The organism is Paenibacillus azoreducens, assembly GCF_021654775.1.
In the GTDB taxonomy this organism is placed as follows: domain Bacteria; phylum Bacillota; class Bacilli; order Paenibacillales; family Paenibacillaceae; genus Paenibacillus_AQ; species Paenibacillus_AQ azoreducens.
On the sequence record NZ_AP025343.1, the window covers coordinates 7,046,029 to 7,097,500 of the forward strand.

Sequence of the window (51,472 nt, forward strand, 5' to 3'; positions counted from 1 at the left end):
CGGTATTCGTTACGAACAAGTCATCGCCAACGAGTTGAATCTTGTCGCCGAGCTTCTCAGTAAGGAGCTTCCAGCCTTCCCAGTCATCTTCGGAGCATCCGTCTTCGATCGTGATGATCGGATATTTGTCAACCCAGGAAGCGAGCAGATCAACGAATTCTGCGGAAGTGAAGGATTTGCCTTCGCCTTCAAGATGGTATTTGCCGTCTTTGAAAAATTCGGTGGAAGCAACGTCCATACCGAGGAATACGTCAACGCCTGGTTTGTAGCCGGCTTTTTCAATAGCTTCCATGATGGAGGACAATGCGTCTTCGTTGGAAGTGAAGTTAGGAGCAAAGCCGCCTTCGTCGCCTACTGCCGTGTTGAGGCCTTTAGCCTTCAATACGGATTTCAGGTTGTGGAAGATTTCAGCGCCTGTGCGGAGTGCTTCCTTGAAGGAAGGAGCGCCAACAGGCAGGATCATGAATTCTTGCACGTCTACGTTGTTGTCCGCATGAGCCCCGCCGTTAACGATGTTCATCATTGGTACAGGCAGTTGTTTTGCGTTGAATCCGCCAAGGTATACGTACAGAGGCAGGTCCAAAGCTTCAGCCGCTGCGCGTGCGGTAGCCATGGAAACAGCCAGAATAGCGTTTGCGCCCAGTTTGCCTTTGTTAGGAGTTCCGTCCAGTTTGATCATCAATTTATCGATGCCGAGCTGGTCCAGAGCGTCCATGCCGATTACTTCTGGAGCGATGATTTCGTTGACGTTTTTAACAGCGTTCAGAACGCCTTTGCCGAGGTAACGGGATTTGTCGTCATCGCGAAGCTCAACAGCCTCGTGAGCGCCAGTGGATGCGCCGGAAGGAACGATTGCGCGGCCCATTGCGCCGGATTCGAGGTAAACTTCAACTTCAACAGTCGGATTGCCGCGGGAGTCGAGGACTTCGCGAGCGTACACGTCAGAAATAATAGTCATTGTACTTGATCTCCTTTGTCGTTCATATTTAAATCCAAGTAAAACACATCTCTATCATTATACCGCTTATTTGCGGCTTGCAATCATCGATTCTCCGTTCATTTCGGCCGGCTTCGGCAATTGCATCAGATCGAGAATGGTTGGTGCCACATCAGCCAGGATACCCCCGTCGCGCAGCGTCACGTTTTCGTCGGTCAAAATAAACGGTACCGGATTGGTCGTATGCGCCGTAAAAGGTCTGCCCTCTTCGTCAAACACCATGTCGGCGTTTCCGTGGTCGGCGATAATAATCGCTACCCCGCCTTTGGCGATGACTGCATCAACGACTTTACCCATGCATTCGTCCGTCACTTCAACCGCTTTGATCGTCGGCTCCAGCATACCGGAGTGTCCAACCATGTCCGGATTAGCGAAATTCAGGATAATCGCGTCATGCTTCTCAGCTTCGATTTCCTTCACGCAAGCGTCCGCAACTTCATAAGCGCTCATCTCAGGCTTCAGGTCATAAGTGGCAACCTTCGGCGAGTTGATCAGGATGCGCGTTTCGCCCGGAAGCTCAACATCGCGTCCGCCGCTGAAGAAGAACGTCACATGCGGGTACTTTTCGGTTTCCGCAATGCGGAGCTGCTTTTTGTTATTCTGCACGAGCACTTCGCCCAGCGTATTGTCCAGGTTCTTCGGCTCGTAAGCCACATACCCTTCCACCGTTTCGCTGAACAGGGTCAGACATACGAAATGAAGGTTCTCAGGGAACTTCGGACCACGGTCAAAGCCGCGGAAATCCTTGTTCGTGAACACTTGGGACAGCTGAATGGCCCGGTCCGGACGGAAGTTCAGGAATACGACGGAATCGCCGCTTTCCACTAAAGATACCGGCTGGCCGTTTTCATCCACGATCACCGTAGGTTCAACGAACTCGTCAAATACCGATTTATTGTAAGACTCTTCAACGGCTTGCACAGGATCGGTATATTTAGGTCCATCTCCGTACACGATCGCACGGTAGGACTTTTCTACGCGCTCCCAGCGTTTGTCGCGGTCCATGGCATAATAGCGACCCTGTACGGTCGCGATTTTACCCACGCCCACTTCATTGATTTTGGCCTGCAGATCCTGAATGAACTTCTTGCCGGAATCCGGAGACACGTCGCGTCCGTCGAGGAAAGCGTGAATGTATACTTCATGCATATCCTCTTTTTTCGCGAGGTCCAGCATGGCGAACATATGCTCAATGTGGCTATGTACGCCTCCATCCGACAGCAAGCCGTACAAATGCAGCTTTTTGCCTTTGTTTTTAGCGGAGCGAACCGCTTCTACCAGCGTTGGATTGTCATAAAATTCGCCTTCGCGGATCGATTTCGAAATCCGGGTCAAATCCTGGTAGACGATACGTCCCGCACCGATGTTCAAATGGCCTACTTCGGAGTTGCCCATTTGACCTTCAGGCAAACCTACAGCCTCACCGCATGCAGTAAGCGTTGAATGCGGATATTTGGCCATGAGGCGATCGTAGTTCGGCTTTTTGGCCTGTGCTACGGCATTGCCCTCTACGGTTCCGCGCAGCCCGAATCCGTCCATGATGATCAGTGCTACAGGTCTAGGTGCGGTCATCTTACTTCGCCCCCTGCACTAGCTGGATGTAGGAAGCCGGCTGCAAGCTGGCACCGCCGACAAGAGCGCCGTCGATATCGCTTTGGCCCATGTACTCGGCTACATTCTCAGGTTTCACGCTGCCGCCGTATTGAATGCGAACTTTGTTCGCAACTTCCTCTCCGTACAACCCTTTGACCAGGTCGCGGATGTAGGAAATCACTTCATTGGCATCTTGTGCAGTTGAAGATTTTCCCGTTCCAATGGCCCAGATCGGCTCGTAAGCAATGACAGCTTGTGCTGCCTGATCTGCTGACAGGCCTTTAAAAGCAGCTTCCGTTTGAACTTTGCAGACATCCTTCGTTTGGCCGGCTTCACGCTCTTCGAGCTTTTCGCCAACGCACACGATTGGTGTCAGGCCATGACGGAATGCCGCATGCATTTTTTTGTTGACCGTTTCGTCGGTTTCCGCAAAATAAGCGCGGCGCTCGGAATGCCCAATAATGACATAGTCGACACCCAGATCCTTCAGCATCACGCCGCTGATTTCACCCGTAAACGCGCCGTTGTCTTCGAAATGCAGGTTTTGGGCACCGATTTTGATGGAAGTGCCTTGAGCCGCTTCGACAAGAGCAGGAAGATTGGTGAAAGGCGCGCAAATAACGCTTTCCACGCCGCCTACTTCCGCTTTGCCTTTCACTTCTTCGATGAATGCCTTGGCTTCCGGAACCGTCTTAAACATTTTCCAGTTGCCCGCGATAATTGGTGTTCTCACATGCTTCAACTCCTTCTTAAATCAGGGTTTTGCAATATTCGGCCTTGCTTGGCCTTGCTTTCCAAGAATTGCAAAACCCCTATTTTCTTGCAAGCTGTAATCACCCGGATTATTTATCGTTAAGAGCTACGACGCCAGGAAGCGCCTTGCCTTCCATAAACTCCAGAGAAGCGCCGCCACCTGTAGAGATGTGGTTCATTTTGTCCGCCAGGTGGAATTTTTCCGTCGCTGCAGCGGAATCGCCGCCGCCGATAATGGTATAACCTTCAGTTTCGGCACAGGCTTCAGCCACTTCGCGCGTACCATTTGCGAATGGATCGATTTCAAATACGCCCATCGGTCCGTTCCATACGATCAGCTTGGAGTTTTTAATGACTTCGGCATACATGGCACGGGTTTTAGGTCCGATATCCACGCCTTCCCAAGTTTCTGGAATATTGCCTACATCTACGATTTCCATGTTGGCATCCGCTTTGAAGTCATCGGCAATCACGATGTCGACCGGAAGCAAGAAATTTTTGCCGAGGTCTTTCGCTTTTTGGATAAATCCGAGCGCTACATCCAATTTATCATTATCGCACAAAGACTGACCGATTTCATATCCTTGAGCTTTCATGAAGGTGTAGGACAATCCGCCGCCGATCAGTACATTGTCAGCAATGTTCAGCAGGTTGTTGATCACGTCGATTTTATCTTTGACTTTCGATCCGCCGATAATGGCAGTGAAAGGACGTTCAGGATTGGAGAGCGCTTTGCCCAGTACGCTTAATTCTTTCTCCATCAAAAGACCGGATACGGCTGGCAAGAAATGCGCGATGCCTTCTGTGGAAGCATGTGCGCGATGAGCCGCTCCAAAGGCGTCGTTAACGAACAAGTCCGCAAGCTCGGCAAATTGTTTGGCCAGCTCAGGGTCATTTTTCTCTTCGCCAGGGTAGAAGCGCACGTTTTCAAGCAGCAGCACGTCGCCGTTTTGCAATTTTTCGATTTCAGCCTTAACGGCCTCGCCTACAGCCTCGTCCACTTTCACCACCGGTTTGCCGAGCAGTTCGGACAGGCGTACAGCGGCAGGAGTCAGACGCATGGAATCCACAAATTGTCCTTTCGGACGGCCCATATGGCTTGCCAAAATGATTTTGGCGCCATGCTCGATCAAATATTTGATCGTTGGCAGCGTTTCGCGAATCCGTGTATCGTCAGTGATTTTTCCGTCTTCCAAAGGCACGTTGAAATCCACGCGCACAAACACGCGTTTGCCGTTAACTTCCACATCACGTACAGACTTTTTATTCATAGTTCGTTCCTCCGCAACCCATTTTTTTGTTTTTCAGGAATAACAGGGGTAACATATCGCAACCGGGATTTTTGCAATCCTCTTGTTTTTATCGATCTATACTCTCCAGATTCTCTATCCAAAAAAGACTTGCCCGCTTTGAAAACATTCCATTTACAAAGAGCGGAAACAAAAGGTTCTGTTTCCGCTCCATATGTTCGCTTTTGCTTGGCCGATCTTACTTAGCCAGTTTAGCGAAGTATTCCAATGTGCGAACCAATTGAGCTGTGTAGGACATTTCGTTGTCGTACCAAGCAACGGTTTTAACGAGCTGTTGGTCGCCTACAGTCAGAACTTTGGTTTGAGTAGCGTCGAACAAGGATCCGAAAGTCATGCCTTTGATGTCGGAAGATACGATTTGATCTTCAGTGTAGCCATAAGTTTCTGGGTCAGAAGCTTCTTTCATGGCTGCGTTGACTTCGTCAGCTGTTACTTTTTTGTTCAGTACAGTCACGAGTTCAGTCAGGGAACCTGTTGGAACTGGCACGCGTTGAGCTGCGCCGTCGAGTTTGCCTTGCAGTTCAGGGATTACCAGACCGATCGCTTTAGCGGCACCAGTTGTGTTAGGAATGATGTTTTCAGCAGCTGCGCGAGCGCGGCGGAAGTCACCTTTAGCGTGAGGAGCGTCCAAAGTGTTTTGGTCGCCTGTGTAAGCGTGAATTGTAGTCATCAGGCCTTCTACGACGCCGAACTTGTCATTCAGAACTTTCGCCATAGGAGCCAAGCAGTTCGTTGTGCAGGATGCGCCGGAAATAACGGTTTCGCTTCCGTCCAGAATTTCATGGTTCACATTGTAAACGACGGTTTTCATGTCGCCTGTAGCTGGAGCGGAGATTACGACTTTTTTCGCTCCGCCTTTCAGGTGAAGCTCAGCTTTTTCTTTGGTTGTGAAGAAGCCTGTGCACTCCAGAACGATGTCAACGCCGAGTTCTCCCCAAGGAAGTTCTTCAGGGTTGCGGTTAGCAAGAACCTTTACTTCTTTGCCGTTTACTTTGAAGAAGCCGTCATGAACTTCAACTTCTCCTTCGAATTTACCTTGAGTTGTATCATATTTAAGCAAATGAGCCAACATTTTAGCATCAGTCAAGTCGTTGATTGCAACCACTTCGATACCTTCCACATTTTGAATGCGGCGGAAAGCGAGTCGTCCGATACGTCCAAAACCGTTAATGCCTACTTTTACACTCATTGAATAGTCCTCCTAGAAAGTCGTTTTGTAGGGATTCCGCAAAAACCGGCATCGGCCGCAAAATCCGTTTTATTCAAAACAGGCATTGCCTGTATTGATAACCTCAAATTTGTTCATCGATTTGCCTGCAAATTTCGATTGCAGCCGCCTCATCCGTAACAAGGATATTCTCGTGGCCGAACTTCAGCACGGAATGAATAGCCTTCGCCTTATCCTTCCCGCCTGCGATCCCGATGACGATTTCGGTTCTGATGATGTCTTCGAGCCGCAAACCAAGCGTGATCATCCGATGGACAACCTCACCCTTTTCGTTAAAGTAGTAGCCAAAAGATTCAGCTACCGCTCCTTCCTTCTGGATCTCCTGTGCTGCAGTCGGGTCCAGCTTTCGGCGCCGGGTCATCTCCATCGCATCCCCAATGCCATGCACGATAATGCGGCACTGGCGGATCACCTGCACAATTTCCTGGATATTTCGGTCCTGCACAAGCGATTGGTACGCATCGTCGCTAAGCAAATCCGGCACATGCAGCAGCCGGTATTGAGCGCCTACGCGTTTTGCCATGGTAGAGGCAATGGTGTTCGCCTGGAATTCCACACTCTCGCCAAGACCGCCTCTGGCAGGCACAAACCAGCTGTTCTTCATCGATACCGACGCTTGCGGGTTCAGTGCCTCCGCAACGGTAGCTAATGTAGATCCGCCGGTGACGGCCACCGTGTCTTCCTGATTCATGACTCCGAGCAGAGCTTTGGCCCCTTCGCGTCCGAGATCCCGTTTGGTGACCGGTGAGGATTCGCAATCCCCCGGCACAACGACAACCTTTTGCAGATTGTATGCTCGGCGGATTTTCTCGGCCAGTTCATTGAGTCCAAACAGTTCCTTGGCCATTGGGCCCATCTCTTCGAGCAGCCTTCGTCCCGCTTCGCTGATCCTCATGCCGGAGCTTTCAATTTCGATCAGCCCCTGGGCTTTCAGAAGATCCGTTTCAGCGCGCAGCACCCGCTCCGTCATATGGAGCGATGCCGCCAGCGTCCGCCGGCCGATCAGCTCCGAAAGCATGATCTGATGAAGAATGGTGTACCTAGTCTTGAGAATGTCCATGAGATCAGGCAGAAGCTGCTTTTGTATCTCTAATATTTTCCGCATTGCTTTCCACTCCTGCAACTTCAAGTTCCTTCTCTCCGGTTCCTGGCCTTAAAATGTCCCGGGTTAACGTTTTAAGTCCCACTTACATTTTACTCAATTTCCGGCTCTGTTGCAAGTAGTCCAACGACTATCATTTACATTCTTTCTTCCTCTTATACAAGCGCGTGTGCAGTTCCTCACAACAAAGCACGGCAGTATATGGAAAAACAAGGTTTCCGCCGATTTTAGAAAAGGAACTATTGCAAAGTCACCCGGTTTAGCGTATAATAACTTTTGCTGCATGAAATGTATGTGTCAGTACTTGCTGGCAGCACATCTCACAATTTGCATCATGCGCCCGTGGTCCAATGGATATGACGTAGGCCTCCGGAGCCTGAGATCGAGGTTCGATTCCTCGCGGGCGCGCCATTACTTTATAATGAAAGCTTGTACCATATATTTAACCCGTAAGCCCAAAGCCAATCATAGGCTATTTTTTTTGCCCGGAGTTTGACTTTCTTTGACTTTTTGATTGGAATTGTTTATCATGAGGTTAATACGGTAAAAGTATGTATAGAATGATTACATTTAAATCAATTAAGGGTTTTGCAAAAATCTAAGAAGCGACTTTAGCAATATATAGATCGAAACGATCTTGTTCGTTATATATATTGCTCCCTGGGAGCGACTGAAATCGAATTTTGCAAAATCTAAATAAGGGAGGTTTTCCACGTGAGTTATATACCTATGGTCGTTGAACAAAGCAACCGCGGCGAACGCGCCTACGACATTTATTCCAGACTTTTGAAGGACCGCATTATTTTCCTGGGATCCGATGTCAACGACGTGGTGGCCAATTCGATTATTGCCCAGCTGCTGTTCTTGGCTGCCGAAGACCCTGAGAAGGACATTCATCTTTACATCAACAGCCCGGGCGGCTCCATTACAGCCGGTATGGCGATTTTTGATACCATGCAATACATCAAGCCGGACGTATCCACCATCTGCGTGGGTCTTGCTGCTTCCATGGGCGCATTCCTGCTGAACGCAGGCGCGAAAGGCAAACGTTACGCCCTGCCTAACAGTGAAATCATGATCCACCAGCCTCTTGGCGGTGCTCAAGGACAGGCAACGGATATCGAAATCCGCGCCCGCCGCATTTTGAAAATGCGCGATACGCTGAACCGTATCCTCGCCGAACGCACAGGCCAGCCGCTGGAACGCATCGAAAAAGATACCGACCGCGACTACTTCATGAGCGCGAAGGAAGCTGCCGAATACGGCATTGTCGATAAGGTGCTCGAGCATCCTCCGGTAAAAGGCGTTTAATAGAGCGCGATCAAGAAAATCGCTGCTTAAACTAGTAAGAAAAGCGCCCATTGTTACGCTATTCAGGACAATCTAATTGGTCTATTATTTTGGCCTATGCTTCTGTGCTTATTCCAAATACTTTGCTGGGAACCCAAAAACTTATAAATTTAAAAACAGGGCTTTCTCCGAGAGTCTGGCACACCAGATTTCGGGGAGAAGCCCCTGTTTTTTTGTTTTCAAATTTTAAATTTTTTTCTTTTGGCGCTTTTGGCCGAATAATAGGATTAAGCGTTAAAAATGATAGATTTCCTGCTTTTTTCACCCTCACACTCCCATCGGGATGTAGACATTTACACATTGACTATCCCAATATATTGAGGTAAAATTCATTTTGCCATCTACATATTGATGAATTCAACCTAAATGATACCACTACGACTTGCCTCTGGAACTAGAAGCAGCACGGAAGGCAGCGTCGTTTTTTATTGCAAAATATCTGTTAGGAGTGATAGGGATGTTGGTTGTCTACGATTCCAAAACCGGGAATGTCAGACGTTTTATAAACAAGCTGAATATGCGGGCCGTTTCCATCGCGGAACAGGAACAGGTGAACGAACCTTATGTTCTTGTGACGTATACGACCGGCTTTGGGCAAGTGCCTGAAAAGGTAAAAACATTTTTGTCCCATAACAGCAAGATGCTGCGCGGGGTTTCCGCCAGCGGCAACCGCAACTGGGGACCGGGCTTTGCCAAAAGCGCGGATACCATCTCCGATATGTACCATGTTCCGGTCATTACGAAATTCGAACTGTCGGGAACATCGCAGGATATAGAAACTTTTGTTGAAAGGGTGCGGACTATTGAAGCATATTGAATTGAACAACGAATTGATGCAGCGCGGTGCGGACGGATATTTTCAATTAGAGAAAGATAAAGAAGCGGTCGCGGCTTTTATGGAAGAAGTCGAAGAACAAACCATGAAATTCGGATCCCTTCGCGAGAAACTGGATTACCTGATTGAAAATGACTACTACGAAAATGTATTTGAAAAATATACTTACGAGGAAGTCGAATCGGTATTTACCCTCACATCCAAAAGCGACTTCCAGTTCCAATCCTACATGGCTATATCCAAGTTCTATAAGGATTACGCGATGAAGACCAATGACAAAAGCAAATATCTGGAGCAATACCCGGACCGCGTCGCCATTGTCGCCCTTCATCTTGGGGATGGAGACGGCGCTAAGGCACTGCGCATCGCGGAAGCTATGATCGAACAGCGCCTGCAGCCGGCAACGCCGACATTCCTGAATGCGGGCAAAAGCCGCCGCGGCGAATTGGTGTCATGCTTCCTGCTGGAAATGGACGACTCCCTCAACTCGATCAACTATGTGCTCGGAACCTGCATGCAGTTGTCCAAAATCGGGGGCGGCGTAGCCGTCAACCTGTCGAAGCTGCGCGGACGCGGCGAACCGATCAAAGGAGTGGCCGGAGCGGCCAAAGGCATTATGCCGGTGCTTAAGCTCATGGAAGATGCTTTCTCCTATGCCGACCAAATGGGGCAGCGCAAAGGATCGGGCGCAGGTTACTACAATATTTTTGGTTGGGATGTCATCGAGTTCCTCGATTCGAAAAAGATTAATGCCGACGAAAAGCTGCGGATCAAAACATTGTCCATCGGCCTGATCATCCCGAACAAGTTCTACGAGCTCGCCGCTCAGAACAAACCGCTTGTCGTATTCGGCCCTTATTCGGTCTATAAAGCTTACGGCCAACATCTGGATGATATGGATCTCGACACGATGTACGACGAGCTGCTCGCCAATGACAAGGTCACCAAAAAGACCGTCATGAGCGCACGCGACATGCTGACCAAAATCGCGTCTACCCAGCTTGAATCCGGCTATCCTTATATCGTGAACAAAACGAATGCAAACCGCATTCATGCGCTGAAAGACATCGGCCAGATCAAAATGTCCAACTTGTGCACGGAAATTTTCCAGCTCCAGGAGACTTCGGAAATCAACAACTATGGCGCAGGCGATATCATCCGGCGGGACATCAGCTGCAACCTGGCTTCGCTGAACATCGTTAACGTGATGGAACGCAAAAAAATCAAAGAGTCCGTACGAGTCGGCATCGAAGCATTGACCGTGGTCAGCGATCTCTCCATAATCGACAACGCTCCAGGCGTGCAGCGCGCCAATAGCGAACTGCATTCGGTCGGCCTTGGAGCCATGAACCTGAACGGATTTTTGGCGAAAAACAAAATCGCCTATGAAAGCCCTGAAGCAAGAGAATTTGCCAGCGCGTTTTTCATGATGATGAACTACTACTCCCTTGAGCAAAGCATGGAAATCGCCCGTGACCGCGGCATCACCTTCCATGATTTTGAGAAATCCGAATATGCGAAGGGCACTTATTTTGACCGTTATCTCGAAACGGACTTCAGACCGAACTCGGAACGGGTGCAAAAGCTGTTTGAAGGCATTGAAATCCCTTCCCCTCAGGATTGGGCCAAACTCAAGGAACAAGTGCAGAAGTACGGCCTGTACCATGCTTACCGTCTGGCTATCGCGCCAACGCAAAGCATCTCGTACATCCAAAACGCAACATCCAGCGTCATGCCGATCGTCGAACATATCGAAACGCGTACATACGCGAATTCCACGACATATTACCCGATGCCTTTCCTGAGTGCGGAAACGCAGTGGTATTACAAATCGGCATACAACATTGACCAGTTCCGCCTGATCGATATGATTGCCGAAATTCAGCAGCATGTGGACCAAGGCATATCGACCGTACTCCATGTCAACAGTAATGTGACGACCCGCGAACTGTCGCGCTTTTACATTTACGCCGCTAAAAAAGGGCTTAAATCGCTGTATTACACCCGGACGAAAAAACTGTCCATCGAAGAATGCACAAGCTGCGCAGTTTAAAAAATCGAAAATACGATAAGGTTATGCAGGGACTTTTCGGGGTCCCTCATTGCCTTCTTCATATAAAAGGAGTTATTGCCTGATGAAAGCAGTAAACTGGAACCGGCCGGACGATGATTTTACCTTGATGTTCTGGCAGCAGAATATTATGCAGTTCTGGACCGATGATGAAATTCCCCTTTCCGATGACAAAATGGACTGGATCAAAATGACCGATGACGAGCGTACGGTCTACAAACACGTGCTGGGGGGCCTGACGCTGCTTGATACGCTGCAAGGCGGCGTGGGCATGCCTAAGGTGCTGGAGCATGTTGAAGGGCTGCAGAGAAAGGCTGTGCTCGGCTTCATGTCGATGATGGAGCAGATCCATGCCAAATCCTACAGCAGCATTTTCACCACACTCGCTTCGACCGAGGAGATTGACGACATCTTCCGCTGGGTAGAAAATAATGAGCAGCTCCAATTCAAAGCCAAGCTGATCGAGTCGTGGTACACCAACATCGAAACCAAACAGGGTCTGTATAAAGCGATGATCGCATCGGTGTTCCTGGAGAGTTATCTGTTCTACAGCGGCTTCTTCTATCCGCTCTATTTGGCGGGACAAGGCAAAATGACAAGCAGCGGCGAAATCATCGACCTGATTCTCCGGGACGAAAGCATCCATGGTCTGTATGTCGGCATTCTCGCCCAAGAGCTGTTCCAGGATTTCACCCCTGAAGATCAGGATCAGCTGAAAAAAGAGATGTACGAGCTGCTGGATACGCTCTATCAGAACGAAGTTAAGTATACGGATGACCTGTACAGCTCTCTCGGCCTTCAGGAGGAAGTAAAAACGTATGTCCGTTATAACGCCAATAAGGCGCTGATGAATCTCGGCTTCGAACCGTATTTCCCGGAAGAGCCGATCAATCCGATCGTTTTCAACGGCATCAGCACGCATACCAAGCAGCATGACTTCTTCTCGAAAAAAGGCAACGGCTACGTCCGCGCAATTAATATCGAACCTTTGACTGATGAAGATTTCGTATTTGACGCCTAATCCAATACATTCATTCATTTATAAAAAGGCGGTCCCGCGAGGGGCCGCCTTTTTCTTGTTTAATACTGAAATTAGTTTTTATCAATCGCGAGTTGGCCGCTACGGTTACGGATCGTTCTTCCGATCACTGTTGCCTCCAAATTTCTCGGATCATATCTAAGGTAGAAATTCGGAGACAGCGTATGCTCGATGTTAGCTTTCCGAAGGAAAGCTTCTAGGCGACCGCAGCATATGCTTCCGAAGTAGCTTTTTTCAAAAAGCTTTTAGCTTCTTCAGATCGATTTCGTCTCCTTCGCTACTTTCGCTTCTATCAGCACTAATTCCCTTGTTTAAACGCCGCGAAAGGGTTGGTTCCCTTCGGAAGCACATCGCCAAAGCTGAATGTATATGTTGGGATTCCTGCCGCGTACGGCGCAATCTCATATTGCTGATAGAAGATGGCGAAGCCTCCTTCTTTTAAGTAGAAATCCGGTTTTTCGTTTAATCCGACTTTGGCGTCGTCAAAAGCAATGTTTTTTGCTTTTTGCTTAAGCATCTTGCCGAGTTTCTGCTTGTAATCCGGGGCCGACTTCAGCAATTCGTCGAGAGCAAGCTGCTTGCCGTCCTTGAGGGAGAAGGTCAAGCCTTCACGAGCCGTACTGCCATGCGCGCCGCCCGTAAAGCTGTATTGATCCGTTACGATGCTGAGCACTCCTTCGCGGTTGAAGGTTACCGCAAAATTTTGCACAAAATCATATGTATGCTCTTCGACGGAGCCATCTCTTTGGGCCGCCTGCTCTTCGCTGTATGCCGCGAAATCATCAGCCTGCTTCTTGAACACCTCATTGATTTTTTGCTGTGCATCGTCTTCAAGCCCGCTTACTTTCGGATAATGGATCACAATGCTGGCATTTTTATTTGTCTTCGTGATCGTTTCGGCGGAGATGCTGATTTTATTCATCGCCTGCTTGCTGATTTCAAGCGATTTCTGGGCAGGATTCCATACCCCTTTGAAGCCCATATAATCATTCAGAACCTTGAACGGCACGTACAAATGGCCATTCAAGTTTTTGGCTCCATAAATATCTTCGTCATCATAACTGTCCAAATAATAGCCGTTAAGATTCGTACCTACGCCATATTGGGACACTTCGAGATTCAGCTTCTGCGTGCCGCTTCCGACGCTGTACGTTTTGGTGCCCGGATTGTAGCTTAGCGGCAGGCCCAAATTATCGCGCAGCACCGTCAGTGGAATCATCGTAATGCCGTTGACAACAATCCCCTTCTGGCTTAATGATTTACCATTATATTTTAGCGTTACAGATGGCTGTACGGCTTGTTTAACCGCTGGTTTGGCGGCTGCATGCACGCTTAATCCTCCAGTAACACCCATTCCTCCAAACAGTACTCCTGCAGCCATAACGGCCGCTCCCCATTTCATTCCTTTATTCATCGGTAAAATCCCCTCTCCCCAAACATTGCTACATATCAAATCAATTTCATAAGCCATATTATACAAAGCTTTTTTCGACTTTTGATGACAAACCCGGTTACAGTATTGTCGTCTCCAAGCTAAAAAAGTATAATTATGTTTACCATTTTGTAGCACTTTTACAACGGGATCTCTTCCGATTGACCTTAACAGATTTTACCTGACATTCATTTTACCAGATTCCCCCTTTATACGTATAGATCGTCAATCATTTATTACCCGCTATTACAAGCCTTGATTGATCGTACACGTAATAAAGAGGAGATGAAAAAGCAGATTAGGGATTATTCTAGGAGTTATTCGCCTCTTGGTCGTCTGTTGTATCCTTTTTCACCATACGGCTGCAGCTTCTCAAGCCAATTCTCCTCCATCTTCTTCACTTTCTCCGTATAAATTTTCTGCTGGCTCAGATCGTTGGCCGCCTGGGGATCAGGCTTGAGCTCCTCCAATATTTCAAAAGCAAATGCTTCCTCGCCAAGTTCTTTCCAATCCTTTTGCAGGGAAGGGCTGACATGAAAGTCGGAACTAAGCTTCGCCTTCTGGCCGTTAATAACCCCAGGCAAATTCATGCCGCTCGTTACGTATATCTTGCCGTTTTCTTTGTTGCGAATTTGAAGCACCCCCATAGGACGCGGCGTGTTCATATATTCATTGACCAATTCTTTTCTTCTCTGATTTTTCATATCCTTTATCCCCTTTCCTTTCCCCTCCGGTTGCTTGACCCAATATTCGCTTCCGTCAGGCAAACGGTCCAAAAATCCGTATTCGATCAACAACCTTCTTAACGTCACATGATCGGCATAACGCGCTTCAAGCAGCTGGTTCACTTCCTTTTCGGTATACATGCGTCCTTCCTCGAAGTCTGCGGCGATATGCCGCAGGATGACAACCCGCCGCTTTTCCTGCTTGGGGAAAGATTGCAGCCGCCCGTTGAGGCCCTCTATAAAATATTTGCTAAGAATCTTTTCGTTTTCTTCTTTCAAAATTGGAAGGCGTTCGCCCAGCTTTCCCGGAAGTGCGGAACTTATCGTCTTGGGAGGGGCGGCGGAACCAGGACGGCTGGAAGGTCTGCCCCCTTCTTCCATTAGCTCCATCACCGCCAGAAACAGCTTCGCCTGCTTCATCTTTTCGCGCAGCATAAAGCGATGGTTCCGAATAGTCGAAGTGCTCCCCCCGTCAAGCTCAGCCACGATATCTTGATCGCTAAGCCCCTCGTTAAACAATCCAATCAGCTTCCGCTGCAAATCGGTCAAACCCGTCAGCTTTTTGTCTAAACTCAGCAAATAATCCAGCATGGAGTCATGCTTATGATTAATGTGGTGGCGCATCGATTTTTCCGCATCATATAACAAGCCGTTGTCCGGATAAATGACCCCTTTCTCCGTTTGATGCCCGCAAATCAGGCATGTGTACGTTTCAAGGGACGGATCCTCCACGTACCCGCGTTTTAAATCATAAATATCGGCATGCAGCAACTGATCGGAAACATGATCCACAAACAAACAACTCCCTGTTACATTTATTATTTATTAGACATTCTATATCAACGTCTATGTTTTAGCAAATATTTTGTTTTAAAACACAGAAAATCCCCTTTCCTTGTTGAAAGGGGATTTCCAGTTTGAAGTCGAGCTTAGCATCGGGCGCGTTTATTCCCGTCCGCTCTTCAGTTCGGTCCAGTAACGGTCGTATACCTGAAGCGTCGCGCCGACGTCGCCGAGCCACTCGGTGCGTTTCATCTCGTCTTCCGTCAGGTTGATCATATGGTTATTACGGTATTCTTCACTGTGATAAGGCATCGCCTTGGCGTTCGGATCGCTGTAGCCGATGGACTCGTAATTTTTCGCGCTGACCTCCGGATCGAGCATGTAGTTGATGAACTTCTCAGCCAGTTCTTTGTTTTTGGCGCCTTTCGGGATGGCGTAGTTGTCAGCGAAAATGGTCGATCCTTCCTTCGGAACCACGAATTCGATATCCGGATTATCTTTGACGATAAAAGCTGCGTCGCCGGACCAAACCGTACCGATCCAGCCCTCTTCCTGGATCATTTTTTGCTTGATGGTATCCGTATCGAAAGCCAGCACGTTCGGCAGCAGTGTTTTCAGATCATCCACGGCGGATTTGATTTCACCTTCATTGGTAGAGCTGTTGGAATGGCCTTGCTTTTTCAGCGCCATGCCGATCACCTCGCGGTTATCATCCAGCAGCAGCACCTTGCCTTTATAGGCAGGATTCCACAGGTCTTCCCAACTGTCGATCTTATCCTTCACATATTTCTTGTTATAGGCAATCCCGGTGACCCCGGACATGTATACGATCGAATATTTATTGCCTGGATCAAAAACCGGATTTTTCAGGGAGTCCTGGATGTTGACGAAGTTCGGAATGTTTTTCATATCCAGCGGCTCGAGCAATTGGTTTTTAATCATCGTGGCCACCATATAATCGGAAGGCTGAATCAGATCGTAGCCGCCTCCGCCTGCTTTGATCTTCGCCAGCAGGTCCTCATTGTTTGCATAGTTGTCGTACGTGATATCGACGTTATATTTCTTCTCGAAATCCTTCAGTACATCCTCGTCGAAGTTATCCGCCCAACTGTAAATATGAAGCGTCTCTTTGGAAGAGCAGCCTCCCAAAGCCGTCAAAGACAATGCAGCAATAGCCCCTGCCAGCAGCAAGCCGGCGATACCCTTTCTTTTCACAGTTACATATCTCCTCTCTTTCCGTTACTCCATTTTTTGGGGTCATTCTATATAATCATTAAATTTAAATCGGCAGCGTTTTATGCTTTTTCTGCCCTTTGCCGCGGTTCAGGAAGAACTGGGCCAGCAGGATGAGCATCACGCTAACCAAAATCAATAGCGTACATAACGCGTTGATTTCCGGCGAAATTCCCCGCTTCACTTGACCGTAGATGTAGATCGGCAGCGTGGTCGAGCTTGGGCCCGCCACGAAAAAGCTGACCATAAAATCATCCAGGGACATCGTAAAGGCAATCAGCGCGCCAGAAATAATTCCCGGCGAAATCTGCGGCAGCGTCACGTACCTGAAGGTGTTCCATCTGGTTGCGCCAAGATCGGACGCAGCCTCTTCAAGCTGCCGTCCCATACCGGCCAGCCGCGCAGTCACGACTACATACACATATGACATGCTGAATGTGATATGGGCGATAATTACCGTCGCCTTGCCGAGCGGAACTTGGATTTGATTAAACAGCACAAGCAGCGACAATCCCATAATAATATCCGGAATGACGACGGGAAGGTACATCAGTCCATTCATGCTGCTCTTCCATCTCTTGCCGAGATTTCGCAGCGCCAAGGCCGCAAGCGTCCCCAGCAGCGTGGAAGCGATCGTAGAGACCACTGCAACCGTCAAGCTGTTCATCAAGGCCTCCATCACATGCCGGTCTTTCAGCAGCGAAGCATACCATTGGAACGTGAACCCTTTCCAGTCCCCGCTCAATCTCGTATTGTTAAAGGAATAGACGATGATCAGCAAAATCGGCACATAGATAAAGATGATCATCAATAGGGAATGAATCCCCAAGAGGGGATGACTTTTCTTATTCATGCTGTCCCCTCCTTCGCACGGTCTGCCCGGGACTGCATGGCCCGGTTAAACAGCAAAATCAGGATCAGCGACGTAACGACGAAAATAACCGACAACGCCGAACCAAACGGCCAGTTACGTGCTCCCAGGTACTGAGCCTGGATAATGTTGCTGATCATCATCGACTTCGCTCCGCCCAAAATATCCGTAACGACAAACATCCCCGTCGTGGACACATACACCAGAACGCAGCCGGTCATAATGCCGGATTTGCTTTGCGGAAGCGTTATATGGCGGAACGCTTTAAAGCGCGTTGCCCCAAGATCGCTTGCCGCATCCAGCAACCGCTTGTCCATCTGTTCGAGCGCAACATAAATCGGCAGCACCATAAACGGAATAAAGTTGTATACCATGCCGAGCAGCACTGCTCCTTTGGTATATAACATTTGCAGCGGCTCATTGATCCATCCAAAATGCAGCAGCAGTGAATTCACAATCCCCTGCGTTCGCAGCAAAAGGACCCAGGCATAGGTTCGGATCAGGAAGTTGATCCAGAACGGAATCGTAATCAATACGAGCCCCCAGGTTTGAATCTTGGGTTTGGCATTAGCAATATAATAAGCAAGCGGATAACTGACAAGTAAACAAATTACTGTCGTCACCACCGACAGAACCAATGTGTCCCAATAAATCCCCAAATACAGCGATTCAAAAAAGGTTTTGTAGCCGCTCAAGCTAAAGTGAAAGACAACATTGCCCAGCGTGTCGCGGCTCATCAAAGAAATGACCACGACAATGACCATCGGGATCAGAAGGAACAGCGCCATCCATAGCAGCACGGGTATCATCAAAAATTTTGACTTTCTCATGCCCCGATGATCACCTCGTCCTTCGGACTCCAGTTCACCCCGATCCGCTCACCAATTTGCCACGGCCTGTCATCCGTAAAATCGAGCGCAATCGTCACCGACATCGGCTCCTGATCCAGATGAACGGTCAGCTTGTGCACATTGCCAAGATATAATACGTCTTCAATGACTCCGGTAACGCGGGCTCCGTTCAGTTCGCGCACAGGCTGCAATTTCTCCGGACGAACGGCAAAAAGCCCCTGGTCTGAAGAAAAAATATTGTTTTCCCCCACAAAGGTGGCAGCAAACAACGTTTGGGGAGCAGCGTAAATTTCCCGCGGCGTTCCAACCTGCTCAACCTTGCCCCCATTCATAATGACGATCCGGTCGGACAGCATCATGGCTTCTTCCTGGTCATGAGTCACGTATACAAAGGTGATGCCCAGCGAACGCTGCAGATGTTTGAGCTCGGATTGCAGATTTTTACGGAGCTGCAAATCCAGTGCGCCAAGCGGCTCGTCCAGCAGAAGCACCTTCGGTTTGTTGGCAATGGCGCGCGCAATCGCTACACGCTGCTGCTGCCCGCCCGAAAGTTGGTGCGGGTAACGCGCGGTCAGTGCTGTAAGCTGAGTCATGGCCACCGCTTCTTCAATCCGCTTTTTCTGTTCTGCCTTTGGCATCTTTTTCATTTTAAGCCCGAAGGCGATATTCTCTTCAACCGTCATATGCGGGAATAACGCATAATGCTGGAATACAAGGTTCAAATCCCGCTGGTTTGGCGGTAAACTGGTCACTTTCTGACCTGCCAAAATCACGTCGCCGCGGGTCGGTGTCTCAAAACCGGCAATCATGCGAAGTATAGTTGTCTTACCACAGCCGCTAGGACCGAGCAGAGTCAGGAATTCTCCCTCCTCAATGTTCAGTGATAGCGGATGCACAACGACTTGTCCTTCAAAATGCTTTTCAATCTGGACAAGGTCAATCATATGCATCAACCCCCTATCGATACTTCTGGATCTTCTGAACCCAACTTATAAACCGAAACTTCATCTACAGACCCTAACATGCGAAAAACGCCTATCATCTGATCTATTGCAGAGGACAGAGCATTAAAATAACCCCACAAAGCGACGCGTGGCCTTCGAAGCCTATTCCGATTACTTTGCGGGGACCCCGGTTCTCTATCTTAAGAAAAAAAAGCCATATCCATGGGTATGGCTTACCAGGCTCGAATTTATTCAATTTATTTGAAGTTTCTCCGGATTCTTCCGGAAACACCCCTCACATGTACAAAAATTCGCATATTCACTATACCGTTTTTTCCCCCCGGGTACAACACTTTTCTGTATGTTAAGGCAGGAAAAAGCTTCATATGTAATCAAAAGATGAATTTTAACACCCGAATACAGCAAAACGCCCGCCCCTGCCTGAGCCATTCATAGCTCACCCGGGACGGACGACTTTTCCTGTCATAAATGTTTTATTTCAGTTCATATTGCACGCTGAGCTGCGTCGAAACCTTGATTTCCCCAGGCGCTACGGCAGTGGAACTCGCCGCATCATTGGCTGCCCCAGCCGCCATTTTCGCTTCAGCAAAAACGACCGGGCTGCTGACATCTCCCTGGCTTACTGACAGCACCAAGCCGAGCTGGCGTTTTGCGGCTTTGGCAATGGACCCTGCCTTCAGGTCGGCATTCGCCATCGCTTTTTGAATCACCTGCTCTTCGTATTGGTCGCGGTTTTCAACGGAAAAAGTGATGTTATCGATATTGTTCGCTCCTGCAGTCGAGGCATCATCCAAAAGCTTGCCGACTTTCGACAGATCCCGGTAAGAAACCTGAAGCGTGTGGTGAGCCGTATATCCTTTTACTTTTTGCCCCTCTTTGTCATTGTAAGTGTAATTGGGCTGTACATAGAAGGACACGCTTTTGATATCCTTGTCTTCGATCTTCCAAGTATTTTTCAAAACATCGTTAATTTTCTGGATTTTTTCGGCGTTGGCTTTTTGCGCGCTTTGCGCCGTATCCGCTTGAGTGTCGACTCCAATCGAAAGATAAGCGATGTCCGGCTTCACAGAAATTTCCCCTTTGCCGACGACACTCACCATATTGCGGTCCGAAGCTTGATCCGCATAGGCGACGGATGATCCCGCGATGCCAGAGACCCCGGCTCCTCCTACCAACATTGCTCCCGCAATCAATACAGAACCTACCGGTTTGATCCATTTGTTCATTTTCATTGACCTCCTCATATATCAAACAGTTTTCCCACGGGTTAAGGTTAGTAAAAAGCCTGCATCGATGTTTCACCGCGGCTTTTCTGTTCTCTCTACCCGTTTTGTCTACTAGACGTTGAGGGTTGGGAAATGTTGCAGATAGGAGAAAGTTTTTCTGCCCAATATTCGATCAAACCAGGGTCTCCAATGGAATTTTTAATGGAATTTTCATACACAGCAGAGCTACGGCCCCGCAAGACTTATAAGTATCGGATAATAAGTAACTTTTTGTAAGATTGGGAAATTAAAACGAGGACATGCCCGTAAAACGCAAAACAGCCATCTCTTCGGTTGAAGAAAAGGCTGTCTTTGAAAAAAGGACCGCAAGAAAAATTCAGGCGGAGTATGAATCAACCCATATTATTGGTTCTCGAGTTCTTCCTTGCCCACCAAGCTGACTAAAGCGTTTACAGCCTGATCTGCGTCCGCGCCTTCGGCACTGATCACGATCTCCGTACCTGAACTGATTGCAAGGCTCATAATTCCCATGATACTCTTGGCGTTCACTTTTTTATCATCTTTTTCCACGAAAATTTCAGACGAGTATTTATTCGCTTCTTGGACGAACAACGCTGCCGGTCTGGCATGAAGACCCGTTTTCAAGCGGACAACTACCGGATGCTTTGTCATGGAAACCTTACCCCCTATTAAGAAATCTGCATAGTTCTCATATCACATTTGGTAACATTATAACATTATAACATGAACGACACTAGAAGAAAAAACTAGCCGTTTCGAATCTTCTCGGCGAGTTCGTCGATTTTGCGCAGACGATGGTTTACGCCGGATTTGCTGACCGTTCCCTTTAGAAGTTCTCCGACTTCCTTCAGGTTCATATCCGGATGCGCAAGACGGATTTCGGCAACCTCCCGCAGCTTTTCGGGCAGGTTTTCAAGCCCCACTTCCTTCTGCAGCAGCTTGATGTTATCGATCTGCCGAACGGCGGCTCCGATGGTCTTGTTCAGATTGGCTGTTTCGCAGTTCACGATCCGGTTCACGGAATTGCGCATGTCGCGCATGATACGTACATCCTCAAACTTGAACAATGCCTGGTGCGCTCCGATCAGGCTCAAAAATTCAATGATTTTCTCGCCTTCCTTGATGTACAGGATAAATCCCTTTTTCCGCTCGATAAAGCGGGCATTGAGTTGAAATTCATTCGCCAGGTCTACCAAAGCCTTGCAGTGTTCTTCGTACATCGAAGAAATCTCCAAATGGTAAGAGGAACCCTCCGGATTATTGACCGAACCTCCTGCCATAAACGCCCCGCGCAAATAGGCGCGCTTGCAGCAGTTCTTTTTGACCAGGTCCGGATGAATATCCGCCCGGAACAGAAAGCCTTCGGAGACAATATTCAACTCTTTCAGTATTTCCTGAACGCGCGCCGGAATACGGACGATGTAGACATTATTTTTTTTCAAACGCATTTTTTTACGGACGAGCAGCTCGGTATGAGCCTGAAAATGCTTTTTGATCAATGTGTAGATTCGTCTGGCAATCGCCGCATTCTCAGTGGATATATCCAAAATCACCTTTTTGTTCGAAAGCTGCACAGCCCCGTTCATGCGGATCAATGCCGACAATTCGGCCTTTTCGCAGCAGGCGTCTGCTTCGATCATGGTCAGTTCTTTTTTTGTCAGCGCCGCAAACGACACGGGTCTCTCACCTCTTTCGTAATATCCAGTCCTGAACCAGCTGATAAATATGTTGGCTCAGTTTCTCGGCATCATGCCGCAAATACGTCCGGAAAAGCACCAACGTATCGGCGATGATCTTATACCCAAGATTCGTCACTTCATCATAATCAAGCTCTACCGGCTTTGCGCCCTTTTCGGCGTATTTGTCCTGCACCTGCGGAGGAATATCCCCGCTGTTAACAATGACGTAGTCGAATAAATGCTTGCCGATATGATCATAAATCGCTTGAAGATGGTCACTGACGGTGTATCCGTCGGTCTCTCCCGGCTGGGTCATGACGTTGCAAACAAAAATTTTAATGGCTTCCGAAGCCATCACGGCCTCTGCGAGCTTGGGAACCAGCAGGTTAGGCAAAATGCTGGTGTACAAGCTCCCGGGTCCGATTAGAATCGCATCGGCTTCATCAATAGCAGCCACCGCCTCGGGTAGCGGTTCTACGGCCGCGGGCTCCAAAAACACCCGCTTGATTCGCCCTCCGGCTTCAGGAATCTTCGATTCGCCGGTTACGATCGTACCGTCCATCATTTCCGCCGACAGCACTACCGCTTCATCAGCCGCGGGAAGCACGCGCCCCCGCACCGCGAAGACACGGCTCAATTCTCTTACTGCCGTAACAAAATCACCGCTGATATCGGTCATCGCAGCCAGGATCAGGTTGCCCAGGCTGTGCCCGGCAAGACCCGAGCCGTTGCTGAAGCGGTATCTAAGCATCTCTGACAGCAGCGGCTCTACATCAGCCAATGCCGTCAGTACGTTGCGGATATCGCCAGGCGGCGGCATCTGCAGTTCGCTCCGCAAAATGCCCGAGCTGCCTCCGTCATCCGCCACGGTGACAACTGCCGTGATGTCCAGCGGCATTTCCTTTAAGCCCCGCAGCATGACGGACAAACCTGTGCCTCCGCCCATAACAACAATGCGCGGACGCTCTCTTTTTTGTGCAGCCACTCTCATCACTTCCACTCTCATTAATGCCGATCACGTTCAGAATCCCGGTGGCTGACCGAAACCGATTCTGTTTCGCTGGTTCCCAGCATTTTGCCCAAATACTCCGCGATGGCCACCGAACGGTGTTTGCCGCCGGTGCAACCAATGCCGATGATGACCTGGCTTTTGCCTTCCTTCCGGTATTGCGGGATCAGAAAATGAAGCATATCCAGCAGCTTCGTCAGGAATGCCTGGGTTTCAGGCCATTTCATGACATAATCGTATACTTCGCTGTCCTGACCGGTCCGCGGCCGCAAACTCTCCACATAATGCGGGTTCGGCAGAAAACGGACGTCAAATACCAGGTCAGCGTCAATCGGAATGCCGTATTTGAAGCCGAACGAAGTAATGTTGACCGACAACGTGTTGCCCTCAATCTGGGAAAATCTAGATATGATTTTATCCTTCAGTTGTGCCGGCTTCATATTGCTCGTATCCAGTACGACGGTGGCTGAGCTCTTCAGCTCTTCCAGCATTTTGCGTTCCAGGCGGATGCCGTCAAGCGGCATGCCTTCAGGCGCTAGAGGATGCCGGCGGCGGCTTTCTTTATACCGCTGTACCAGCACGGAGTCCGTCGCTTCCAGAAAAAGAATTTCGCACTGAATCGTAAAATGTTCTTTGATATAATTCAAGGATTCGGATAAGGCCGTAAAAAATTCACGTCCGCGCAGGTCGATCACCAGCGCCACTTTTGCGATTTTGCCTTTGGACTGTTCAATCAATTCGGCAAATTTGGGAATCAGCACCGGCGGCAGATTATCAACGCAGAAAAACCCGAGATCCTCCATGCTGCGAACCGCAAGCGTCTTGCCTGCCCCCGACATACCAGTGACAATAATCAGGGTGGCCATGGCCGACGCCCTATTTTCATCCTCAAGCATCAGCTTTCCCTCCCTTTAAGTTAGTATCCGGAACATTAAGAACCGAATCCGCATTGGCTTGCAATTCTGATGAAGTCTAGCCGAATAGGTTTGGCATCTCCTTCGGAAGCTTATCTTCTTGAAAACCTAGGAACGAAGCAGAAGTCCTGCCGCGCCGACGATGCCCGCATCGTTGCCAAGCTGTGCAGGCAGAATGGAAACGCCTTTCTGCAGCGGCTCCGGCGTCAATTTGGCGAATACGTCGCGTACCTCATTAAACAGAATATCCCCTGCCTTGGACACGCCGCCGCCGATAATAAACACTTCAGGGTTCAGCGTAGCTGCCACCGCCGCCATGGATTTCCCCAGATAGAAAGCGGCGCGCTTCACGATCCGTAAAGCCACTTCGTCTCCGGCCTTGGCCGCGTCGAACACTTCCTTGGCTGCGATATTCGTTTCCAGCGCCAGAGAAGTGCGGTCGCCGCGCTCAACAGCGTCTTTGGCCATACGGATAATGCCCGTCGCCGAAGATACGGTTTCAAGGCATCCCATTTCGCCGCAGCCGCATTGGATGGCTTCCAAATCAGGAACGACGGAAATATGGCCCAGCTCGCCAGCGAGACCCGAGAAACCTTGATAGATTTTTCCATTGATGATAATGCCGCCGCCTACGCCCGTTCCGAGCGTATAACATACGCAGTTTTCGATTCCCCGTCCTGCGCCGCTCCAGGCTTCCCCAAGCGCGGCCACATTGGCGTCGTTGTCTATTTTAATAGGCTTGCCGATTTTTTCTTCCAGAATGGCGCGAATCGGCACATCCCGGAAACCTACGTTCGGTGCTAAAATGATGATGCCTTCACGGACATTGGTAAACCCGGCAACCCCTGCGCCAACACCGGCTAGCTGGTCCCAGCTGTATGGGGACTGTTCGACAATATGACGTACATATTTCTCGATATTATCAACGACAACATCCACGCCTTTTTCCGTTTCTGTAGGTCCTTCATACGTTTGAATTAGCTGCCCTGCTTGATTGCAGATGCCGACTTTAATTGCTGTACCGCCTAAATCGACACCAACGTAGATTTGCTCAGACATGTTACAAGCCACCTTTTTTCCTCTTATAATAGTTTGCTCTACTGTACCAACTATAATTGAAGCCTTTCTATCGGTCAAGAGATGTGAGAACTGTCACAAGCCGCTTGCCAAGCGGTATTATTCAGGCTGAATCGGCTACTTGATCCCCATCCGCTAAAGGTGCAAGCAGCCCATTCCCCGCCCTCACGGCACATGACATTTGTCATATGCTTTTCATGACAGCGCACACTACTTGGCATGGTTATATCCTTCTAAAATGAATGTATCAATGTTAACCAAAAAGGAATGAACGAAAATGGAGGATATTATGGAAAATATTGTTGAACTCCAACATGTTTCTAAATTATATGCTGGCAAGACCGCCGTGGATGACGTCTCCTTTAACATCCCCCGCGGTACGGTTACCGCAGTTCTTGGACCTAACGGAGCAGGAAAAACGACGGTAATCTCCATGATGCTCGGACTACGCGAGCCTAGCCAAGGCAGCGTTAAGATCTTTGGCCAATCCCCCAAGGATGCCCAGGTGAAAAGACGCATTGGCGCAATGCTGCAGGAGGTTAGCGTTATTGATGGACTCAAAGTGCATGAGGTTATGTCCATGATCCGAACCTACTATCCGAACCCACTGAAGTTGTCGGAAATGGCGGAGTTGGCCGGATTTACACCGGAGGAGATGAACCAGCGCGCGAGCAAGATGTCAGGAGGTCAAAAGCGTAGACTGGGATTTGCCCTTGCGCTTGCGGGAGATCCCGATCTTCTCTTCTTCGACGAGCCGACGGTTGGACTTGATTCCACGGCACGACGGGCGTTCTGGCAGCAAGCCAGAGCTCTGGCAGGCCGGGGCAAAACGATTCTGTTCTCCACGCATTACCTGGAAGAAGCCGAAACGACTGCGGACCGCATTCTTCTCTTCAACAAAGGGAAGATCGCCGCGGACGGTACCCCAGACGAAATTGTATCCAAACTGACCAGCCGCTCGGTCTCTTTTATCGCGGATTTAAAAGGAGATGCCTCTTATGGTGCTGGCGAAATCAATCATCGTATGCGCGCCATTCCCGGCGTGCATGACTGCAAAGAACAGGATGGAAGATGGATCGTTACCGCCGATAACACCGACAGTGTGCTTGCGGCTATTTTCCGGCACAACATCCCTGCCCGGGATATCCGTACTGAACAGGGACGGCTGGATGACGCTTTCGAGCTGATGATTGCCGGCAACGAAGAGAAGGAGGCAGTTTCATAATGAAAATGATGTTCATGCAGTGCAAAGTTGAAATGCTGCGGATTATCCGCAATCCCTATTTCGTATTTTGGTCCCTGATGATGCCGATTTTGTTCTATTTTATTTTCACCAAACTCGTGAATACCGGGATAGATAACGCGGAAGCTTGGCAGGCGCATTATTTGATGTCGATGGCCACCTTCAGCGTCATGGGATCGGCGATTATGACCGTCGGCATCCGAATGGTGCAGGAGCAAAGTCTCGGATGGTCTGTGTACATGCGGATTACGCCGCTGCCCGGAAGCATCTATTTTATCTCGAAAATGTTCGGGCAAACGGTCATGCATGCTTTTTCGATCATCGTCATTTTTATTGCAGGTTTCTTGATCAATGGCGTTCATATGTCGGCAGGACAGTGGATCGGCAGCGGCCTGTGGATCCTGGTTGCCTCCATCCCTTTTCTCGCCTTGGGCACGCTCTTTGGAAGCATGAAACGCGTGGATACGGCAAGCGGCGTAAGCAATGTCACTTATATGCTGATGGCCGTTCTGGGCGGTATGTGGATGCCGATCGACAACTTCCCCTCCTTCTTGCAAACGATAGGCAAATGGCTTCCTTCCTATAATTATGGCAGTGGCGTGTGGGCGATTGCCGCAGGGCAGACGCCAGAGCTGAAGTCAATTTTGATCTTGGCCGGATATTTGCTCCTGTTTATGGTACTATCCATATATATTCGAAAAAAACAGGAAGCGGTGTAGTTGTTGAAGCGTTCGGAATTTCATCTTTTCCCGAAAGAACTGGGGTTCTTTCCTTATGTGTGGCTTATTTATCTTTCGATGCCCATTTATTACATGAGTCAGGAACGGGGCTTAAGGATGGTCACGGGTTATCTGATGATTGCCCTATTCCTGCTGACCTACCGCCAGCTGTTTTTTGCAAAGAAATCGTTCAATTACTGGCTCGGCCTGCAAATGCTCCTCTCCTTCCTTCTTTGCGTGCTGTATAATCCCTACAATCTGTTTTTGGGATTCTACACGGCCAGCTTTATTGCCTATTATAAGGATCAGCGGCGTTTTACGATCTCATTGGCCATATTTTATGTCATGTTGATCCTGCCATTTATAATCAACTTTCCCCGGATGGGAAGGCAGGACATGTTCATTACGCTTCCTTTTATGGCCGTCATGATGATGTCGCCGTTCGGCATGCGGTCTATGTTCAAACGGCAGAAGCTGGAACAAGACCTGAACAAGGCCAATGAACGGATCGAAGAGTTGGTGAAACGTGAAGAACGGCTGCGTATTTCGCGTGACCTGCACGATACTTTGGGGCATACTTTATCGCTGATCACCCTGAAGAGCCAGCTGGTGACCCGGCTGATCGAACGTGACCCGCGGAAGGCTCTGCTGGAAGCCAGGGAAATAGAGCAGACTTCCAGAGCCGCTCTGCGCCAGGTCCGTGAGCTTGTAACCAACATGCGAACACTAACGGTAGCGGAAGAGCTGAAAGCGTCTGAGCGGATGCTGAGGAGCGCAGGGATTGCATATCAGGCCAAAGGGGATTTCCGGCTCGAAGGCATATCGGAAGTCGCTCAAAACATTCTCAGCATGTGTTTGAAAGAATCCGTCACCAACATTGTCAAACATAGCCGGGCCGATGAATGTACAATCGCGGTGGAAAAAACCTCCGGCGAACTCCGGCTGACCATAAGCGATAACGGTATCGGCTGCAGCGAAGATAATGAAACACGGGGCGATGGCAATGGCCTCAAAGGCATGAGGGAACGTTTATCACTGATTGATGGTACACTTGAGCTCGCGTCCTCAGGCGGGATGACCGCCACGATATGCATCCCTATTGTTAAAAGAAAAACGTCCGACAACGAACTTGCATGCGACAATGGATCGCATTCGATACCCTAAACCCGGCAAGGAGTGTGAGTCCATATGATCCGAATCGTAATTGCCGAGGACCAGCGGCTTTTGCGCGGCGCCCTTGCTTCCCTGCTTGACCTCGAAGACGACCTGGAGGTGATCGGGGAAGCCGGGGACGGGCAGGAGGCGCTGTCCATGATATTAAATCAGAAACCCGATGTTTGCCTGCTGGACATCGAAATGCCGATATTAACCGGAATCGAAGTGGCCGAGCAGCTTCAAGCGGAATTCTCGCCCTGCCGCATTATCATTCTGACCACCTTTGCCCGCCCGGGTTACTTTGAACGGGCCGTGAAGGCCGGCGTCAGCGGTTATCTGCTTAAGGATGAGCCGAGCGATAAGCTCGCCGAATCGATCCGGCGGGTGATGCAAGGTCATCGCGCCATATCACCCGAGCTGATCTTTGATTCGGTTGCGAAAAAAAATCCGCTCACGCCAAGAGAATGTGAAGTTCTACGGCTGATCTCTTCGGGTCAAACTACAAATGAGATTGCGCGCTCGCTTCACCTCTCGCATGGCACCGTTCGCAATTATATCTCGGAAATTCTCAATAAGCTGGAAGTCAAAAACCGGATTGAAGCGATCAGCCTGGCGGAAGAGAACGGATGGATATAGGCGCTACGGTTTAGCGGCTATCCGCTCTGTTGCGCGCCAGTTTATTGATTTAAGTACAGCTCAATACTGGAATTAGCTCTTGATATTATGCGGGTTGACCGCTTCGGGTCCGGATCGTTCTTCCGATCGCTGTTGTCACCGAATTTCTTTGATTATATCTTTCATATGGTCAAAATTCGGTGACAAAGCGTATGCTTTCGATGCTAGCTTTCCTGCGGAAAGCTTTTAGGCGAACGCTCCGCTTCTTCAGATCGATTCCGTCCCCTCCGCTACCTCGCCTATTATCATGTACTAATATGATGTTGAGGCCAAAAAAGGAGCTGCCCCTAGGTTCATTAACCTTGGGACAAGCTCCTTTTTATTTATATAATTGTTACAGCGTTTCGCTCCAGTCATGGACCATGCTGCCTTCCAGAAACTTCTCGCAGTCCATCGCAGCCATACAGCCGGTACCCGCTGCGGAAATCGCCTGGCGGTAGCGCACGTCCTGAACGTCTCCGCACGCGAACACGCCCGGAATATTGGTTTCCGTCGTACCCGGCTTCACGACAATATATCCAACTTCATCGGTCGTAACCTGATTATCCAGGAATTTGGTATTCGGCGTGTGTCCGATTGCCACGAAAATTCCGTCGGCTTCAATCAGCTCTTCTTGCCCGGTTTCATTGTTGAGCACCTTGAGGCCTTTTACGCCGTTTTCGCCTGCAACAACTTCCAGCGGATTACGGTTCAGCGACCAATCAATTTTGCCATTGCCACGGGCGCGGTCCTGCATGATTTTCGATGCCCGCAGCTCATCCCTGCGATGCACCAACGTGACGCTGGAGGCAAAACGGGTAAGGAAGTTTGCCTCTTCCATCGCGGAGTCGCCACCGCCCACAACCACGATTTTTTTGCCGCGGAAGAAAAATCCGTCGCAAGTAGCGCAGGTGCTGACTCCGCGTCCAATATTCTCCTGCTCTCCCGGAATCCCCAAATATTTAGCGGAAGCGCCTGTGGAGACAATCACGGTTTCGGCTTCTACTTCGCCCATGCCTTCCACGCTAAGCTTGAACGGGCGTTTGGAAAAATCCACTTTGTTTACCCAGCCGGTCTTGAACTCCGCGCCAAATCGTTCAGCCTGCTTGCGCATGTTGTCCATCAATTCCGGCCCCATAATGCCGTCTGGAAAACCCGGAAAGTTCTCAACTTCCGTCGTTGTTGTCAGCTGTCCGCCGGGCTGCATACCTTCGATTACCAACGGCTTCATATTAGCGCGGGCCAAATAAATGGCAGCCGTAAGTCCGGCGGGACCAGTTCCGATAATAATGGATTTGTACATACTATTAGCCTCCTTTAGGGTAAATCATCAATAAGAGGTTGTTCAATTCTCGATGCTGAAAACCGACCTTTTTGAACACTCACAATAGGCTGGAACCTGAAATCCAGATGGGGAACGAAATAAAGGATTGAACAGGAATTTCCCTAGACATTTTCCGTAAAAGGACAGAACATGTCATCCTTCTCCTCTTTGAGGGAGCAGACACTGTCGATGCGTTTGGCATACCGGCTCACGGTCGATGGGGAAATGCCGTACCGCTGCGCCACTTCCTGATAAGTAACGGAGCCGCCGTGCTGTTTGGACGTCAAATACTCAAGCGCCGCCGACCATCCCTCCGTATGCCGGATGATTGGCTTATCCGGATACAGCTTGCCCAAAAATTGATACCACAAGTTTTGCAGATGTTTTTTCTGCTCGCGGCCTGCCGTTTCATCCATATGAAGCAGTGCCTGATCGACAACCGCCTGCAGCGTGTCGCCGCCTTGGTATGTGTAAGCTAGCTGCGTCTCTGCGACCATGGAAGAAGACGAAGCGGCGCTCGCTTCCAAAATTGCCTGCGAGGTGTCTTCGAGCCCCATTTCGGCCAAAACGCGCAAAGCTTCGTTTTTCAGCTCCGCGGGTTCGTCCGGCTCCTTCAGAAAAGTCTCAAGCGTCTCCTTCACCTCTTCATCGGCGATCCAGCCCAATGCGCGAATCACTTGAAGTTTGGTTGCCTTATCTCCATAACGGAGCGCCCAGAAAAACGATGACCGGATCATCGGATTGGTCTTTACTTCCTCGCAGAGCCCGCTTTCATCCTTCTCCCAGCGCTTGAGCTGTTCCTCAAACGGCAGATGGTAATGATAGCTTAGTTCATATCCTTGCTTGCCTGTCAGATCGAACCGTTCCAGCTGATCGAGATAAAAACCCGGAATGTCGGATGCCGGATCCAACTTCTGCAGCTTGCGCCAGCACTGCCCTGCTTCCCGAAAACGACCGCTGTTAAAGGCGGCAACTGCCGTAAAATGATGAAGACTTGGGTCCCCATTTAGCTCCGAATCTTTCAAAAGCCGGCGAAAATGTCTGTAGGCCGCCTCGTGTTTTCCCAGGATTCCCATGGTGGTGGCCAGTTTAAACACATGTTCTCTGTGAAAGGGAACAAGTACTTCGAGCATTCTCAGCAGAGGATTCAAGGATATAGTATCCCCCTCATGCTGGTAAAATATCGCCAAATTGCATAATCCGTGCACATTGCCTTCTTCGAGTTCCAGCACCTCGGCGATCGTAGCTTTGGCTTTCCGGAACAAGCCCATATAATAGTAAGCAAGCGCCAAATTATTGCGCGCTGCCAGAAAGTCGGGCTGCTCCTGCACAATCTGCTCCAGAAGTTCAGCCGCTTGAGCGAATTTCCCTTCTTCCATCAGAGCCCGCGCTTGTTCGTGCTCCATCACGCCTTCACGGCTTCGGATCCGGTTTACCTTCACCGGGGGACGTTCAAGCTCGGATTGGAACAGCTCCATCATTTCTTCGGCTTCTTCCAGAAACTGTCCCTCTGGATCTTCTTCCAAATACTTGACCAGCATACGTTCGGCCTCTTCAAAATTCTCCATATTGGCAAAGTTATTCGCCATATAGAAATAACATTCCGTCATGGAAGCATCGACATGCTCCAAGATATCGAAAAGAACGGCGTTTGAACCCTCATAATCGCCCATCTCTGATAATATACCCGCCATATTGCAATGATTGACCGGATTTTCCGGTTCATATTCAACAGCTTTGCGAAAATATTTTAATGCCTTATCGTAACGAAAGCGGTCCAGCGACCGGACGGCACGTTCAAAAAAGAAGTTGGCATTCATATGAATGGGTATGACTTTATGTTGTAGGTCCTCGGCCTTTAGATGATCTTCCTCCATATAAGCAAGGCACCTCCCTTAAGTTGCAAATAACATTCTACCCGAAGACAAATGCTAGATTCATCTATCCTGAACAGTATACCATAACTTTAATAGCGCATCTAAGGCAATATCTATCATATGAAACAGTCTGTTATCTTGTTATTCAGGCGGGATTTGCTCCGCTTACGCCTATCATTTTTATCGGTTCGATCATGCTCGGATTTGGTGCCCGAAACACAAAAAAACACCGAAGTGCTAGACTCCGGCGTCTTTGAACAAAGTGGCGAGCGACCCGCCTTCCAATATAATTCGTACAGCTGTAGACAATATGGGCGCAACAGTCAAAACCTTCAACCATTCGGGCCGATCCCCGGAAGCGGCTATCGAATCCGTCACAACCACTTCCCGGATATGGGGATGGTTCAAACGCTGCAGCGCATGATCAGAGAACACTCCATGTGTAGCGCACACAATGGCTTCGGAGGCCCCCCGCTCGCGGAGGCTTTCGACCACATTGACAATGGTTGAGCCGGTATCAATCTGGTCCTCGATAATAACCGGAGTCCGCCCCTCTACATCGCCGATGACATGGGTAATGACCGATTCGTTATGGGCAGGCCGTTTCTTGAACATGATCGAAAACGGGGAATCCAGATAATTGGCCAGCTTCTCGGCCGTTTTGGCCCGGCCCGCATCCGGGGAAACAATCACCATTCGGGCGAGATTCAGCGACTTTAGATAATCGCCAATCAGATCCAGAGTCGTCAAATGATCCACGGGGATATTAAAAAACCCCTGGATCGCCGGCGCGTGCAAGTCGATCGTAATGACCCGGCTCGCCCCGCAAGTCGTCAGGACATCGGCGACCATTTTGGCGGAAATCGGTTCACGAGGCGCCGACTTTCTCTCCTGCCTTGCATATCCATAGTATGGCACTACGATGTTGATCGTCCGTGCCGAAGCACGTTTGGCCGCATCGATCATAACCAGAAGTTCCACGAACATCTCATTGATCGGATGCGAAAACGACTGCACGAGAAATACGTCGCAGTTCCGAATGCTTTCTTCGTAATTGACGTAAATCTCGCCGTTTTTAAACCGGGATATCGTAACATCCCCAAGCTCCGCTCCCAGACTTTCACAGATGCTTTGGGCCAACAAAGGATTTGACGATCCAGAAAAAATACGCACCTTATGCTGCATATACTCCTCCCCATACCCGTAGTTAGACTTCCAGAGGCACCATTGTTTTCTGCCGTTTCTCGAACACCGCCAGCTCACGGAAACCAATCTCCCAGAGCGCGCTTCTTGCGCGGTCGAGATTCTCCCCAAGCTTCTTTGGGTCATGGGCGTCCGATCCCACCGTCATGGGAATGCCCAACCTGAATGCCTCTCGCAGCATTCGTTCGGACGGGAACATTTCCGCACAGGGTTTGGTCCAACCGGAGGCGTTCAGCTCCATGACAACACCGCTGCGAGCTACAGCCGCCAGCGCGACATTTTCAAGGGCTTCCACTTCTGCCGCCGCTTCCGCTCCCGGATGATAGCCAAATCGTTTAATGACGTCCAAATGGCCCATGATATCGTAAAATCCGGTCGCAGCCGCCTTTTGTACGGCATCATAATAGGTTCGGTATACATCCAGTCTGTCGCGGCCATCCCAACCATGAACCTGACGATGATCCGTTATATCCCACTCCCCCAGAAAATGGACGGAACCGATGACATAATCCCAAGGATAGGCGTGGATGATCCGTTCAATCTCTTCTTCCCAGCCTTCGATGTAGTCGCCCTCAAGACCTACGCGTATATCTATTTGCTCTTTATACTTCTCCTTCAGACTCAAACATTCCTCCACGTAACGCGGAAGCTCATCCATTGGCATGGCCATTTCCGGATAATACGAGGCGGGATCGACATGAATGAGCGGCATATGGTCCGACAAGCCGATTTGGTCCAATCCGAGTTCGATGCCGCGGCGAATGTACTCTTCAAGCTCGCCTACCGCATGTCCGCAGCGGACGTGATGCGTATGATAATCGATCATCATGGCTTAGGGCTCGCCTCCTAGTCTCTGCGCGGACGCTCGTGGCGCCGATCCAGTTCCGCCATAATTTCATCCAGGGGGAGCTTCCGCTCCTGCAGCAGAACAAGCAGGTGATAGATCAGGTCGCTAACCTCAAGGCGAAGTTCGGCGTTATCCTTGTTTTTAGCCGCGATGATCGTTTCCGCCGTTTCTTCTCCAATCTTTTTGAGAATTTTATCGATGCCTTTTTCAAACAAATAGGTTGTGTAGGCGCCTTCAGGACGTTCTTTTTCCCGCTCGGCAATGACCTGTTCCAGCTCCTCCAGCACCGCAAACCGGTGTCTGTCCCCTCCAGCCTCGCTGCCGTTTGATGCAGCAACTGTGATAGAAGAGGACGTAATTTCACGGTAGAAACAGGTCCGCTCCCCGGTATGGCATGCCGGGCCCGCCGGTTTCACCAGAAACAGGAGGGTATCCCCGTCGCAGTCAAAATGAGCGGAGGCAACCCTTTGCGTATTGCCTGAACTCCCGCCTTTATGCCACAGCTCCTGACGTGATCTGCTCCAGAACCAGGTTTCGCCGGTTTCCATCGTGCGCTGCAGCGACTCCCGGTTCATGTAAGCCATCATCAGCACTTCTTTGCTCGCCGCATCCTGAACAATTGCCGGGACAAGCCCCTCCTTGTCAAAATGGATGCTTCCAAGCACCTGTTCCCATGACTGCAGCTCTCTTTGCCCGCTCATCTGATCTCAACTCCTTTTTGCTTTAAATGTCCTTTAAGTTCCGGTATCGAAATCTCCTTATAGTGGAATATCGTGGCTGCAAGCCCCGCGTCCGCTTTACCTTTCGTAAACACTTCGACAAAATCATCCTTGGCGCCTGCGCCGCCCGAAGCGATAACCGGAATCCGGACTGCATCTGACACCGCCGCGGTAAGGGAAATGTCGAAACCGTCTTTCGTGCCGTCGGCATCCATGCTTGTCAGGAGAATTTCACCGGCTCCGAGTTCTTCCGCTTTCCGCACCCACTCAAGCGCCCGGACTCCCGAAGGTTTGCGGCCGCCATGCGTATACACTTCCCATTCGCCCCACGCATCGTTGTACTTGGCGTCCACAGCCACAACAATGCATTGTGAGCCAAAATACCGCGCACCATCCGCAATCAGCTGCGGGTTCAGGACAGCCGCCGTATTGATTCCGATTTTATCTGCGCCGGCGCGGAGAATTCTTTTCATATCATCGACCTTGGAAATCCCTCCGCCGACCGTAAACGGAATGGCAATCTCGCCTGCTGTTTTGCGGACGATCTCTGTCATCGTTTCGCGGCCTTCCACGGAAGCCGAGATATCCAGAAATACCAGCTCGTCGGCACCCTCCCGGTCATAGAGCGCCGCCAGCTCGACCGGATCGCCTGCGTCGCGCAGATTCTCGAAATGAACCCCTTTAACCACCCGGCCGTCCTTTACGTCCAGACACGGGATGATGCGTTTTGCCAGCATGGCATTCTCTCCTTTGCATCGATAGTGCTTATGTTCCCGGCAGCCTAAGCCGCCATGAACCGCTTCATCATTGTTTAAAGGCGATATTGGCGAGATATACGGGTTTTGCGTTAATCGCCCCCCTCACCCGATGCCCATATGCCGCTCTACCAACTCTATTTTAATGTGTTTACCGCCTCGGCCAGATCAATGCTGCCCGTGTACAAAGCTTTGCCTACGATCGCGCCGCCGACACCCTCATTTCGATACTCATGCAGCCGGATCAAGTCATCAAGCACGCTAACGCCTCCTGAGGCAATGACTGTGCGGCCGCTGCCTTTAGCCAAAGCTACGATTGCGTCCACATTGGGGCCCTGCATCATGCCATCCCTTGAAATATCCGTGAAAATGAAGGTTTCCGCACCCTTTGCAGCCAATTCTTTGGCAAGTTCCTCGGCCTTTACCTCGGATGTCTCCAGCCAGCCGCGTGTCGCCACGTATCCATTCCTGGCATCAATGCCGATCGCAACTTTATCGCCGTACGTGCCAAGCACTTCTTCCGTAAATGCCCGATCTTCAATCGCTGCGGTACCGATGATAACCCGGCTCACCCCAAGAGAAAGCAGACGCTTCACATCGGCAAGCGTTCGCAGGCCGCCTCCGACCTGAACCGGAACGTTGACGCCGGAAGCAATCGCCCCGATCACCTCATCGTTCACCGGATGGCCGGCTTTTGCCCCATCCAAATCGACCAAGTGGATATAAGCTCCGCCCTGAGCTTCCCACGCTTTGGCCGCAGCCAGCGGGCTGTCGTTATAAACCGTTTCCTGATTGTAATCCCCTTGAATCAGCCGGACGCATTTGCCGCCCCGGATATCAATGGCCGGATAAATGATGAATGATGACATGAAATAGCTCCCCCGCTTCCCCATATTCGTACATTTCACTTGTTTCGAATCAGTGCTTATCTTTTAACAGGTACGCCGCACAGCTTCAAAAAGCGCCCAAGCAGCTCCATGCCAAGCTCGCCGCTTTTTTCCGGGTGGAACTGCATCCCGTATACCTGGCCGCGCCCGACAATCGCCGTTACCGGCTGTCCGTAATCCGTTACCGCAAGCAAATCCGACTCCACTTCCGGAAGAACATGATAGGAATGCACGAAATAAACATGTCCTTCCGCAAGTCCCGCCAGCAGCGGATCGTTCTTTTGCAGGAACTCGAGCCGGTTCCACCCCATATGCGGCACTTTATAATCTCCTTGTGGAAAACGGATCACCCGTCCCGGCAAAATGCCCAGCCCCTCATGCTGCCCGTGCTCCTCGCTGCTCCCGAACAGGAGCTGCATGCCAAGACAAATGCCAAGCAGCGGTTTCCCGGAAGCGGCAGCTTCCTTCATGACCTCGGCAAGCCCGCTCTCTTGCAAATGCCGCATGGCATCGCCAAAAGCACCGACACCCGGCAAAATAATGCCGCTGGCTGCAAGCAGCTCCGTCCGATCGCCCGTGATAAGCGCCTCGGCTCCGAGACGCTCCACGGCTTTGCTGACGCTGTGCAGATTGCCCATGCCGTAGTCCGCGATCGCGATACTCACTTACAGCACTCCCTTCGTGGATGGAACGCCCATCACGCGCGGATCAATGGAGGTTGCTTCGTCAAGCGCGCGGCCCAGCGCTTTAAATACCGCTTCAATCATATGATGCGTGTTTTGTCCGTAATGCACGATAACGTGAAGAGTAATGCGGGCCTCAAGTGCGAGCTTCCATAGAAACTCATGCACAAGCTCCGTGGAGAAGCTTCCTACCTGGGAAGAAGGATACTGCGCACGGTATTCAAAATGCGGACGGTTGCTGACGTCGATTACGACCTGCGCAAGCGCCTCGTCCATCGGTATGAAGACGTTGGCATACCGTTTGATGCCTTTTTTATCTCCGAGCGCCTCCCGCAGCGTTTGTCCCAAGCAAATCCCGATATCCTCCACCGTATGGTGATCATCAATCTCAATATCCCCCCGGGCCTGTACCTTCAAGTCGAATTGACCGTGTTTGGCGAACAGATCCAGCATATGGTTCAAAAACGGCACATCCGTTTCCAATTCAGAAACGCCAGTCCCATCGACGGCGAATGCCAGCTTGATATCGGTTTCGTTCGTTTTCCGGCTAATACTTGAGCTTCTTGTTCCGTTGTTCTGATTAAACTCCATTTACTTCTCCCGCCTTTCCTTCCCGTTTCAGCCGGACTTCGATCGCCCGGGCATGTGCTTCCAGCCCTTCGCCCCGCGCCAGCTCCATAATCGCCGCTCCATTTTGCATCAGGGCTTCTTTACTGTAATAAATCATGCTTGATTTCTTAATAAAATCATCCACATCCACCGGCGAGGAAAACCGCGCCGTGCCATTGGTCGGAATAATGTGATTCGGACCGGCAAAATAATCCCCGACCGGTTCGGAGCTATATGCCCCCAGAAATATCGCACCGGCATTTTCAATCAAACCGACATAGGCCATCGGATCCGCCACCATCAGCTCCAAATGCTCCGGCGCAAGGGCGTTGACTACGGCAATGCCTTCATGCAGCGATTCCGTCACAATAATGGCTCCGTAGTTTTCAACGGATGCGGAAGCAATGGACCGTCTAGGCAGCAGCTCTAGCTGGCGCTGCACCTCGGCGGCCACCAGGCTTGCCAGCTCGCGTGACGGCGTAACAAGGATGGCGGATGCCATTTCGTCATGCTCGGCCTGTGAAAGCAGGTCGGCTGCGACGTATTCCGGATCGGCCGACTCGTCCGCCAGCACCACAATCTCGCTGGGTCCGGCTATGCTGTCGATGTCAACGGCGCCATAAACCTCCCGCTTCGCGAGCGCCACGTAAATATTGCCAGGCCCGCATATTTTATCGACCGGAGCGATGGTTTCCGTGCCATAAGCAAGTGCGGCAATAGCCTGCGCCCCTCCAACGCGGTATATTTCGTTTACGCCTGCCTCTGCAGCCGCTACCAATATATAAGGATTAATTCCTTCGGATCCGCCGGTCGATGGCGGCGTAACCATGACGATTTCGGGCACGCCGGCCACCTGGGCCGGAATCACGTTCATCAGGACGGAGGAGGGATAAGCCGCCTTGCCGCCGGGAACGTAAACGCCCACACGTTTCAGCGGCCGGATAATCTGGCCCAGGATACTACCGTCCGGCTGGAGATCCATCCAGGAATTCCGTTTCTCCCGCATATGAAATGCACGGATATTTTTAGCCGCTGTCGAGATGGCTTGAATAAAAGAATTCTCCACCCGTTCATACGCGGCACTCAATTCGGCCTCCGTTACCCGCAGCATGCCGGCGGAAAGCTCGGCGTGGTCCAGTTCCTTGGTGTAGCGGAGCAGCGCCGCGTCTCCTTCAGCTTTGACGTCATTGACAATTTGTTTAACCCGTTCATTTTGCTGCGGAGTTCCGTAGTCAACCTCTCTCCGCAGGTCAAAATCTTGTAATGACACGATTTTCATTTATCGTCACTCCTCGCTTTACCCTTTTTCGGGCCCGTAAGTCACCACACAGTCCGTTGTTTTAGATCTTTGCGGCAATCACCTGCTGCAGACGGTCGCATAACGATTGAATAGGCCCGTTTTTCATCCGGTAGCTTACCCGGTTGGCAATTAACCGGCTCGTAATATCGAAAATCCGCTCCATCTCCACCAGCCCGTTTTCCTTGAGCGTTTGCCCGGTTTCCACCATATCGACGATACGGTCGGCAAGGCCGATGAGCGGCGCTAACTCAATCGAGCCGTTGAGCTTAATCACCTCTACCTGCTGTCCCTGCTCCCGGAAATACTGGGAAGCTACATTCGGGTACTTCGTAGCCACCCGCTGCTGAATGCCCGGCATCCAGTCGGGCAATCCAATCACCGACATGCGGCATTGGGCGATGCCCAAATCAAGCAGCTCGTATACATCCCGGTTTTCTTCCATCAGCACGTCCTTCCCGACAATACCGATATCCGCGGCTCCGTACTCGACATAGGTCGGCACATCCACCGGTTTGGCGAGTATAAACTCCATATCCAGTTCCGGCAGATCGATCACCAGCTTGCGGGTTTCGTCCACCTCCGTTGGAATCATGAGTCCGGCTGCACGGAACAAATCTGCGGCCTTTTTATAAATCCGTCCTTTGGGCATTGCCACCTTTAATATATCCGCCAACGTTCTCCCTCCTTTTTATATAAATTGAACCAACAATGGTACGGATGAAGGCAGCCGGATGAAATGTTCTTACGATCGCTGTTGTTCCCGGATTTCTATGATTTGACCTCATTCATGTCGAAATCCGCTCACAAAGCATACTCTTACGATGCTAGCTTTCCTACGGAAAGCTTTTAGGCGAACGCTTCGCTTCTCCGTAAATCTTTCCTCCTCTTGCCTATTCCTTTTCCTTTTCTTTAGTTCAAGTTATATATTTTTTATGCTCATTAGATAAAGGTCTCAATTTGCCCATACAGCTCGGAATCCGCCATAAGCCCTTCGCTTTCGTCCTGAAGCAGCCGCGTAACAACCGACTTGCCTTCTTTCCTCAGCACTCCCGCACGTGCAAGTCCCTTCTTGCGCCCGGCTGGGTTATATCTGATCAATACAGGGAGCTCCGCTTCCCCTACATTGCCTTTTACGCCGTCCAAAATGCGGTTGGTTTTCAGTGCAAACCCCGTCGCAGGCACATCCCTTCCAAACTGGCGCAGCAAATTGTCGTACCGACCGCCGCTGCATACCGGGAAACCCAGCTCGGCTGCATAACCCTCAAACGTCATGCCGGTATAATAGGAAAAATCCCCAATCATGGTCAGATCGATCAGGACATGCTCGGATACCCCATATGCCTCAAGCACTTCCCATACTTTGCATAAATGGTTGATAGAATTGCGTGCAAGGTTATGCCCGCTCAGCTCTATGGCTTGATCGCAGATCTCTTTGCCCCCGCGCAGCCGCAATACGCCCTCCAGCTTCATTCGTTGTGAATCGGATATGTCAAGATCTTGAATGGCTTTGCGGAAGCCGACGTAGTCACGGTCCAGAAGCTGCTTTTTCAGTACTTGCTGCTCATGGTCATGGCTGCTTAGTACTTCCTCCAATAATCCGTTCAGAAAACCGACATGGCCCATCGCGATTTTAAACGTTGCGACTCCCGCCGCCTTCAGCGACTCAATAGCCAATGCCACAACCTCCGCATCAGCGTCCGGCGAGTCGTCTCCTACCAGTTCAACCCCCGTTTGGAAAAACTCAGCCTCTCGCCCCGCTTCCTCTTCGAATGCCCGGAACACATTGGCATGGTATGAAAGACGGATCGGCAGCGGCTCCTCCTTCAGCAAAGAGGATACCACCCGCGCGATTGGAGAAGTCATATCCGAACGAAGCACCAATGTGGTGCCGCGATGATTGAGAAGCTTAAACAGCTTCTGATCCGACGTGGAACTTGCGACGCCTACGGTATCGTAAAATTCCATGGTTGGCGTCATTATCTGCCGGTACCCCCATCGACTCATGCATTCAAGCACATTCCGCTCGATCATACGCAGCTTATCTACGGCATATGGCAGATAATCACGGACACCAACCGGCTTTTCAAAACCCTTTGGTTTCGACACACCCTTCACCCCACTCTATTCTTAGTTTATTTATATGTATATTTTATATTTTATCACATTAAAGTGCTACCTTGCTAACAAAGTAAAGAATAATGGTTATATTAACACGAAATGTAACCTTCGTCAACGATGCAGCATACGCATCCGCCCTCTTCACTTCACTTCCTTTATTCGCCTGATTTTCCTATCCTCATTGTATAATCTTTTTTCTAAGATGCCCAAAAAAACCGCCCGGCACAATTCCGGGCAGCTTCTACTTCATCAACAATCCTGCTGACACTCATTTTATTTTATAGTGAGGTTCGTTTGCGATCTTGCCGTCGGCGGCTTAAGGAAGAAGCCTGCTTACTCCGCAGGTTCGATCGATTTATCCGAATTCGCGGCAGGTTTCAATTCCCGCAGCGGATTACCGCCAACGAAAGCTCCGGCCGCCACATCCTTGTGAACTACTGCTCCTGCGGCGATAACCGCGCCGTCCCCAATGGTTACCCCGGGCAAAATCGTCGTATTAGCGCCTATCAGCACATTATTGCCGATGATCACCTCGCCAAGCCGATATTCATGAATCAAATATTCATGTGCCAAAATGGTCGTATTGTAACCGATAACCGAATTGCTGCCGATCGTGATTTTTTCCGGAAAAAACGCATCGACCATCACCATCAGGCCAAATGCCGTGTGCTCACCGACCTTCATGCCGAGCAGATGGCGATAGATCCAGTTTTTAACAGATAAAATCGGACAATAACGTGCCGTCTGGATACAAATGAAGTTTTTGACACCTTTCCAAGGGCTGACGGTTTTGTAGATTTGCCAAAGCGCGTTTGGCCCCTCTACCGGATACCGCGTCACTTTTCTCACAACGACTTACTCCTGTTCTAACAGCATATATAGATCACGTATATCCTGCAGCATATAGTCCGGTTTGTATTCCGTCAGTACGTCTTCGCCTTTTAATGACCAAGCTACCCCGGCCGACTGCACTCCTGCCGCTTTTGCCGACAAAATATCCATCGGGCTGTCCCCAACCATCAGTGTCCGGGAAGGCTCGGAGCCGATTTTCTCAACCGCTTTGAGGACCGGCTCAGCATGCGGCTTAGGATGATCCACATCATTCAGCGTGACGACGGCTCCCATATACTTTTGCAGGTCGAACATCTCCAGAACCCGGATTGTGCCGGGTTTATTTTTCGTTGTCACCACACCCAGACGAATGCCTTTGGCATGCAGCTGTTTCACAACTTCCTCAACACCCGGAAACAGCCGAACCATCGCATCATGATGTTCATCGTTATAGCCACGATAGGTTGCCATCAATGCCGTAATATCACCCATTCCGGAAAAATGCTGCAGCTGCTGCTCAAGCGTCGCCCCCATCTTCGGGATGATTTGCTCCCGGGTGAGCGGCTTAAGACTGTGTTTTTCCAGCACATGCATAAACGAGGTGATAATCAGTTCATTCGTATCAATGATCGTTCCGTCCAGATCAAAAAGTATGGTATCAATCATGCTGCAATTACTCCTTTTTGTCCTCCGCATCCACGGTTTCATGATCAGAAACTGATGGAGCCGGAGTTGTTTCCTCTTCTGCGGTATGCTCCTGAACTACCGTGTCAGGTACATGATCCGCACCCGCCTTCGTTGAATAAATCGGATCTAAGTAGCGGACCTCCGCTCTTCCGGTTGTACGGCGCACGATAATCATTGTGACAGCCACAATGACAATCAATATGGCGAGCAGCTGCGAAATACGTACATTGCCATACATCGGATCGAGTTCCCCTTGCTCGAAGCCCAGCCACACCATTGGCTGCCAGAGACCGTTGATCAGCGATGCCAGCCAGTTTGGACCGATAAAGGCCAGGGAGTCCGTGCGCACCGCTTCAATAAAGAACCGGCCGATCGAATACCAGATAAAGTAGGACAGAAACAGCTCGGCTGAACGCAAAAATCTCTGACGACGGAGAATGAACAGAATCAGGATGCCTACAAAACTCCATAACGATTCATATAAAAAGGTCGGGTGGTGGTAAACTCCCTGTACGTTCATTTGATCGACGATAAAATTAGGCAGGTGGAGTTTGTCCCGTAAAAAGATTTCACTTACTGGACCGCCGTAGGCTTCCTGGTTAACGAAGTTGCCCCAACGGCCGATCATTTGACCGGTCAACAAACCGGGGGCACAAATATCGGCAATCTGCCAAAAGTTATATCCTTTATAATGGAAGTAAATGATGGCGCAAATGATCGCACCGATTAAAGCACCGTAAATCGCAATACCGCCGTTCCAAATTTTGAATACATCCACCAGATGATCTTTATAGTCATCCCATTTGAACGCAACAAAATAAATACGCGCGCCAATAATAGCCGAAGGTACGCCTAGCAGCAGCAAGTCCATGAAAAATTCGGGCTCGATGCCAAATCGTTTGCCCTCACGGATTGCCAGCAAAAGCCCCGCCAGCGCTCCCAGCCCCAAAATCAGGCCGTACCAATGCACGGGCAAGGATCCAATCGAGAATGCGATCGGATTGAGAAGCAATGTGGCCATTTTTTCACTCTCCTAATCCATATCATCCATGTCTTCCGCAATCGTCGCGGTCAGTTTATTGGTAAACTGCAGGGCTGCGTTGAGACCCATTTGCTTCAAACGGTAGTTCATCGCAGCAACTTCGATAATAACGGCTAGGTTTCGTCCAGGACGAACAGGGATTGTCACGAGAGGAACATCCGTATCGAGGATTCTTGTCGTCTCCTCATCAAGGCCGAGACGGTCATATTGTTTGTCCTGCTGCCAAGCCTCAAGTTTGATGACCAGCGTGATACGCTTGTTGTTGCGGATCGCTCCTGCACCGAACAACGTCATCACGTTGATAATGCCCACGCCGCGGATCTCCAGCAGATGACGGATCAGTTCGGGTGCGGTACCGTGAAGCTGGCTGTCCGAGGTTTGGCGGATTTCGACCGCATCATCGGCAATCAAACGATGCCCTCTTTTGACGAGCTCCAACGCCGTCTCGCTTTTACCGATTCCGCTGCTGCCGGTAATCAGCATTCCGACACCATAAACATCACATAGTACGCCGTGGATGGTTGTCGTTGGCGCTAATTTTCTTTCCAAAAATCCGGTAATCCGGCTGAGCAAAATGGTCGTCGCCATACTGCTGCGCAGTACGGGAAGCTGTTTCTCCTGACTGATCTTGACGAGCTCCTCAGGCACATCCAGACCACGGGTAACCACGATGCACGGCGTCATTTCACCGCACAGCCGTTCCATGCGTTCCCGGCGTTCCTCGGGCTTGAGCATGCTAAAAAAGGCCAACTCCGTTCTTCCCAGCAGTTGAACCCTCTCTTGAGGATGGTACTCAAAATAACCGGCCATTTCCAACCCTGGTCGGTTCAAATCATCGGTTGTAATAATCCGCTTTAAGCCCTGCTCACCGGATATGACTTCAAGCTGAAATTGCTGTACTAATTCTGCCACTTTTACTTTTTTAGCCATTCGATGTCTCCCTTTCTGTCCGGTTGGCTCAGAATCCAGCCTTATGCTGTCCGAGACGATTCTTGCGAATCTAATGTAATCATCGTATAGGAAATTTCCAATGAATGCAATCTTAGCAGAGGAATAACCAGCATACTCCTAATAGAAAAACGGCGATCGAAGTAGGTTCATAGAGGAAGGGATGCATTTTATCCGCGATTTTTGCTTGTCATGTCAAAATGCGGGTTGCCATAGTTTCTACGCAGATTAAAAGCATAAGAAAAACGTCTATTGACGTACTATCACAGCAGACAGAACACCTTTAGCTGTAGTTTTTCTTGCGATATCAGGATGCGTTTTCCTCGAAGTTATACTTTTTGATATCTTAAGAAAAACGTCTATTGACGTACTATCACAGCAGACAGAACACCTTTAGCTGTAGTTTTTCTTGCGATATCAGGATGCGTTTCCCCCCGAAGTTATACTTTCTGATATCTTAAGAAAAACGTCTATTGACGTACTATCACAGCAGACAGAACACCTTTAGCTGTAATTTTTCTTGCGATATCAGGATGCGTTTCCCCCGAAGTTATACTTTCTGATATCTTAAAATAACCCCATAATCTTCAAAAAAGCCGCCCTTATGGGCGGCTTGATTTCAGGCATACCGCCTGGATTAGTCCGTCAACAATACATTCAATTCAGACTCTTTATCGAAGATATGAATTTTGTTCATATCGACCGCAAGGCGAACGCTGCTGCCTTCACGAGTATTGGAGCGTCCATCTACACGGGCGATAACTGTGTCGCTGCCAACGCCGCTCAGGTAGAGGAGCATTTCATGGCCTAGGTTTTCAGTTACATCTACATGGGAAGTAAAGATCGTGTTTGGAGAAGCTTCCATGAAGACAGGCTCTTCGTGGATATCTTCCGGACGTACGCCCATGATCACTTCTTTGCCGATATATCCTTTGCTTTTCAAAAGTTGTGCTTTGCCGCCTGGAACTTCAACGTCCAGTCCCTCGGAACGGAAACGTACAGAACCGTTGGACTCGGAAAGGGTACCTGCAATGAAGTTCATCGTAGGGGAACCGATAAAGCCGGCAACAAACAGGTTTCTAGGGCTGTTGTAAAGCTCTTCCGGAGAAGCAGCTTGTTGAATGATGCCGTCATGCATAACGACGATCCGATCACCCATGGTCATGGCTTCTGTTTGGTCATGTGTTACGTAGATGCAAGTCGTTTCAAGACGTTTAACCAATTTCGTGATCTCAGCGCGCATCTGACCGCGGAGTTTAGCATCCAAGTTGGAAAGCGGTTCGTCCATCAGGAAGACTTGAGGATCACGCACGATAGCGCGGCCCAAGGCAACACGTTGACGCTGACCACCGGAAAGTGCTTTCGGCTTACGGTCGAGCAAATGCTCGATATCGAGGATTTTGGCTGCTTCACGAACGCGTTTGTCAATTTCGTCTTTCTTTACTTTACGCAGTTTCAGACCAAATGCCATGTTTTGATATACGTTCATGTGTGGATACAAAGCGTAAGACTGGAATACCATCGCGATATCGCGGTCTTTAGGAGCGACGTCGTTCACGACGCGGTCACCAATGTAAAGTTTGCCCTCGGAGATCTCTTCCAGACCTGCGATCATACGGAGAGTCGTAGATTTACCGCAACCGGAAGGTCCTACCAGAACCAAAAATTCTTTGTCTTGAATGTCAAGGCTGATATCCTTAACCGTTGCTTTGTCGGAACCCGGATATTTTTTGAAAATATGCTCTAAACGTACACCTGCCATGAGATTTGCCCCCTTAAGTGCATATTATGAAATCGAATACATTTTTATAGTACTATAATAACTAACATATTAAAGACTGGCTATACACAAACTGCACAAAAAACCTATTTTCTTTTCGTTACTTTATACAATAACATGGCGAGCTTCACCAAAACCGCGTCACCAAAGCTTCTGACGTCCAGTCCGGTCTCCTGTTTGATTTTATCCAGACGGTATAAAAGTGTGTTTCTGTGAATATATAATCGTTTGGCCGTCTCGCTGACATTGCAATCGAGCTGAAAAAACGTTTCAAGCGTAGACAAAGTCTCATTGTCTGAAAATAACGCTCCGCAGTCTCCCGCCTGCTCCAAAAACAATTTGCGCTGGTCCAGCGGAATGCCGTAAATCAACTGTTCCAGCAGGAGCTCCCACGGAAAATGGACATGCTCCGCAACATGAAAGGTTCTGCCAAGAAAGATCGTCTTTCTAAGGAGGCTAACCGCAGAAGGAAGGGACTTCACCGGTAAAATAGAAGGCGCTACCGCCAAGTGAAAGGTACCGACCCATTCGTTAGCGATCAGCTCGTATAGCCCCAGGCAGAATGCTGACAGCATGTCGGTCTCCGATTCAGAACTATCATCGTCCTTTTCCTCGCCTGTACCAACGACCAGCTCCTTCCTGGCCAGTACAAGCCACTCATAACTCCGTAAAGGTACAAGTACCACATCCCCATCAAAATAGCTCCTTAACAGCTTTTTCAATTGGGTACGGCTGACATCGGCAGCATAGGCGCTTTCACATGTCAGCAAAAACGGTATCATCTCACCGGTCAACCGCCGCTTTAAATCCAGATCATCCGGAATTTCACTATCTCCCCGTTCCTGGTCCAACTGGTCTACGATCCAGGCTCCGAAACGGAGAATTTCGCTTTCCTCTTCAACCCCTACTGGAAGGGATTCATTGTCCTGAGGTTTAACTTGGGCAACCAATAGCTCGATCAGCTGCATGACCTCTATGCTGATTTCGCCCGCAGGAGCTTCCAGCGCGTAGACATGCCCTCCCTTCATATATAGGGGATACCAGATGCGGTCATCCACTACGACTGAAGCTTTCAGCTTGCAGTTAGAGCCATGACTTTGATCCATATCTCTGCCTTTCGATGACTCATGACACTCGGCTTGATCAAATACGATTTCGGACTGCTGTTTGGTCAACTGCTTAATGCGCAAAGGCGCTCCGACGATTTGCTCCAACTTGATACGTAATGTCTCCATCTCCACCATCGATGTCATCCACCACTTTGCCGTTTTTGTATATTATTTTATCATATCGCACGTCAAATTCCGAAAATCACTGATATTGCCTTTTTATCTTCACTCCGGGTCCAATACCTACTATCAACGATTCATTTTTCTGTATAAAAGGTCCAGCGGTTAACACTTTCCTATATCATAACAAAAAGACCATCAACCGTAACGGTTAATGGTCTTGGATGAGCCATGAAGGACTCGAACCTTCGACACCCTGATTAAAAGTCAGGTGCTCTACCAACTGAGCTAATGGCTCTTATACTGGTGGAGGCTGATGGATTCGAACCACCGAACTCGTACGAGAACAGATTTACAGTCTGCTGCGTTTGGCCACTTCGCTAAGCCTCCATATAAGGTGGCTCGGGACGGAATCGAACCGCCGACACGAGGATTTTCAGTCCTCTGCTCTACCGACTGAGCTACCGAGCCTTATAAGATAAAACGATGAAACTACTGAAATGAATGGCGGAACCGACGGGATTCGAACCCGCGATCTCCTGCGTGACAGGCAGGCATGTTAGGCCTCTACACCACGGTTCCGCATTATTCAGATGGTGCCGGCGAGAGGACTTGAACCCCCAACCTACTGATTACAAGTCAGTTGCTCTACCAATTGAGCTACACCGGCATATGATGGTGGAGGCTGAGGGGATCGAACCCCCGACCCTCTGCTTGTAAGGCAGATGCTCTCCCAGCTGAGCTAAGCCTCCGAAATGTTATGGTAGCGGCGGAGGGGATCGAACCCCCGACCTCACGGGTATGAACCGTACGCTCTAGCCAGCTGAGCTACGCCGCCATATTTATTATATCTTACGCAGTATACAGATGGCGGAGAGAGAGGGATTCGAACCCTCGCACCGCTTACGCAGTCTAACCCCTTAGCAGAGGGTCCCCTTATAGCCACTTGGGTATCTCTCCAAGCATATCGCTGTATACACTAAGACATTATATTCAAGTGATTTGATCACCTGAAAACTAGATACGAAACGTTTTGCGTTTTAATTCTCCGTAGCATTTCCCGGTTTTAAATCCCGGGTCCCCCGAAAAGTAATCGGAATTATCCGCGAAGCATACGCTTCACTTTTTGGGGTATTTTTTAGGATAAGCCCTCGACCGATTAGTATTGGTCAGCTCCATGCATTGCTGCACTTCCACCTCCAACCTATCTACCTCGTCGTCTTCAAGGGGTCTTACTAGTTGGGAAATCTCATCTTGAGGGGGGCTTCACGCTTAGATGCTTTCAGCGCTTATCCCTTCCGTACGTAGCTACCCAGCCATGCTCCTGGCGGAACAACTGGTGCACCAGCGGTACGTCCATCCCGGTCCTCTCGTACTAAGGACAGCTCCTCTCAAATTTCCTACGCCCACGACAGATAGGGACCGAACTGTCTCACGACGTTCTGAACCCAGCTCGCGTACCGCTTTAATGGGCGAACAGCCCAACCCTTGGGACCTACTTCAGCCCCAGGATGCGATGAGCCGACATCGAGGTGCCAAACCTCCCCGTCGATGTGGACTCTTGGGGGAGATAAGCCTGTTATCCCCAGGGTAGCTTTTATCCGTTGAGCGATGGCCCTTCCATGCGGTACCACCGGATCACTAAGCCCGACTTTCGTCCCTGCTCGACTTGTAGGTCTCGCAGTCAAGCTCCCTTCTGCCTTTGCACTCTTCGAATGATTTCCAACCATTCTGAGGGAACCTTGGGGCGCCTCCGTTACTCTTTAGGAGGCGACCGCCCCAGTCAAACTGCCCACCTGACACTGTCCCCGCACCGGATCACGGTACCAGGTTAGAACCTAGATACGATCAGGGTGGTATCCCAACGGCGCCTCCACCTAAGCTGGCGCTCAGGCTTCAAAGGCTCCCACCTATCCTGTACAGATCGTACCCAAATCCAATATCAAGCTGCAGTAAAGCTCCATGGGGTCTTTCCGTCTTGTCGCGGGTAACCTGCATCTTCACAGGTATTAAAATTTCACCGGATCTCTCGTTGAGACAGCGCCCAAGTCGTTACGCCATTCGTGCGGGTCAGAATTTACCTGACAAGGAATTTCGCTACCTTAGGACCGTTATAGTTACGGCCGCCGTTTACTGGGGCTTCGGTTCACAGCTTCGGATTACTCCTAACCGCTCCCCTTAACCTTCCAGCACCGGGCAGGCGTCAGCCCGTATACTTCGCCTTACGGCTTCGCACAGACCTGTGTTTTTGCTAAACAGTCGCTTGGGCCTTTTCACTGCGGCCCCCTCGTGCTATTCACACTACCGGGGCACCCCTTCTCCCGAAGTTACGGGGTCATTTTGCCGAGTTCCTTAACGAGAGTTCTTCCGCGCGCCTTAGAATTCTCTTCTCGCCTACCTGTGTCGGTTTGCGGTACGGGCACCTTCACCTGGCTAGAGGCTTTTCTTGGCAGTGTGAGATCATGACCTTCGGTACTGTAATTTTCCCTCCCCATCACAGCCCAGCCTTATCGATGTGCGGATTTGCCTACACATCAGCCTCACTGCTTGGACGAGCATCCATCAGCTCGCGTCACTACCCTCCTGCGTCACCCCATCGCTCGTAGCGGTTTACGGTGGTACAGGAATTTCAACCTGTTGTCCTTCGACTACGCCTTTCGGCCTCGCCTTAGGTCCCGACTTACCCTGAGCGGACGAGCCTTCCTCAGGAAACCTTGGGCTTTCGGCGGATCAGATTCTCACTGATCTTTTCGTTACTCATACCGGCATTCTCACTTGTATACGCTCCAGCGCTCCTTACGGTACACCTTCAACGCTGCATACAACGCTCCCCTACCCCTGATACTTGCGTATCAAGCCATAGCTTCGGTGGTGTGTTTAGCCCCGTTACATTTTCGGCGCAGAGTCACTCGACCAGTGAGCTATTACGCACTCTTTAAATGGTGGCTGCTTCTAAGCCAACATCCTGGTTGTCTGTGCAACTCCACATCCTTTCCCACTTAACACACACTTGGGGACCTTAGCTGATGGTCTGGGCTGTTTCCCTTTTGACAATGGATCTTAGCACTCACTGTCTGACTCCCGGAACTAAGTCTATGGCATTCGGAGTTTGACTGAGCTTGGTAACCCTTGCGGGCCCCGCACCCAATCAGTGCTCTACCTCCACGACTCTTCTTTCCGAGGCTAGCCCTAAAGCTATTTCGGGGAGAACCAGCTATCTCCGAGTTCGATTGGAATTTCTCCGCTACCCCCACCTCATCCCCGAATTTTTCAACATTCGTGGGTTCGGGCCTCCAGTGCGTGTTACCGCACCTTCACCCTGGACAGGGGTAGATCACACGGTTTCGGGTCTACGCCCACGTACTAAGTCGCCCTATTCAGACTCGCTTTCGCTGCGGCTACGGCTTCTCACCTTAACCTTGCACGGGAACGTAACTCGCCGGTTCATTCTACAAAAGGCACGCCATCACCCCTAAAATGGGCTCTGACTTCTTGTAAGCACACGGTTTCAGGTTCTATTTCACTCCCCTTCCGGGGTGCTTTTCACCTTTCCCTCACGGTACTGTTTCACTATCGGTCGCTAGGGAGTATTTAGCCTTACCAGATGGTCCTGGCAGATTCATACGGGGTTTCACGTGCCCCGCACTACTCGGGATCCGTCTCGGAGGGAACAGACTTTCGGTTACAGGGCTTTTACCTTCTATGCCGGGCCTTTCCAGACCTCTTCGCCTAACCTGTTCCTTTGTAACTCCATGTGAGACGTCCCACAACCCCGGCCAGCAAGCTGACCGGTTTAGG

General features: G+C 50.0%; 45 protein-coding genes, 9 tRNA genes and 1 rRNA gene (2 of these 55 running past the window's edge). 9 read left to right on the forward strand and 46 right to left on the reverse strand.

The genetic code is table 11. The features are described 5' to 3' along the window. The 6 genes from eno to L6442_RS31550 form a co-directional block, all read right to left on the reverse strand. Positions 1-958 carry the 5' portion of a phosphopyruvate hydratase gene (gene eno / locus L6442_RS31525; protein ID WP_194235006.1) on the reverse strand. The gene continues 329 nt to the left of window position 1, outside the view, so 958 of the gene's 1,287 nt are visible here — the first part of the coding sequence; the start codon lies at positions 956-958; its stop codon lies beyond the left edge, outside the window. 66 nt (positions 959-1,024) lie between these two features. Beyond that, positions 1,025-2,569 (reverse strand): 2,3-bisphosphoglycerate-independent phosphoglycerate mutase, encoded by a 1,545-nt coding sequence (gene gpmI, locus L6442_RS31530; protein ID WP_212979887.1) that lies wholly within the window; start codon positions 2,567-2,569, stop codon positions 1,025-1,027. 1 nt (position 2,570) lies between these two features. Next, positions 2,571-3,323, reverse strand: a complete 753-nt coding sequence (gene tpiA / locus L6442_RS31535) for a triose-phosphate isomerase (protein ID WP_194235004.1) — start codon at positions 3,321-3,323, stop codon at positions 2,571-2,573. Between the two features lie 109 nt (positions 3,324-3,432). Next, the gene (locus L6442_RS31540) at positions 3,433-4,614 is read right to left on the reverse strand and encodes a phosphoglycerate kinase (RefSeq protein ID WP_212979888.1); all 1,182 of its coding nucleotides are present in this window, start codon (positions 4,612-4,614) and stop codon (positions 3,433-3,435) included. A 217-nt stretch (positions 4,615-4,831) separates the two neighbouring features. Continuing rightward, positions 4,832-5,842 (reverse strand): type I glyceraldehyde-3-phosphate dehydrogenase, encoded by a 1,011-nt coding sequence (gap, locus tag L6442_RS31545; protein ID WP_194235002.1) that lies wholly within the window; start codon positions 5,840-5,842, stop codon positions 4,832-4,834. 103 nt (positions 5,843-5,945) lie between these two features. Next, positions 5,946-6,986 (reverse strand): sugar-binding transcriptional regulator, encoded by a 1,041-nt coding sequence (locus tag L6442_RS31550; protein ID WP_212979889.1) that lies wholly within the window; start codon positions 6,984-6,986, stop codon positions 5,946-5,948. A gap of 333 nt (positions 6,987-7,319) precedes the next feature. Between L6442_RS31550 and L6442_RS31555 the strand changes: the two genes are divergently transcribed. Next, positions 7,320-7,394: transfer RNA gene (locus tag L6442_RS31555), tRNA-Arg, on the forward strand. A 303-nt stretch (positions 7,395-7,697) separates the two neighbouring features. After that, positions 7,698-8,294 carry an ATP-dependent Clp endopeptidase proteolytic subunit ClpP gene (clpP, locus tag L6442_RS31560; protein WP_272880307.1) on the forward strand — a complete coding sequence of 199 codons (597 nt, stop codon included), beginning with the start codon at positions 7,698-7,700 and terminating at the stop codon, positions 8,292-8,294. Between the two features lie 94 nt (positions 8,295-8,388). On the opposite strand, the gene L6442_RS31565 is transcribed toward clpP, so the two are convergent. Further along, complete coding sequence (locus tag L6442_RS31565) at positions 8,389-8,598, reverse strand: hypothetical protein (RefSeq protein ID WP_194235000.1); 210 nt, start codon at positions 8,596-8,598, stop codon at positions 8,389-8,391. A 192-nt stretch (positions 8,599-8,790) separates the two neighbouring features. Between L6442_RS31565 and nrdI the strand changes: the two genes are divergently transcribed. From nrdI to nrdF, 3 genes are all read left to right on the forward strand, one after another. Beyond that, the gene (gene nrdI, locus L6442_RS31570) at positions 8,791-9,150 is read left to right on the forward strand and encodes a class Ib ribonucleoside-diphosphate reductase assembly flavoprotein NrdI (RefSeq protein WP_212979890.1); all 360 of its coding nucleotides are present in this window, start codon (positions 8,791-8,793) and stop codon (positions 9,148-9,150) included. Beyond that, positions 9,137-11,221 carry a class 1b ribonucleoside-diphosphate reductase subunit alpha gene (nrdE, locus tag L6442_RS31575; protein ID WP_212979891.1) on the forward strand — a complete coding sequence of 695 codons (2,085 nt, stop codon included), beginning with the start codon at positions 9,137-9,139 and terminating at the stop codon, positions 11,219-11,221. Before nrdI ends, nrdE begins: the two co-directional genes overlap by 14 nt. Positions 11,222-11,303: 82 nt before the next feature. Then, positions 11,304-12,260: a class 1b ribonucleoside-diphosphate reductase subunit beta gene (gene nrdF, locus L6442_RS31580; RefSeq protein WP_194234997.1), complete on the forward strand. Its 957-nt coding sequence runs from the start codon at positions 11,304-11,306 to the stop codon at positions 12,258-12,260. A 316-nt stretch (positions 12,261-12,576) separates the two neighbouring features. Here the strand turns inward: nrdF and L6442_RS31585 are convergent, their stop codons facing one another. The 12 genes from L6442_RS31585 to L6442_RS31640 all read right to left on the reverse strand — a co-directional run bounded on the left by L6442_RS31585 (position 12,577) and on the right by L6442_RS31640 (position 25,046). Then, a complete protein-coding gene (locus L6442_RS31585) occupies positions 12,577-13,692 on the reverse strand; it encodes a PdaC/SigV domain-containing protein (protein ID WP_212979892.1) in 1,116 nt (371 codons plus the stop codon). A gap of 335 nt (positions 13,693-14,027) precedes the next feature. Further along, positions 14,028-15,227, reverse strand: a complete 1,200-nt coding sequence (locus L6442_RS31590; RefSeq protein ID WP_212979893.1) for a DUF2087 domain-containing protein — start codon at positions 15,225-15,227, stop codon at positions 14,028-14,030. A 153-nt stretch (positions 15,228-15,380) separates the two neighbouring features. Continuing rightward, complete coding sequence (locus L6442_RS31595) at positions 15,381-16,433, reverse strand: polyamine ABC transporter substrate-binding protein (protein WP_212979894.1); 1,053 nt, start codon at positions 16,431-16,433, stop codon at positions 15,381-15,383. A 64-nt stretch (positions 16,434-16,497) separates the two neighbouring features. Beyond that, positions 16,498-17,304: an ABC transporter permease gene (locus L6442_RS31600; protein WP_212979895.1), complete on the reverse strand. Its 807-nt coding sequence runs from the start codon at positions 17,302-17,304 to the stop codon at positions 16,498-16,500. Further along, positions 17,301-18,152: an ABC transporter permease gene (locus L6442_RS31605; protein WP_212979896.1), complete on the reverse strand. Its 852-nt coding sequence runs from the start codon at positions 18,150-18,152 to the stop codon at positions 17,301-17,303. The genes L6442_RS31600 and L6442_RS31605 overlap by 4 nt, the downstream gene beginning before the upstream one ends. Beyond that, a complete protein-coding gene (locus tag L6442_RS31610; RefSeq protein ID WP_194234992.1) occupies positions 18,149-19,123 on the reverse strand; it encodes an ABC transporter ATP-binding protein in 975 nt (324 codons plus the stop codon). The genes L6442_RS31605 and L6442_RS31610 overlap by 4 nt, the downstream gene beginning before the upstream one ends. A gap of 488 nt (positions 19,124-19,611) precedes the next feature. Continuing rightward, a complete protein-coding gene (locus L6442_RS31615) occupies positions 19,612-20,364 on the reverse strand; it encodes an SIMPL domain-containing protein (protein WP_212979897.1) in 753 nt (250 codons plus the stop codon). Positions 20,365-20,766: 402 nt separating this feature from the next. Further along, positions 20,767-21,036 carry an HPr family phosphocarrier protein gene (locus tag L6442_RS31620; protein WP_194234990.1) on the reverse strand — a complete coding sequence of 90 codons (270 nt, stop codon included), beginning with the start codon at positions 21,034-21,036 and terminating at the stop codon, positions 20,767-20,769. Positions 21,037-21,131: 95 nt separating this feature from the next. After that, entirely contained in the window at positions 21,132-22,061 is a 930-nt protein-coding gene (whiA, locus tag L6442_RS31625) for a DNA-binding protein WhiA (protein WP_212979898.1), read from the reverse strand. 7 nt (positions 22,062-22,068) lie between these two features. Then, on the reverse strand, positions 22,069-23,055 hold the full coding sequence (locus tag L6442_RS31630; RefSeq protein ID WP_194234988.1) for a gluconeogenesis factor YvcK family protein: 987 nt from the start codon (positions 23,053-23,055) through the stop codon (positions 22,069-22,071). A gap of 14 nt (positions 23,056-23,069) precedes the next feature. Continuing rightward, positions 23,070-23,969, reverse strand: coding sequence for an RNase adapter RapZ (gene rapZ / locus L6442_RS31635; protein ID WP_194234987.1), 900 nt, complete (start codon positions 23,967-23,969; stop codon positions 23,070-23,072). A gap of 126 nt (positions 23,970-24,095) precedes the next feature. After that, entirely contained in the window at positions 24,096-25,046 is a 951-nt protein-coding gene (locus L6442_RS31640) for an ROK family glucokinase (RefSeq protein WP_194234986.1), read from the reverse strand. A gap of 307 nt (positions 25,047-25,353) precedes the next feature. Between L6442_RS31640 and L6442_RS31645 the strand changes: the two genes are divergently transcribed. Genes L6442_RS31645 through L6442_RS31660 form a run of 4 tightly spaced genes read left to right on the forward strand, consistent with a single transcriptional unit; the run spans position 25,354 to position 28,817 of the window. Further along, positions 25,354-26,289, forward strand: coding sequence for an ABC transporter ATP-binding protein (locus L6442_RS31645; protein WP_212979899.1), 936 nt, complete (start codon positions 25,354-25,356; stop codon positions 26,287-26,289). Next, positions 26,289-27,026: an ABC transporter permease gene (locus L6442_RS31650; RefSeq protein ID WP_194234984.1), complete on the forward strand. Its 738-nt coding sequence runs from the start codon at positions 26,289-26,291 to the stop codon at positions 27,024-27,026. Before L6442_RS31645 ends, L6442_RS31650 begins: the two co-directional genes overlap by 1 nt. Further along, complete coding sequence (locus tag L6442_RS31655) at positions 27,027-28,190, forward strand: sensor histidine kinase (protein WP_237100145.1); 1,164 nt, start codon at positions 27,027-27,029, stop codon at positions 28,188-28,190. 24 nt (positions 28,191-28,214) lie between these two features. After that, complete coding sequence (locus L6442_RS31660) at positions 28,215-28,817, forward strand: response regulator transcription factor (RefSeq protein ID WP_212979900.1); 603 nt, start codon at positions 28,215-28,217, stop codon at positions 28,815-28,817. Positions 28,818-29,190: 373 nt separating this feature from the next. Here the strand turns inward: L6442_RS31660 and trxB are convergent, their stop codons facing one another. The 27 genes from trxB to L6442_RS31795 form a co-directional block, all read right to left on the reverse strand. After that, positions 29,191-30,138 (reverse strand): thioredoxin-disulfide reductase, encoded by a 948-nt coding sequence (gene trxB / locus L6442_RS31665; protein WP_194234982.1) that lies wholly within the window; start codon positions 30,136-30,138, stop codon positions 29,191-29,193. A gap of 143 nt (positions 30,139-30,281) precedes the next feature. After that, positions 30,282-32,036 carry a tetratricopeptide repeat protein gene (locus tag L6442_RS31670; RefSeq protein WP_212979901.1) on the reverse strand — a complete coding sequence of 585 codons (1,755 nt, stop codon included), beginning with the start codon at positions 32,034-32,036 and terminating at the stop codon, positions 30,282-30,284. Between the two features lie 237 nt (positions 32,037-32,273). Then, positions 32,274-33,221, reverse strand: coding sequence for a ribose-phosphate diphosphokinase (locus tag L6442_RS31675; protein WP_212979902.1), 948 nt, complete (start codon positions 33,219-33,221; stop codon positions 32,274-32,276). 22 nt (positions 33,222-33,243) lie between these two features. Continuing rightward, a complete protein-coding gene (hisJ, locus tag L6442_RS31680) occupies positions 33,244-34,068 on the reverse strand; it encodes a histidinol-phosphatase HisJ (protein ID WP_212979903.1) in 825 nt (274 codons plus the stop codon). 17 nt (positions 34,069-34,085) lie between these two features. Continuing rightward, complete coding sequence (hisIE, locus tag L6442_RS31685) at positions 34,086-34,787, reverse strand: bifunctional phosphoribosyl-AMP cyclohydrolase/phosphoribosyl-ATP diphosphatase HisIE (protein ID WP_212979904.1); 702 nt, start codon at positions 34,785-34,787, stop codon at positions 34,086-34,088. After that, positions 34,784-35,542, reverse strand: a complete 759-nt coding sequence (gene hisF / locus L6442_RS31690) for an imidazole glycerol phosphate synthase subunit HisF (RefSeq protein WP_212979905.1) — start codon at positions 35,540-35,542, stop codon at positions 34,784-34,786. Before hisF ends, hisIE begins: the two co-directional genes overlap by 4 nt. 155 nt (positions 35,543-35,697) lie before the next feature. After that, positions 35,698-36,429 carry a 1-(5-phosphoribosyl)-5-[(5-phosphoribosylamino)methylideneamino]imidazole-4-carboxamide isomerase gene (gene hisA, locus L6442_RS31695; RefSeq protein ID WP_212979906.1) on the reverse strand — a complete coding sequence of 244 codons (732 nt, stop codon included), beginning with the start codon at positions 36,427-36,429 and terminating at the stop codon, positions 35,698-35,700. A 56-nt stretch (positions 36,430-36,485) separates the two neighbouring features. Next, positions 36,486-37,112 carry an imidazole glycerol phosphate synthase subunit HisH gene (gene hisH / locus L6442_RS31700; protein WP_212979907.1) on the reverse strand — a complete coding sequence of 209 codons (627 nt, stop codon included), beginning with the start codon at positions 37,110-37,112 and terminating at the stop codon, positions 36,486-36,488. Continuing rightward, entirely contained in the window at positions 37,113-37,721 is a 609-nt protein-coding gene (hisB, locus tag L6442_RS31705; RefSeq protein WP_212979908.1) for an imidazoleglycerol-phosphate dehydratase HisB, read from the reverse strand. Beyond that, the gene (hisD, locus tag L6442_RS31710) at positions 37,711-39,018 is read right to left on the reverse strand and encodes a histidinol dehydrogenase (protein WP_212979909.1); all 1,308 of its coding nucleotides are present in this window, start codon (positions 39,016-39,018) and stop codon (positions 37,711-37,713) included. Before hisD ends, hisB begins: the two co-directional genes overlap by 11 nt. Positions 39,019-39,079: 61 nt before the next feature. After that, a complete protein-coding gene (gene hisG / locus L6442_RS31715) occupies positions 39,080-39,712 on the reverse strand; it encodes an ATP phosphoribosyltransferase (RefSeq protein ID WP_212979910.1) in 633 nt (210 codons plus the stop codon). A gap of 266 nt (positions 39,713-39,978) precedes the next feature. Further along, positions 39,979-41,145, reverse strand: a complete 1,167-nt coding sequence (locus L6442_RS31720) for an ATP phosphoribosyltransferase regulatory subunit (RefSeq protein WP_212979911.1) — start codon at positions 41,143-41,145, stop codon at positions 39,979-39,981. Positions 41,146-41,490: 345 nt separating this feature from the next. Continuing rightward, positions 41,491-42,006, reverse strand: coding sequence for an acyltransferase (locus L6442_RS31725; protein ID WP_212979912.1), 516 nt, complete (start codon positions 42,004-42,006; stop codon positions 41,491-41,493). A gap of 6 nt (positions 42,007-42,012) precedes the next feature. Beyond that, the gene (gene ppaX / locus L6442_RS31730) at positions 42,013-42,654 is read right to left on the reverse strand and encodes a pyrophosphatase PpaX (RefSeq protein ID WP_212979913.1); all 642 of its coding nucleotides are present in this window, start codon (positions 42,652-42,654) and stop codon (positions 42,013-42,015) included. 7 nt (positions 42,655-42,661) lie between these two features. Next, positions 42,662-43,696 (reverse strand): prolipoprotein diacylglyceryl transferase, encoded by a 1,035-nt coding sequence (gene lgt / locus L6442_RS31735; protein WP_212979914.1) that lies wholly within the window; start codon positions 43,694-43,696, stop codon positions 42,662-42,664. Positions 43,697-43,708: 12 nt separating this feature from the next. Continuing rightward, complete coding sequence (gene hprK / locus L6442_RS31740) at positions 43,709-44,647, reverse strand: HPr(Ser) kinase/phosphatase (RefSeq protein WP_194234967.1); 939 nt, start codon at positions 44,645-44,647, stop codon at positions 43,709-43,711. A 655-nt stretch (positions 44,648-45,302) separates the two neighbouring features. Next, complete coding sequence (locus tag L6442_RS31745; RefSeq protein WP_212979915.1) at positions 45,303-46,427, reverse strand: ABC transporter ATP-binding protein; 1,125 nt, start codon at positions 46,425-46,427, stop codon at positions 45,303-45,305. A 104-nt stretch (positions 46,428-46,531) separates the two neighbouring features. Continuing rightward, positions 46,532-47,689 carry a PucR family transcriptional regulator gene (locus tag L6442_RS31750; protein ID WP_237100146.1) on the reverse strand — a complete coding sequence of 386 codons (1,158 nt, stop codon included), beginning with the start codon at positions 47,687-47,689 and terminating at the stop codon, positions 46,532-46,534. A 210-nt stretch (positions 47,690-47,899) separates the two neighbouring features. Continuing rightward, positions 47,900-47,972: transfer RNA gene (locus L6442_RS31755), tRNA-Lys, on the reverse strand. Between the two features lie 6 nt (positions 47,973-47,978). Further along, positions 47,979-48,064 (reverse strand) — tRNA-Tyr (locus L6442_RS31760). Positions 48,065-48,072: 8 nt separating this feature from the next. Beyond that, positions 48,073-48,145: transfer RNA gene (locus L6442_RS31765), tRNA-Phe, on the reverse strand. A 34-nt stretch (positions 48,146-48,179) separates the two neighbouring features. After that, a tRNA-Asp gene (locus tag L6442_RS31770) sits at positions 48,180-48,256 on the reverse strand. 12 nt (positions 48,257-48,268) lie between these two features. Beyond that, a tRNA-Thr gene (locus L6442_RS31775) sits at positions 48,269-48,344 on the reverse strand. A gap of 6 nt (positions 48,345-48,350) precedes the next feature. Beyond that, positions 48,351-48,426: transfer RNA gene (locus tag L6442_RS31780), tRNA-Val, on the reverse strand. Between the two features lie 9 nt (positions 48,427-48,435). Beyond that, positions 48,436-48,512, reverse strand: a tRNA-Met gene (locus tag L6442_RS31785). Between the two features lie 30 nt (positions 48,513-48,542). Further along, positions 48,543-48,634: transfer RNA gene (locus L6442_RS31790), tRNA-Ser, on the reverse strand. A gap of 179 nt (positions 48,635-48,813) precedes the next feature. Further along, positions 48,814-51,472: ribosomal RNA gene (locus L6442_RS31795) — 23S ribosomal RNA — on the reverse strand (it continues 270 nt past the right edge of the window).

Bases quoted from the DNA above. Each gene is read 5' to 3' on its own strand.
- gpmI (WP_212979887.1), bottom strand. From the start codon at position 2,569: ATGACCGCACCTAGACCTGTAGCACTGATCATCATGGACGGATTCGGG.
- L6442_RS31540 (WP_212979888.1), bottom strand. From the start codon at position 4,614: ATGAATAAAAAGTCTGTACGTGATGTGGAAGTTAACGGCAAACGCGTG.
- gap (WP_194235002.1), bottom strand. From the start codon at position 5,842: ATGAGTGTAAAAGTAGGCATTAACGGTTTTGGACGTATCGGACGACTC.
- L6442_RS31550 (WP_212979889.1), bottom strand. From the start codon at position 6,986: ATGCGGAAAATATTAGAGATACAAAAGCAGCTTCTGCCTGATCTCATG.
- nrdI (WP_212979890.1), top strand. From the start codon at position 8,791: ATGTTGGTTGTCTACGATTCCAAAACCGGGAATGTCAGACGTTTTATA.
- nrdF (WP_194234997.1), top strand. From the start codon at position 11,304: ATGAAAGCAGTAAACTGGAACCGGCCGGACGATGATTTTACCTTGATG.
- L6442_RS31585 (WP_212979892.1), bottom strand. From the start codon at position 13,692: ATGAATAAAGGAATGAAATGGGGAGCGGCCGTTATGGCTGCAGGAGTA.
- L6442_RS31600 (WP_212979895.1), bottom strand. From the start codon at position 17,304: ATGAATAAGAAAAGTCATCCCCTCTTGGGGATTCATTCCCTATTGATG.
- L6442_RS31605 (WP_212979896.1), bottom strand. From the start codon at position 18,152: ATGAGAAAGTCAAAATTTTTGATGATACCCGTGCTGCTATGGATGGCG.
- L6442_RS31610 (WP_194234992.1), bottom strand. From the start codon at position 19,123: ATGCATATGATTGACCTTGTCCAGATTGAAAAGCATTTTGAAGGACAA.
- L6442_RS31615 (WP_212979897.1), bottom strand. From the start codon at position 20,364: ATGAACAAATGGATCAAACCGGTAGGTTCTGTATTGATTGCGGGAGCA.
- L6442_RS31620 (WP_194234990.1), bottom strand. From the start codon at position 21,036: ATGACAAAGCATCCGGTAGTTGTCCGCTTGAAAACGGGTCTTCATGCC.
- L6442_RS31630 (WP_194234988.1), bottom strand. From the start codon at position 23,055: ATGAGAGTGGCTGCACAAAAAAGAGAGCGTCCGCGCATTGTTGTTATG.
- rapZ (WP_194234987.1), bottom strand. From the start codon at position 23,969: ATGCTTGAGGATGAAAATAGGGCGTCGGCCATGGCCACCCTGATTATT.
- L6442_RS31640 (WP_194234986.1), bottom strand. From the start codon at position 25,046: ATGTCTGAGCAAATCTACGTTGGTGTCGATTTAGGCGGTACAGCAATT.
- L6442_RS31645 (WP_212979899.1), top strand. From the start codon at position 25,354: ATGGAAAATATTGTTGAACTCCAACATGTTTCTAAATTATATGCTGGC.
- L6442_RS31650 (WP_194234984.1), top strand. From the start codon at position 26,289: ATGAAAATGATGTTCATGCAGTGCAAAGTTGAAATGCTGCGGATTATC.
- L6442_RS31660 (WP_212979900.1), top strand. From the start codon at position 28,215: ATGATCCGAATCGTAATTGCCGAGGACCAGCGGCTTTTGCGCGGCGCC.
- trxB (WP_194234982.1), bottom strand. From the start codon at position 30,138: ATGTACAAATCCATTATTATCGGAACTGGTCCCGCCGGACTTACGGCT.
- L6442_RS31670 (WP_212979901.1), bottom strand. From the start codon at position 32,036: ATGGAGGAAGATCATCTAAAGGCCGAGGACCTACAACATAAAGTCATA.
- L6442_RS31675 (WP_212979902.1), bottom strand. From the start codon at position 33,221: ATGCAGCATAAGGTGCGTATTTTTTCTGGATCGTCAAATCCTTTGTTG.
- hisJ (WP_212979903.1), bottom strand. From the start codon at position 34,068: ATGATGATCGATTATCATACGCATCACGTCCGCTGCGGACATGCGGTA.
- hisIE (WP_212979904.1), bottom strand. From the start codon at position 34,787: ATGAGCGGGCAAAGAGAGCTGCAGTCATGGGAACAGGTGCTTGGAAGC.
- hisF (WP_212979905.1), bottom strand. From the start codon at position 35,542: ATGCTGGCAAAACGCATCATCCCGTGTCTGGACGTAAAGGACGGCCGG.
- hisA (WP_212979906.1), bottom strand. From the start codon at position 36,429: ATGTCATCATTCATCATTTATCCGGCCATTGATATCCGGGGCGGCAAA.
- hisB (WP_212979908.1), bottom strand. From the start codon at position 37,721: ATGGAGTTTAATCAGAACAACGGAACAAGAAGCTCAAGTATTAGCCGG.
- hisD (WP_212979909.1), bottom strand. From the start codon at position 39,018: ATGAAAATCGTGTCATTACAAGATTTTGACCTGCGGAGAGAGGTTGAC.
- ppaX (WP_212979913.1), bottom strand. From the start codon at position 42,654: ATGATTGATACCATACTTTTTGATCTGGACGGAACGATCATTGATACG.
- lgt (WP_212979914.1), bottom strand. From the start codon at position 43,696: ATGGCCACATTGCTTCTCAATCCGATCGCATTCTCGATTGGATCCTTG.
- hprK (WP_194234967.1), bottom strand. From the start codon at position 44,647: ATGGCTAAAAAAGTAAAAGTGGCAGAATTAGTACAGCAATTTCAGCTT.
- L6442_RS31745 (WP_212979915.1), bottom strand. From the start codon at position 46,427: ATGGCAGGTGTACGTTTAGAGCATATTTTCAAAAAATATCCGGGTTCC.
- L6442_RS31750 (WP_237100146.1), bottom strand. From the start codon at position 47,689: ATGGTGGAGATGGAGACATTACGTATCAAGTTGGAGCAAATCGTCGGA.